Source organism: Streptomyces sp. NPDC056734 (assembly GCF_042790455.1).
Taxonomy (GTDB): Bacteria; Actinomycetota; Actinomycetes; order Streptomycetales; family Streptomycetaceae; genus Streptomyces.
Genome location: NZ_JBHTZD010000020.1, coordinates 1 through 57,671, shown reverse-complemented (window position 1 = coordinate 57,671; position 57,671 = coordinate 1). Strand labels below are relative to the sequence as shown.

Below are 57,671 nucleotides of genomic sequence, written 5' to 3'. Positions count from 1 at the left end.
AGCGCTGGCCCTCGGCCAGTTCGCCGCGGCGGGCGTAGACGAGGGCGAGGCGCAGGGCCGCGCGGCCGTGGCCGGCGTCGGCGGCGCGGGTCCACCACACCGCGGCCTCGGGCTCGCTGCCCTCGCGGGCCAGCAGCAGACCGAGGTTGAAGGCGCCGTTGCGGGAGCCGGCCTCGGCGGCGGCCCGGTACCAGTGCGCCGCCTCCACGACATCGCCGCGCGCGGCGGCGAGCATGCCGACGCGCACCTGGGCCCGGCGGTGCCCCTGGGACGCGGCCCGCTCGTACCACTCCTCGCACTCGGTCTTGCGGTGCGCGGGCTCGCCCAGTTCGTGCGGCGAGACGGGCGGGCGCCGGGCGTCGAGCACGGCGGCGAGCCGGTACGCGCCCTCCGCGCTGCCCCCGCCCGCGGCCCACCGCAGATGCCGCTCGGCCTCGCGCTCGTCGCCCGCGCGGAGGCGCGCGATGCCGACCTGGAGCGCCGCGTCGGTGTGCCCGGCGGACGCGGCCCGCTCGTACCAGCCCAGGGCGTCCGTGTCGGCGCCCCGGCCCGCGTACAGGATCCCGAGGTTGAACGCGGCGTCGACGCTCCCGGCCTCCGCCGCCTTGGAGAACCACGGCTCGGCGCCGGCCGTGTCGCCGCCCTGGAGCAGCAGGACGGCGAGCGCGTTGGCGGCCTCCCGGTGCCCGGCGTAGGCCGCGCGCCGGTACCACTGCTCGGCCTGGGCGGTGCGGCCCTGCTCGGCGCAGAGCAGCGCGAGGTTGTACGCGCCGTTGATGTCCCCGGCGTCCATCGCGGCCCGGTACCAGCGCTCGGCGGTCTGGGTCTCGCCGCGCTCGGCGTGCAGCGCGCCCAGCGCGTTGGCGGCGTTGCCGTCGCCGTCCTGGGCGGCCCTGAGCCACCACACGGCCGCGTTCTCGCTGTCCCCGGCGTCGCGCAGCAGGAACCCGAGCGCGCAGGCGGCCCGCGCCTCACCGTCCTTGGCGGACGTCAGATACCAGCGCCCGGCCTCCTTCAGCTCGCCGCGCCGCTCCAGGATCGCGCCGAGCTGGAGCGCCGCCCGGCGGTGCCCGCGCGCGGCGGCCTGCCGGTACCACTGCTCGGCCTCCTGGGCGCAGGCCCGCCCGGTGCCGCTGTCGGCCCCCTCGCGCAGCGTCCGCCGGTCCAGCTCGCGGGCGAGACGGTACGCCGCCTCCCGGTGGCCGTGTTCGGCGGCGGCCCGCATCCACTGCTCGGCGGTGGCGTCGCCGCGGTGCTCCAGCAGATCGGCGAGCGCGTACGCGCCGAGCACATGGCCCTGTTCGGCGGACTGGCGCAGCCAGTACTCGGCGGCCGGCTCGTCGCCGCGCTCACGGTGGTACCGCCCGAGCGCGTGCGCGGCGGCGGCGGACCCGGCGACGGCGGCGACCCGCCACCATCCGGCGGCCTCGTCGGCGTAGCCGCGCTGGTGCAGCAGGACCCCGAGGTTGTTGGCGGCGGCCCGGTCCCCGGCGGCGGTGGCGGCACGCAGCTGGGGCTCGGCTCCGTCGAGATCGCCGCGGCGCAGCAGCATGGCTCCGAGGACGCTCATCGCCTCGACCTCACCGGCCTCGGCGGCGGCGCGGGTACGTGCCTCCTCAGCAGCCTGTCCCGTATCGCCCCGGTCGGTCCCGATTTCACCCTGCCTGGAATCGGTCACATCCCGGTCGGAAGGCTGCACAAAACGCCCTGTATCCAACAGAGTTGCCTTGTCCCCCATAACGTCCATCGTCGCACCACCAACAACCTGGGTACACCTGGTATACCGCAGCCAGTGAGGTCACTTCAGCGTTTTGTCGACATGCCCACAGAGAGACAAGTCAAACACAGCTTTCCCAACTCTCCACGGCGGCACGGCGACCCGAGTCCCGGCACTGTCCCGGCACATGCGTTCGCACAGCACGAAGGCCCGGATCCAATTGAGGATCCGGGCCTTCGCCGTCACACGCCCTGGGCGTCGACTTGAGTAGCGGGGACAGGATTTGAACCTGCGACCTCTGGGTTATGAGCCCAGCGAGCTACCGAGCTGCTCCACCCCGCGCCGTTGTGTGAGAACCGTACCACGGCGCGGGAGGGGCTATTCGATCAAGCCCGTCAGCCGGTGTCCGGACTGCTCGACGGGCTCGGACTGGGACTGGAACCGGCACTGGAACTGGCACTGGAAGTGGACCCACCGGACGGGCTCGCGCTGGTGCTCAGGCTCGGAGTGGCGCCGCCGGCACCGCTCGCCTGCGCCTCCTCGGCCCGCTTGAGCGCGGCCTCCAGCTCCGTCTGCGCCCGGCCGTACGCCTCCCAGTCACCGTTCTTGAGGGCTTCCTGGCCCTCGTCGAACGCCTTCTGGGCGTCGTCCAGCGCCTGCTGGACCGTCGGGTTGTCGGAGGTCGGCGGCGGTGGTGGCTGCTCGGGGTCCGTACCGGTGTCCGGTGGTGGCTGCGGTGCCGTCCCCTCGGCCCCGAACACCTTGTTGAGCGCCTCGTCGAGGGTGTCCTCGAAGGCCGTGTTGCCGCCGTAGGAGACCAGCACCTTGCGCAGCAGCGGGTACTTCAGCCCGCCACCGCGGACGTAGACGGGCTCCACGTACAGCAGACCGCCGTCCAGGGGCACGGTCAGCAGATTGCCGTACTCGACCTCCGAGTCGCCGCCTTGCAGAAGTCTGATCTGCTCGGCGATGTCCTGTTCGGAGTTGAACTGGCTCTGCACCTGTTTAGGTCCGTCGACGGTCGTACTGGTCGGCAATTTAAGAATTCTGATCTTGCCGTAGTCGTCGGTACCGGCTTCCGCGTCGACCGTCATGAACGCGCTGAGGTTGTCACGCCCGTTGGGGGTGAAGGTCGTCGTCAGCGAGAACGCCTGCTGCTCCTGGTCGGGCATCTTCATGCTGAGGTAGTACGGCGGCACCGCGCTGCCCGACTTGTTGGTCGGGTCGTCCGGCACCTGCCACACCTCGCTGCCGCTGAGGAAGGTGTTGGCGTCCTCGACGTGGTAGCGGGTCAGCAGCTCGCGCTGGACCTTGAACAGGTCCTGCGGGTACCGCAGATGCGCCATCAGCTCGTCGCTGATCTCGCCGCGCGGCTCGACCGTGCCCGGAAACGCCTTCATCCAGGTCTTGAGGACCGGGTCCTCGGTGTCCCACTCGTAGAGCTTGACCTCGCCGGTGTACGCGTCGACGGTCGCCTTCACCGAGTTGCGGATGTAGTTGACCTGGTTCTCCTGGGCCACCACCGCGCGGGAGTCGTTCGCCGCCGTCAGCGAGTCCGCCGTGGTGTCACCGAGGGTCGTGCGCGAGGCGTACGGGTAGCCGTTGGTGGTCGTGTACGCGTCGACGATCCACTGGATCCGGCCGTCGACGACCGCCGGGTAGGCGTCGCCGTCGATGGTCAGCCAAGGCGCCACAGCCTCGACCCGTTCCTTCGGCGTGCGGTTGTACAGAACCTGCGAGCCCTCGCCGATCGCTCCGGAGTAGAGGATCTGCGGCTCGCCGAACGCCACCGCGTACGCGGCCCGGTTGAGCGGGTTGGAGAGGCTGACCCCGCTGTCGCCCTGGTACGTGTAGCTCTTCTCACCGCTGTCGTCGGAGTAGTCGATCTCCTTCTGGGGACCGCCGACGATCGAGTACTCGGTGGTCTTCTCGCCGTAGTAGATCCGCTGCTCGTACTCGCCCAGCTCGCCCTGGGAGGGCAGGTCGGACTCGGTGAAGACCGGGCGGCCCTCGGAGTCGACCGCGGTGCCCTCGGCGGCGACCACGCCGTAGCCGTGGGTGTAGCGGAAGTGGGTGTTGATCCAGTTCTGCTTGTCCACGCCCGCGAGATTCAGCTCGCGCAGACCGATGACGGTGTCCTGCTCCACGCCGTTCTCGCTGTAGCGGTCCACGTCCAGGTTGGTCGGGAACGCGTAGTACTGCCGCATCTGCTGGAGCTGCTGGAAGGTCGGCGAGATGATGTTGGGGTCCATGATGCGGATGCTGGCCGTCTGGTCGACGTCGTCCCGCAGCGTGGTGAGGTCCTCGGTGTCGCTCTTGCCGTCGTAGTCGGTGACCTGGGCGTCCTCGATGTCGTAGGCCTCACGCGTCGCCTCCAGGTTCTTGGCGACGTACGGGGCTTCCTTGGCCTGCTCGTTGGGCTGGACCTGGAACTTCTGGACGATCGCCGGGTAGAGCCCGCCGATCAGGATCGCCGAGAGCACCAGCAGGCCGAAGCCGATGACCGGCAGCTGCCAGGTGCGCCGCCACAGTGTGGCGAAGAACAGCAGGGCGCAGATCACGGCGATGCAGAACAGGATCGTCTTGGCCGGCAGATACGCGTTCGCGTCGACGTACCTCAGGCCCGTCCAGTTGTCCGTCGCCTTGAAGTCGCTGGACTTGACCGCCAGACCGTACCGGTCGAGCCAGTACGCGACCGCCTTCAGGGCGACGAAGATGCCGATCAGCACCGACAGATGGCCGGTGGCCGCGCCGGTGGCGCGCGCGCCCGGGCTGGTGATGCGCAGCCCGCCGTAGAGGTAGTGGGTCAGGGCGGCGGCGATCACGGAGAGGATCGCCGCGGCGAAGCCGAAGCCCAGCAGGAACCGGTACCAGGGCAGGTCGAAGGCGTAGAACGACACGTCCAGGTTGAACTGGGGGTCCTTCTGCCCGAAGGGCACGCCGTTGACCCACATCAGCCAGGTCCGCCACTGCCCGGTGGCGGAGGCGCCGGCGATCAGGCCGACCAGCGCGGTGATCCCGAACAGCAGCCACTTCTTGTAGGGAGCGATTCCCATCCGGTAGCGGTCGAGGTTCTGCTGCTCCATCGACATCGCGCTCAGCGGGGGGCGCAGCCGGTGGGCCAGCCAGATGTTGAGGCCGACCGCCAGCGCCATCAGCAGGCCGAAGACGAAGAAGAGTCCGATCTTGGTCCACAGGGTGGTGGTGAAGACCGATGAATAGTTAACCGACCGATACCAGAGCCAGTCCGTCCAGAACCCCGCGAACATGGTGAACGCCATGCCGAGGACGGCGAGGACGCCCAGCGTCATGAGCAGGGTCCGGACCCGCCGGGACGGTCGGCCCACTCTGATCCGTGGCCCCGTCGGGCCTCCGCCGCGGTCCGGCATCTGGAAAGCCAAGGTGTGCACCTCGAAAGTCGCTGTTGATCTGTCCGGCCCGCCTTTTTCGGGCCGCCGAAAGGGCCCGGTGATCGTAGGCCCTCATCTATGCAACTTACTCACGCTTTACTCGGTTCCCGATTTCGGGGGAGAACGAGGCAGGATTGTGACCATGTCCAACACCCCCATGGCGGCGAGCCCGCTCACCCGGGCCGTACTGGAGATCGACGAGTACGTCTCCGGCCTCGGCTGGGACCAGCCCGCCCGTCTCTTCGCCCTTGTCGACACCGCCCGGCTTCGCGTTCAAGAACCCTCCCTCGCCGCCCAGCTCGATCTCGGTGAGGAGCAGGAGAGCGCCGGCCTCACCCCCATCGAGCAGGACGAGATGGCAACGGACAAGCCGCTGGACGAGTTCCTGGCGACCATCGCCTGGCCGGACGCGGTGGCCGGATGTGCGCTGAGCGTGGAGCGGCTGATGCTGCCGCCGTCCGCCGAGGCCCAGGTCCCGCAGGATCTGGACGAGGCCGCGCTGGCGAAGTGGGTGGCCGAACATCCCCGCCGCCAGGAGGTCCGGATGACGGTCGCGGTGCTGCGCGACGGCGCCCGCGAGTCGGCCCTCAGGCTGCGCGCCAAGGACACCCCTACCGAGGTGGTCACGGGGTCGGAGCTGGTGCCGGGCCTGGCGGAGGCACTCTCGGCGACCTTCGCGGACTGAGTCCGGCCTTCACGGACTGAGTCCGGCCTTCACGGACCTGGGGCCGGCCTTCGACGTCTCGACGACGGGGGCCGGCCTTCGAGGACCGGCGCCCGTCAGCCGGTCGCCGCGCAGGTGGTCAGGTCGGCGGTGTCGCCGTCGCGGATGTCCTTGAGGGCGTTGAGCGCGTCGTCCATGGTCGCCACCTTGACGAGGGTGAGCCCCTCGGGCGTGTCCTGGACGGCGGACGCACAGTTGTCGGCGGGCGTCAGGAAGTACTGGGCGCCCATCTCGCGCGCGCCGACCGTCTTCATCTCGACGCCGCCGATCGGACCGACCTTGCCGTCGTCGTCGATGGTTCCGGTCCCGGCGACGAACGAGCCTCCGGTGAGGCTGCCCGGCGTGAGCTTGTCGTAGATGCCGAGCGCGAACATCAGACCCGCGCTCGGCCCGCCCACATCCGCGAGCTTGATGTCGATGGTGAACGGGAAGGTGTGGTCGGTCCCGGCGGAGATACCGACGATGGCCCGCTCCGCACCGGTGTCGTCCGAGGTGGCCGTCTTGATGGTGACCTGCTCGGTCTGGGTCGGCTGCCGGTTCTCCTTCTCCGCGTCGGCCTGCTCCTTGGCGGGCACGATGGTGAAGACGACGTCCTCGCCCGGCTTGTGCTTGGTGACCAGTTCGGCGACATCGGCCGGCGCCTTGACCTCCGTACCGTCCACGGCCTTGATCACATCGCCCGCGTGCAGCACGCCCTCGGCCGGGGAGTCCTTGACGACGGTGGAGACGATCACCCAGGACTGCACCTCGATGTCCAGCTCCTCCAGGGCGGCGACCTTGGCGCTCTCCTGGGACTGGCTGAATTCCTCGGCGTTCTCCTGGGTCGACTGCTCCTCGGTCTGGCCGTCCGGGTAGAGCGTGTCGTGCGGCACGACCTTGTTGTCGTGGGCGAGCCAGCCGTAGACCGCCTCGACGAGGTTCATCCGGTAGTCGGCGCTCGTGACCCGGACCGTGGTCATGTTGAGATGGCCGTCCGTGGGATACGTCTCGTGTCCGGAGATCTGGAGCACGGGCTCGCCGTCGTGGTCCCCCAGCGTGTTCACCGACGGCCCCGGGGACATCTCCGAGTACGGGACCTTGATGAGCACTCCGGCGCACAGCAGCGCGATCAGCATCAGGGTGGACGCGAGCATCGTCACGGTACGGCGTGGCATGGTCCGACAGTACGGGACGCTTCTGTCAGCGCACCGTGAGGGCGTCCGGTCGGGGGGCGGTGCTCGGGCAGCCGGTTCAGGAGCCGGCTCTGGAGTCCTCCACCACGTCCGCGGCCTTCACCTTCACGGCCGCCGCGCTCCCAGCCGTCGTGTGCGCGTGGGACCGCTCCATCGCCGCGCGGAAGCGGGCGTATCCATCCAGCTCGGGGCCGTCGCTGCGGGCCTTGCGGGTGCGGTTGGCCCAACTTCCCCACAGCCCCGCGGCGATCGCGGCCACCAACGGAATCAGCAACCACGCGAGCGCCGCCATTCCGACCTCCCAACCCCAGATGAGTCCGCAACGGAATGAAACTGACTGATCAGCAGATTAACCATCCGCACTGACAACGCTCGCGGCAGGGGCGCGGTTACGCAAGCGGAGAGGGTGCATGGGGGTTGATCGGGGCGGTCGGGGCGGTGCGGATCGGGGGGCGGGCGGGTTCAGCAGGCGCCGACCCATTCCTCGGTGCCGTCGGAGAACGACTGGTGCTTCCAGATGGGCACCTCGTGCTTGAGGGTGTCGATCAGCATCCGACAGGCGTCGAAGGCCTCGGCCCGGTGCGGACAGGCCACGGCGACGATCACCGCGAGATCACCGACCGCGAGATCGCCCACCCGGTGCACGGCGGCGAGCGCCCGCACCGGGTACTCGGCGGCGACCTTCTCGGCGATCCTGCGTATCTCGCTCTCGGCGGACGGGTGGCAGGAGTAGCCGAGCGCGTCCACTCCGGCGCCCCCGTCGTGGTTCCGCACGGTCCCCACGAACAGCGCGATCCCGCCCGCCGCGGCGTCACCGACGGCCGCGAAGACCTCGTCGAGGGAGAGCGGTGTCTCGCGTACGGCGATCAGCTTGACGGGCTCGGCGGCGGCCCGCTCGCCGGGGTGATCGTGGGTAGCAGCCATGCGCCCATCGTGCCTGACGTATGCCGGAGTGTGGAATACCGTTTTCACTCCGGGCGCGGGGAGTGGGTGAGGGCTGGTGGCGCGCTTCCCTGTGCGGCTGTGACGAGGCACGCGCGTGGCGCTCCTGGCGCGGCTGCGACGAGGCACGCGCGCGTGGCGCTCTTGGTGCGCCCGGGACGCCGGTCACGCGTGGCGCTCCTGGTGCGCCTGGGACGCCGGTCACGCGTGGCGACCGGTCCGCCCCGGGGCGCAGGTCAGCCCGGCGGCGGGGTCACATCCGGCGCCGTGCCTTCCGCGCCGCGTGGCGCTCCTGGTACGTCCGGGACGCCGGTCACGCGTGGCGACCGGTCCGCCCCGGGGCGCCGGTCAGCCCCGCGGCGCAGGTCAGCCCCGCGGCGGGGTCACATCCGGCGCCGCGCCTTCCGCGCCGCGTGGCGCTCTTGCGTGCGCCTGGGACGCCGGTCACGCGTGGCGCTCCTGGTACGTCCGGGACGCCGGTCAGCCCGGCGACCGGTCCGCCCCGGGGCGCCGGTCCGCCCCGCAGTGCAGGTCAGCCCGGCGACGGGGTCACATCCGGCGTCGTGCCTTCCGCGCCCGCCGTACCACCGCCGCCGCGCCCAGCAGCGCCACCGTCGCCCCGGCGGCGCCCGCGGCCGTCGCGTCCTTGCGGCCCAGGCGCCGGCCGACGACCGTGTGCCGCCCGGAGACCTCGTCCAGCAGCTCGGCGAGGACCTCCTCGTTGGTCCACCGGGGCCGCCAGCCGGCGTCATGGAGGCGGCTGCCGCTGACCACCCAGGGGTACATCGTGTACGCGAGGTCGCCCGCGGGGGACGGTGTCAGGCCGATCCGGTGCAGCCGGGCCGCGGCGCCCAGCGCGACCGCCGAGGGCAGCTCCATGCGCCGGATCCCGCTCAGCTCCTCGACCTCCTCCTGTTCCAGCCACCCGTCGCACCCGACGACCAGTTCGCCCTCGACCTTCTCCAGGACGGCGTACTCCAGCGCCCCGCACAGATCCTCGACGTGGCAGAACTGCCAGGCGGGCCGCGAGCCGGCCACCACCAGCAGCCGTGGCGACTCGAAATACCTGGTCAGCGCGGTGTCGGTGCCTCCGACTAGGACCGCGGGCCGCACCACGGTGACATTCAGCCCCGGATGCGCCCGGGGAGCGCGCCGGGCCAGCCGCTCGATCTCCAGGAGATCCCCGACGCCCGTCGCCTCCGCCGTCGCCCGCAGCTCCGCGTCCTCCGACAGCGGCAGCTCGTTGTCCGGCAGCGCCCCGTAGACCATCGCCGAGGTGCACAGCACCACCCGGTGCACCCCGGCCGCCGCCGCCGCGGTCAGGACGGTCTGCGTCCCCCGGACGTTGTACGCGGTCCGCGCGGCGGGGTCCGTCTCCAGATCCAGGTCGAGCGCCAGATGCACGACGACATCCGCGCCCCGCAGCTTCTCCGCGATCGCCGGGTCCCGTACGTCCAGGATGTGCCACCGCGCGGACGCGCACTCGCCGCGCCGCTCGTCGATGGCGACGACCTGTCTGACCTCCTCGGACGCGGCGAGCCGCGCGGTGAGCAGCGCACCCACGCCGGTCGCCGCGCCGGTGACCGCGACGACGGGCCCGCGCCCGCCGCCCGACTCGCCCGCGCGGGCCGCCGGGGCGGCGGGGCGCCGCTCGGCGGCCGGCGACGACGGCGCCGCGGGCGGCGAGGGGGTTGAGTGGTTTCGCGGTGCGCGAACCTGTGGATCTGGGGAACTCACCGGGCGTCTCCAGCGGTTGTCTACTTACGTAGCGCGATACGCAGCGCACGTGACGCGTACGTACCAGGTGGCATCCATCCTGCCGCAGCGCTGCTGTGGGCGAAGCACCGAGGCCCTATCCGTCCGGGGTGTCTAGGCTGGGTGGTGTTGTCGGGCAGTCGTGCCGCCGGAAAGAACCGGTGGCCTTAACCAGCCGAGGAATCCCGTGAGTGACACCCCATTCGGATTCGGCCTTCCGCCGGAGGAGCCGGACGACGGCGACGAGGGCAAGAAGAAGGACCAGCAGAGCGGTGGTGGTCAGGGACCGGCCAACCCGTTCGGATTCGGGGCCGGCGGCCCCGGGGCGGACAATCCGCTCGCTGCCATGTTCGGTTCACTGAACCCCACCGACCTGGGCGCCGCGTTCCAGCAGCTGGGCCAGATGCTCTCCTACGAGGGCGGCCCGGTGAACTGGGACATGGCCAAGCAGATCGCCCGCCAGACGGTGTCCCAGGGCACCGCCGACGGCGTCAAGGACGCGAGCGTGGGCCCGGCCGAGCGCACCGCCGTGCAGGAGGCGGTCCGGCTGGCGGACCTGTGGCTGGACGACGCGACCTCGCTGCCGTCCGGCGCCGGCTCCGCGGTCGCCTGGAGCCGCGCGGAGTGGGTCGAGGCCACGCTGCCCGCCTGGAAGGAGCTGGTCGACCCGGTCGCCGAGCGGGTGGGCGGCGCCATGGGCGACATCCTTCCCGAGGAGATGCAGGCCATGGCCGGCCCGCTGATCGGCATGATGCGCTCCATGGGCGGCGCCATGTTCGGCACGCAGATCGGGCAGGCCGTGGGCGTGCTCGCGGGCGAGGTCGTCGGCTCGACGGACATCGGCCTGCCGCTCACGCCGACCGGCAAGGCCGCGCTGCTGCCGCTGAACATCGAGGCGTTCGGCAAGGACCTCGGCGTGTCCAAGGACGAGGTGCGGCTGTATCTCGCCCTGCGCGAGGCCGCCCACCAGCGTCTTTTCGCCCACGTGCCCTGGCTGCGCGCGCATCTGTTCGGCGCGGTCGAGGGCTACGCGCGCGGGATCAAGGTCGACACGGCGAAGCTGGAGGACGTGGTCGGCCAGTTCGACCCGCAGAACCCAGAGGAGTTGCAGCAGGCACTCCAGCAGGGCATGTTCCAGCCGGAGGACACGCCGGCCCAGAAGGCGGCCCTGGCCCGTCTGGAGACCGCTCTGGCGCTGGTGGAGGGCTGGGTCGACGCGGTGGTGCACACCGCCGCGAAGCCCCGTCTGACGTCCGCCGACGCCCTGCGCGAGACCCTGCGCCGCCGTCGCGCGAGCGGTGGCCCGGCCGAGCAGACGTTCGCCACCCTGATCGGCCTGGAGCTGCGTCCGCGCCGGCTGCGCGACGCGTCCCGTCTGTGGGCGTCGCTCACGGACGCGCGCGGGGTGGACGGCCGGGACGCCCTGTGGAGCCACCCGGACATGCTGCCGACGGCCTCCGACCTGGACGATCCGGACGGTTTCGTGCACCGCGAGCAGATCGATTTCTCCGAGCTGGACAAGATGCTCGGCGAGGCGGCGGACGGCCGCAGCGGCTCCACCGGCAAGCCCGACCTGAAGAAGGACTCGCCGGACGACCCCGAGGACGACGACAGCAAGGGCGACGGCACCGCGTGAACCTGTACGACGACACGGTCCTCGTGCTCAAGGGCTACGAGGACCGGGCCGGGCACCAGGACGAGCTGCGCCAGTCCTACCTGGACCACCTCGCCGCCCACCCCGACGGCGTGTGGAAGTCCTGCCACGCGGGCCATGTCACGGCGAGCGCGCTGGTGATCGACCCCTCACGCGGGCGCGTGCTGCTGACCCTGCACAGGAAGCTGCGCATGTGGCTCCAGATGGGCGGCCACTGCGAGCCGGGGGACCTCTCCCTCGCGGGGGCGGCCCTGCGGGAGGCCACCGAGGAGTCCGGCATCACGGGGCTGAGCCTGCTGCCGGGCGGCCCGGTGCGCCTGGACCGCCATCCGATCCCGCCGCCCTGCCACCGTCACTACGACGTCCAGTACGCGGCGCTGGCACCCGCCGACGCGCTGCACACGGTGAGCGACGAGTCCCTCGACGTGCGCTGGTTCGCCTACGCCGAGGTCGCGGACGTGGCGGACGAATCCGTCGTACGGCTGCTGGAGGCGACGCGGGAGCGGCTGGGCGGCGGCGGGTGAGCCCGGGGGCGTTACCGACGGGGTAAGGGGCGATCGCAATGGCGATCGCCCCTTACACGTCTGCTCGACGCTCACCCGGCGCCCGCGCGGCGGGTCAGTTGCGGCTGCCCCCGAGGGAGTTTCCGCTCAGGCCGCCCGAGCCCATGCCGAACTGGCCGAGCACGCCCGAGGTGCGCAGGTGCTGCGGCGGCAGCAGTTCGCTGGGCTGCACCAGGACGTGCCCGGTGCCGGAGAAGTGCATCTCCCAGCCCTCGCCGGTGGAACCGCGGCGGCGCCACACCGCGGAGGTGGAGGTCGGCGCCTGGAGCTGGGTACGCAGGGACGTGGACCAGGCGATGACGGCGTCCGAGTCGCAGCAGATGTTTTTCTCGGGAGTGACCTCCAGGACCAGCGGCTCGCCGGAGGTCATCAGGACGACCTGCCCGGCGCCGGACAGCTCCAGGTTGTAGGCGCCCGCCGAGGCGACCTCCACGGCGCTGTCGATGGCGACGATGCCCACGTTCAGCGAGCCGTCGAAGGCGAGCACGGCGGAGCTGTCCACGGTGATGCCCCGGCCGACGTCCATGATGTGCAGGTACTGGGCGAAGTTGGCGAGGTAGACGATCCCGGTGCCCTTGCAGCGCATCAGGTCGAGCTGCTCGTCGGTCACCCGCTCGATGTTGCGCCAGCTGCGGTCGCGGTACTGGCTCTTGAACTCGACCTGTCCCTCGAAGGCGACCATGGCGCCCTGCCGGGCGAGCACGGGGCCGGAACCGAGGGTGACGTCGGTCTTGAGTAGTTGCGGGTTCTGGAGTGTGTAGCGCGCGGTGTGCTCCACCGGGATGTGCGCGAAGAGTGTACTGTGCATTGTGCTGGTGCTCCTCTCAGCCCCGGTCAGCCACGGATCTTGAAACGGTCGCCGGTGTCCTCGCTGGGCTGGACGACCACGAAACCCCGCCCCTTGAACCCGATCTGGAACGCCTCGCCGCTGCCGCGCCCGATCAGCGCGCTCGCCTTCATGGTGCGGCGGGCCTTCATGTCGAGACCGTCGGTCCAGGCGATCAGCGCGTCCGGGTCGACATAGGTCTCGCGCTCGGCGCAGTCGAGGGAGATCGGCATCCCGCGGGTGACCAGGGCGACCCAGCCGGTGCCGCGGATGACCAGGTTGGTCAGTCCGGAGCCGGAGAGCTTGGCGAGGCCCTTGACCGGCTCGATGGTGAGCCCGAGGGAGGCGTCGCAGGCCAGCAGGGTGGGGCCGTTGACGGAGATCGCCTCGTTGTTCAGATGGACGACGAGGACCTCGCCGCCGTAGTCCGCGAGATACAGCTCGCCGTCGCCGCGGCACAGCATCAGCTTGCCGCCCTCGCCGGTGACCATCTCCTCGGCGGTGCGCCGAAGGCCGGCGGGCGCCCCGTCGAACTGCACATAGCCGTCGTACGCGATCATCGAGCCGGCCTTGGCATACAGGTCCTGTCCGCTGACCATGGTGACCTTGAGCGTCTTGGCGTTGTGCACGCCCATCCGGACGCCCATGGGGGCGGAGCGCTGCGCGTGAAGTGACTGGAGGTCCATGGACTGCCTCACACCTCGAAGGGCTGGACGACGACGAAGTTGCCGGGAGCGCCCCGGAACTGGAGGTTGACCGCCTCCGAGGTCTGCCGGGCGTAGCCGGAGCGGCGCAGCCTGAGCGAGGTCGTGGTGACCGCCTGCGCGCCCGCGGACCAGGCGATGACGGCGTTGCCGTCCACATAGGTGGCCGGTCCCACGGGCAGCACGACCGGCACACCGCGCGTCTTGACGACGACCGCGCCATTGCCGGAGAAGAGCATGCTGAACAGACCGCCGCCGGGCAGTCCGGCGCCCTCGATCCGGCGGATCTCGGTGTCCAGGGCCTCGTCGAAGGCGAGGACGCCCCGCGCGCTGGTGTAGATCTGCTCGCCCTGGAGCCGGATCACGAAGAGCCGGCTGGCCTCGTCGGCGAGGAACACCTCGCCGTCGCCGGAGCAGCGCATCAGGGCCATGCCCTGGCCGGTGAGCTGCCCGGTGAGCTTGCCGAGCAGTCCGGAGCCCTTGTGCGCGAAGTCGATGTCGCCCTGGTAGGCGACCATGCTGCCCTGCTTGGCGAGGATGTTGGCGCCCTTGGTGAGGGTCGCGCGCACCAGTTCGGGGTTCTGCTCGGTCCAGCGGTCGCCCACGGGCGCCTCCGCGTACCTCGCCAGTACGACCCCCAGTCCGGCCTCCGGGGGGACGGGCGCGAGCTGGACACCGCCGCCGAAGGGCTGGGCCTGGCCGGGGAAGGCGGGGCCGCCGGGGGGCGGGGTGAAGGGGCCACCGGGCGGCGGGGTGAACGGACCGCCCGCCGGTGCGCCCGTGCCGGGCGGCGGCGTGAAGGGACCGCCGGCGGGGGCACCGCCGGGAGGTGTGAACGGGCCGCCCTGGGGCGCCTGCGGAGCGGCGGGCGGCACGGCCGGTGGCGGGACCGTCCCGGCTGGCGGGGTGTGCAGCGGCGCGGCGATGGTCGGCGCGGCGTGCACGTTGGGGGCCTGAGCGGGCGGCGGGGTCGCACCGGGGGGTGGAGCGAAGCCCTGGGCGGGCGCGGGGGCCGGGGCCGGGGCGGGGGGCGGTACGGGCGCGGGGGCCGGGGCAGGTGCAGCGGGCGCTGCCGGTGCCCCGAAGGCGGGCGGCGCGAACCCGGGCGCGGCGGTGGCCTGCGGCTCGGGCGCGGCGGGCGCCTCCTCCTCCATCACCTCGCCGCCGAAGTTCTTCAGCAGCGCGTCCAGCCCGCCGTCGAAGCCCTGGCCGACGGCGGCGAACCGCCAGACGTCCTTGAGGTAGAAGTCGCCGAGCATCACGGCACGTTCGGTGGAGAACTCCGAACCTTCGAAGGAGTACCGGGCCACCTCCTCGCCGCCCGCCACGATCCGGATGTATCCGGGGGCGATCTGCGACAGTTGTCCGTCGCCGTCGAGCGACGCCGCGAAGGACAGCTTCTGGATCTGCGGCGGTATCCGGTCGAGGGTGACCCGGAACGACTCGCTGTCGCCCGCCTGCGCGCCCAGTTGCTGAAGGGACTCCTCGGGGGACTTCGGCTGATTGAAGAAGACGAAGTACCGGTCGTCGGAGAGCCGTTCGTCGGCGTCGAGTCCGAAACAACTTATGTCGAAGCTCAGTCCGGGCCCCGAGATCTGCACGCCTACATACAGATCGGTCCCCGCGGTGAGATCACTGATCTTGGCCTTGTGGCCGCGTTGGAATTCCCTGGCCATGCGTTACGACCGTCCCCCATCCCGAATGCGAGTGCGTCGCGTCAGGCTAACGGCAATCCCGGACAACGGACGAAGTCGGTACAGACCCGGTACAGAACGCAGACTCCCGGCCACGGAGAGGTCACCGCGCGGGTGCGCTCAGTGGATGTCCGCGGGAAATGCGCTCATTGGACGCGCACAGAAAATCACGCCCGCGCGGGCGGCTCATTCCCCGCGCTCGCCGAAGTCCCGTGTTCCCCGTCGTCCGCGGCTTCCCCGGTGTCCGCATCTTCCCCGGTGTCTACGTCTTCGCCGTTGTCCGCGTCTTCGCCTTTGTCTCCGTGTTCGCCGTTGTCTCCGTGTTCGCCGTCTTCCTCGGGCTCTCCCTGTTCCTGGCGCGTGCCCGGCGGGTGCGGCAGCCGGTCGGCCGCCACCACGCCCTCCAGATAGCCGCGCGCCCGCTCGGTGCGCGGATACGCCTCCAGCAGCCGCCAGAAGCGCGGGCCGTGGCCGGGCACCAGCAGGTGGGCGAGTTCATGGACGAGGACGTAGTCGACGACGTACTCGGGCATGCCCTGCAACCGGTGGGACAGCCGGATACTGCCGTCGGAGGGGGTGCACGAGCCCCAGCGGGTGTTCTGGTTGGTGACCCAGCGCACCGAGGTGGGCCGGGCGCGGCCGTCGAAGCACTGGGCCGACAGCCGCTCGGCGCGCTCGGCCAGCTCGGCGTCGCCGATCAGGCGTTTGCTCTCCTGGGCCGCCAGCTTGTCCAGCATGACGCTCACCCAGCGTTGCTCCTCGGCCTCGGACATCCGGGCAGGGATGAGCACCACGGTGCGATCGCCCTCGCGGTATGCGGAGACCGTCCGTCGTCGACGGGCGCTCCTGCGTACCTCGATCGCGCTCACCCCCGAGCCGCTCGGCGGCTGGCTCGTCGTGCTGCGCTGTGGCGTTCCGGCGCTGTGCAGTGGATCGGCGGGCACGCCCCGACGTTACCCGCTACGCAGGTGTGAAGTCTTGACTCCGGAACCGTTCCGTTGCCGATCCCCCACCAAGCGTCTGATTTGTACGACGAATACCCGACGCCTGTGGACAACTTTCCGCGTCCGAGAGCGCGGCCGGGCATCCTGACTCACGTCGGCGGAGCGCGGACCGCAGGTCGGGTCGTGACGGTTCCACCGGCGAACGGGGATGTTCCGCGATTCTTCTGGGGCTACGGGGGCCTGTCATGCATCCGATGGTGAAGCCCGCGCTGCGGCGCGGCTGGCGCGATCTCAACACCGTGCAGTTCGGCATGGCGCCGGCGCACGCGATGACTCTGGGGCCGATGGACACCGCGACGGGCCATTTCCTCGATCTGCTCAACGGCACGCGCGGGCTGCCGCTGCTGCGCGAGGAGGCCCGCCGGATGGATCTGCCGGACGGCCATGTCGACGCGGTCGTCGACCGGCTGACCCGCTCCGGCCTGCTGGACGACGCCCGGGGCGGTGGCCCGGCCGCCGATGCCCTGCGCGCGAAGAAGGAGGTCCTGGACCGGCTCCGCCCGGACCACGCGTCCCTGTCCGTGACCACGTCCGAGCCGGGTGACGCCCTGGCCCGGCTCGCGGCCCGGCGCGCGATGCGGGTCCGGGTGCTGGGCGCGGGCCGGGTCGGGGTGGCGCTGGCGGCGCTGCTGTCCGGCGCGGGCGTCGGCGACGTCGATGTGCGCGACATCGGCAAGGTCGAGCCGTGGGACGTGGCCCCGGGCGGTCTGCCGGTCGAGTCGGTGGGAGAGCACCGGGCGGACGCGGCCCGCCGCGCGGTGCGCCGGGCGGCACCTGACCGGCCCCCGCGCCACGGCCCCGGACCAGCGGGGCAGGCATCCGACCCGGGACTGTCCCTGGTGATCCTCGCCCCGCGCGAAGACGTGGCCGTCCATGCCCCGGCCCCGGAGTCCGTCCGGTCTTTCCTCGCCTCCGGTACGCCGCATCTGTACGCGGGCGTCGTCGAGGCCACCGGTGTGGTCGGCCCGCTGGTCCTGCCCGGCGAGACCGGCTGCGCGGGCTGTCTCCAGGAGACCCGCACGGACCGCGACCCCACCTGGCCCCGGCTGGTGACGCAGTGGCGTTCCGGCAGGCAGCGCCAGGTGCGCCCCTGTGATCTGACCCTGGCCACGACGGTCGCCGGGCTGGCCGCGGCCCACGCGCTGGCCTTCCTGGACGGCGCGGTGCCGTCGAGCGCGGGCGCCCGCTGGGAGGTGTCGCTGCCCGTTCTCCAGTGGCACGCGCGACCGGTCCGGCCGCATCCCGCCTGCCCCTGCGGTGCCGCGGAGAAAGGTAAGACGGAACACACCTCTGAGGAAGGGCCGCAGCACGAGACAATGGCGGTGCAACGGTCGTCGAAGCCGTCATGCCGTACCCCCGGCGCGGCGCGGCCGTCCGGCACTTGGAGGGCGCATGTCTGATCTTCCCCGGAAGGCGGTCACCCGGACCGCCAAGCTCGCAGCGCTCCCGCTCGGTTTCGCCGGACGGGCCACCTGGGGCCTGGGCAAGCGGATCGTGGGCGAATCGGCGGAGATCGTCGGCCGTGAGCTACAGCAGCGGACGGCGGAGCAGCTGTTCAAGGTGCTCGGCGAGCTGAAGGGCGGCGCGATGAAGTTCGGGCAGGCGCTGTCCGTCTTCGAGTCCGCCCTGCCCGAGGAGATCGCGGGACCCTACCGGGCGGCGCTGACCAAGCTCCAGGAGGCGGCGCCCCCGATGCCGACCCGCACGGTGCACGCCGTGCTCGGCGAGCGGCTCGGCGACGACTGGCGGGAGCTGTTCCTGGAGTTCGAGGAGAAGCCCGCCGCGGCGGCCTCGATCGGCCAGGTGCACCGAGGCGTGTGGCACGACGGGCGTGAGGTCGCGATCAAGGTCCAGTACCCGGGCGCAGGCGAGGCCCTCCTGTCCGATCTGAACCAATTGAGCCGCTTTTCCCGTCTCTTGGGCCCGCTCATCCCCGGCATGGACATCAAGCCGCTGATCACGGAGCTGCGCGACCGGGTCTCCGAGGAGCTGGACTACGCCCTGGAGGCCCAGGCCCAGCGGGCACACGCGGAGGAGTTCGCCGACGACCCGGATGTCGTCGTCCCGGCCGTGGTCCACCAGTGCGACCAGGTGCTGATCACCGAGTGGATCGACGGCATCCCGCTGTCGGAGATCATCTCGGACGGCACCGAGGAGCAGCGCGACCGCGCCGGGCAGCTTCTGGCCCGTTTCCTGTTCTCCGGCCCGGCCCGCACGGGCCTGCTGCACGCCGACCCGCACCCCGGCAACTTCCGGCTGCTGCCCGGCGGCCCGGCCGGCGACGACGACTGGCGCCTGGGCGTCCTGGACTTCGGCACGGTCGACCGGCTCCCCGGCGGCCTGCCCACCCCGATCGGCACCAGCCTGCGCCTGACGCTGGACGGCGAGGCGGAGGCGGTCTACGAGCTGCTCCGCACGGAGGGTTTCGTCAAGGAGTCGATAGAGCTGGACCCCGACGCCGTCCTGGACTACCTCCTTCCGATCATCGAGCCGGCTCTGGTGGAGTCGTTCACCTTCACCCGCGGCTGGATGCGCAGCCAGGCCGCCCGTATCGGCGACGTCCGCTCCCCCGCCTACCAGCTCGGCAAGCAGCTCAATCTGCCCCCGGCCTATCTCCTGATACACCGCGTCACCCTCAGCACCATCGGCGTCCTGTGCCAGCTCGGCGCGACGGTCCGGCTGCGGGAGGAACTGGAGGAGTGGCTGCCCGGGTTCGCCCTGGAAGAGGAACCGGCCGATGAGCCGGAAGGCGAACCGGAGGACGGGCCGGAGGGCGAACCGGCGGGCGAACTGGCGGACGTACGGGAGGACGGGCTGACGGAGGACGGGATGCCTGAGAACGGGCTGCTGAAGAACGGGCTCCTGAAGGACGGCTCGGCAGGCGAGGACCAGGAATCGCCGCCGCGGGCAGCGAAGGCGTAACTCTCGTCGGCCAGAGCCCGGGCCACCCCGTCCGGGCCGCCCTCGCCACCGCTCCCGGCATCACTGGTCATCCGGCGACGATGGCTCCGCATCCCGGGGGATGCCCGGACACAACGCACGGCGGGGGCCGGTCCGGTGGGGCGGGCCGGCCCCCGCGGGAAGCCTTCGCCTCCCGGTCCGGGAGGTCACCGCTTCGGGTGTGGGTGGATCACTGCATGACGGCGATGGCCAGCGCACGGCGGGCACGCATCGAGGCGCGCTCGGCCCGGCGCTGCATCCGGCGGGCAGCCACCAGGCTGATCGCCCGGCGCTCCTGCTCCGCGTCACGCAGACGGTCGTGCATATGCGCACGAGCCAGCGCTTCTGGGATGAGTTGCATCTCTCGGGTCCTGTTCTGGCGCGAGTCGTTCGCACCGGTGGTGGTGACGTCTTCGGTCGCCGAGCCGGTGGGCTCGTTGGCGGACGGCTTCATCGGGGCCTGCTTCTGGGGGTCGAGCGTGAGGGGGCGGTCGATCGTTCCTGCGGTGTTCATGCCGTGACCGGGTTCTTGCGCGGGCGGCCACGAGGCCGCTTCCGGGCGACGACGACACCCTGGACGAACAGCTCTCCACCCCAGACGCCCCAGGGCTCACGCCGCTCCTTGGCGCCGGCGAGGCAGGCCTCCATCAGCGGACAGGTGCGGCACAGGGACTTGGCGTACTCGACGTCCGCCGGGGACTCCGCGAAGAAGACCTCCGGGTCGTAGGAACGGCAGGGGACGGGTACGCCCAGGTTCTCGATGGCGTCGTCGAGCGCGGTGAGCGCGGTGAGCGGGGTCAAGGTGGAGTCCTCCGTGAGGCCGGGCGGCGAGATCGTTTCGGAAGGCGGTACGGACGTGGCGTGCGCATCGAGTTGCACGGTTCGTCTTCCTCGTCTGGTCGGTCCGGCCCTGTTGGGCCGGTGGTCGGCTGGTACCGGGTTCTTTTCTTGTCCCGAGGCCCCTTCGGCCTGCTCTCCCCCGTTCAGGGAAAACAGAAGGGCCGCGGATCCCGGATGGGGTTCCGCGGCCCTGGAAGGTGCCGGCCTGATCGCCGATCAGGCTGGATCGCTCCAGGGTTCTGGCCCACGGAAGGCCCACATCAGGTGGTGCTGCGTCGTCAGCTTCCGGAATCCGGCACCGGTCGCCGTAAAGACATAGGCCAGCGCCTTAGCCTTTACTGCCGCTTCCAGTGCCTTGGTCGGTCGCTCATTGCGCTCCCGGACGGGGAGGCCCGCCAGAGACACGGGGGACGCCAGGCGTGCGGCAGGAATGCCGGACACACGGGTGCCCCGGTCCGAAGCGCCGAGCATGCACAGGGAGACGGCCGAGCGATCGGTCATTTTGACCGTGCTGCTGAAGCTGCTGGTGTTGATGGTGATCACTGGGCTCGCCTCCTCTCGGCGTATCGGGGGGTTGGGATGAACCAACCCGGTCGGATATGCAAGTAGAACACGGAATCAGTGCCTCCGAGAAGGCCGCTGTTCCGTGTGTAAGAACCTATGGGGATTGACGGGGCTTTCGCAAACTATTTTTTCGACGAGTTGGCATCGGCTGTGCCGTCCGCCGCCGCGGGGTCATGGCCTGCGCAGATGGCCAGCACATCGGCCCCGTAGCGGCGGAACTTGCGCATCCCCACGCCCGGGATCCGGGCCAGCTCCCGCTCGTCCTCGGGTCCGGCCTCGGCGATCGCGATCATCGTCTTGTCGGTGAGGACGCAGAACGCGGGCTGCCCGCTGCGCCCCGCCACGTCCGCCCGCCATGCCCGCAGCCGCTCGTAGAGCCCCTCGTCCATGTCGGACGGGCAGTCCTCGCAGCGCATCAGTTTCATCTCGCCGGCCTCGGTGAGGGTGCGTCCGCAGACCCGGCAGCGGGCGGGGGTGCGCTGGGTGCGTCTCGGGGGGGCCTCGGCGAGGCCGACGACCCCGCGCTCGACCCCGCCCGGACCGGCCGCCGCCGCGCGGGCCGCGCCCGCCGGGGAGCCGGGGCGCAGTCCGTCGAGGAAGCGGCTGACGCGGCGGGACGGCCGGTTGCCCGGTGAGCGGGCGAGGGCCCAGGAGACATGGAGCCGCTCGCGGGCCCGGGTGACACCGACATAGAGGAGGCGGCGCTCCTCCTCGATCTGCTCGTCGGTTCTGGCGTAGGTGATCGGCATCATGCCCTCGGCGACGCCGACCAGGAAGACGACATCCCACTCCAGGCCCTTGGCCGAGTGCAGCGAGGCGAGGGTGACGCCCTGCACGGTCGGGGCGTGCTGGGCGCCCGCCCGCTCGTCCAGCTCGGCCACCAGGTCGCCGAGGGTGGCGTCTGCTCTGGCGGCGGTGAAGTCCTGCGCGAGGTGCACCAGCGCGGCCAGCGACTCCCAGCGCTCTCGCACGGCTCCCGAGCCGGCCGGCGGCTGTGCGGTCCAGCCCTCGCCGGAGAGCACGGCACGGACCTGGGAAGGCAGGTCGACGGCCCCGTCGAGGGCGGAGTCATTGCCCCCGAAGCGGGCGGCGGCGCGCAGGTTCACGATCGCTCTGCGCACCTCGGGCCGGTCGAAGAACCGCTCGGCGCCGCGCAGCTGGTAGGGGATCCCGGCGTCGGCGAGGGCCTGCTCGTAGGTCTCGGACTGGGCGTTGGCGCGGAACAGGATGGCGATCTCGCTCGCCGGGACACCGGCGGTGAGCAGGGCGCGGATGCGCTGGGCGGCGCCCTCGGCCTCGGCGGGCTCGTCCGGGTACTCGGTGTGGACCGGCTCGGGTCCGGCGGCCCGCTGGGAGATCAGCTCCAGCCGGTGGTCGGCGGCCCGGCCGCTGGCCTGGGCGAGCAGCCCGTTGGCGAGATGGACGACCTGGGGGGTGGAGCGGTAGTCGCGGACCAGCTTGACGACGGTGGCACCGGGGTGGCGGACGCGGAAGTCGAGCAGATGGTCCGGGGTTGCTCCGGTGAACGAGTAGATCGTCTGGCTGGCGTCGCCGACCACGCACAGGTCGTCCCGCTCCCCCAGCCACAGATCGAGCAGGCGCTGCTGGAGCGGGCTGACGTCCTGGTACTCGTCGACCACGAAGTGCTGGTACTGGGCGCGGACCTGTTCGGCGATGTCGTGGCGGTCCTGGAGGATGCCGACGGTCAGCAGCAGCACGTCCTCGAAGTCGATGACCGCGCGGGCCCGCTTGAGGTCCTCGTAGGCGGCGTACAGCTGGGCGATCTCGGCCGGGTCGCGGGGGATGTCGCGGCCGGCCTTCGCGGCTGCGAGCGCGTAGTCGGCGGGCACGGTCTGGGTGACCTTCGCCCATTCGATCTCACCGGTGACGTCCCGCAGCTCGCCCCGGTCCAGGCGCAGCCGGCAGGCCGCGGCGGCGTCGGTGACGAGCTGGATCTTGCGGTCGACGATCCGGGGCATGGCACCGCCGACGGCTTTCGGCCAGAAGTACTGGAGCTGGCGCAGGGCGGCCGAGTGGAACGTACGGGCCTGGACACCCTGGGCGCCGAGCTGGCGGAGCCGGCCTCGCATCTCCCCGGCCGCGCGGTTGGTGAAGGTGACGGCGAGCACGCTGGAGGGCTGGAGGATGCCCGCGCGCACTCCGTAGGCGATGCGGTGGGTGATGGCCCGCGTCTTGCCCGTACCGGCTCCGGCCAGGACGCACACCGGGCCGCGCAGGGTGGTGGCCACCTCGCGCTGCTCGGGGTCGAGCCCTTCGAGCACGGCGTCGGCCGTGTCCGGTACGCCCGGGAAGAGGGGGGAGTGCGTTGCTGCTGTCACACGGCCATGCTGCCAGGTCGCCGGAGACGGGTGAGCCGGTTGTCCACAGGCGGATTCATGCAGTCGTACTAATACGACCGGGTGTGGCGCTTCACGCTCGCCGGGGCGACCCGGGCGGGCGGAACCTCACGCGGGGCGCCCGTGACTGCCGACCGGCAGATCCGCACGCGGATACCCCCGGCGGGAATGGCTGCCGGTTCCGATACGTTCCCTGAGCGCGAGCACCCGTCCCCGGACCGCCGAAGGAGCGCGAGAGACAATGTCGGGCACTGTGACGATGTACAGCACCACGTGGTGCGGCTACTGCCGCCGGCTGAAGAGCCAGATGGACCGCGAGGGCATCGCGTACGACGAGATCAACATCGAGCAGGACCCGGAGTCCGCCGACTTCGTGGAGAAGGCCAACAACGGCAACCAGACCGTGCCCACGGTACGGATCGTCCCGGCCTCCGGCGGTGCCGAGGTGGTCATGACCAATCCGAGCCTGGCCCAGGTGAAGCAGGCCCTCGCGGCCTGAGACCCGTGTTCCTCGCCGCGCGGCGCGTCTGACGTCACGGCCCTTTCCGGTACGTACCGGAAGGGGCCGTCGGCGTTCGGCCGCAGGTCGTGACGGGGGCGCCGGTCAGGCCACGTTGCGGGTCGGCATCGGCTTTCCGTACCAGAGTTCGATCAGTCGGGCGGCGATGGAGATGCCGTACGGGGGCAGCACCTCGCCGGAGTCGAAGGCGGCGCGCAGTTCGTCGCGGGAGAACCAGCGGGCCTCGCCGATCTCGTCGCCGTCGACGGTGATCTCGGTGGAGGTGGCGCGGGCCAGGAAGCCCAGCATCAGGCTGGACGGGAACGGCCAGGGCTGGCTCGCGACGTACTCGACCTGGCCGACGGTGATGCCGGCCTCCTCGAACACCTCGCGGCGCACCGACTGCTCCACGGACTCGCCGGGCTCGACGAAACCGGCCAGCGTGGAGAAGCGGCCCTCGGGCCAGTGCACCTGGCGGCCGAGCAGGATGCGGTCGTCCTCGTCGGTGACCGCCATGATCACGGCGGGGTCGGTGCGCGGGTAGTGCTCGGCGCCGCACGCGGGGCAGCGGCGGATATGGCCGGCGGCGGCGATCACCGTGCGCTCGCCGCAGCGGGAGCAGAAGCGGTGGGTGCGCTGCCAGTTCTCCAGGCCGACCGCGTGCACCATGAGGCCCGCGTCGCGCGGGGCGAGCAGCAGCCCGGCCTCGCGCAGCCCCGCCGGGCGCGCGGACTGGTCGATACGGCCGGGAAGGGCGTCCTTCTGGAGGGCGAAATAGCTCACCCCGTCCTCGTCGATGCCCAGGAAGTAGCGGTGGGCCTCGGTGAGGGGGGCCTCGAAGGACGGGGTCATGACGAGTTCGGTGTGGCCCTTGGACGTCTCGTCGATCAGGACCTGGCCGCCGGACACCACGAAGCAGCGGGTCGTGGGGTGGCTCCACGCCGCGGCGAGCCAGCCCTCGTCGAGCCGGTGGTGCGCGGCGCGGTCGATGCCGGTGGGGGCGGTGAGCGAGATGGGTCGGTCGGCGGTGTGGTCGGTCCAGGTGGTCACGGGTGCTTCCAACTCCCCCAGGGCAACGGATCGTTTCGGCGGGCGGTTCGGCGGGACGTACGGCGGGAGATGTCGTCGTCCGTCGGGGCCCGGCCGTGCGGGGCGGTGCTTCCAGTGTGCCCCGCGCGGGCGGCCCGTCCGGACGGCGCCGGACGGTCAGGGCGCATGGCTCCAGTGCTCCGCGAGATCGCCCCACAGGTACGCCGTGGTCTCGACGCCCTTGAGCAGCAGGTCCAGCTCCACCTTCTCGTTCGGCGCGTGCCAGCCGTCGGACGGGACGGAGATGCCGAGGAAGAGCACCGGGGCGCCGAGCACCTCCTGGAGGTCCGCGGCCGGTCCTGAGCCGCCCTCGCGCGTGTAGCGCACGGGCTGCTCGAAGGCGCGGCCCATGGCGCGCGCCACGGACCCGAGCGCGGGGTGGTCGAGCGGGGTGAGACAGGGGCGGGTGGCGCCGCCGAAGACGATCTCGTGCCGGATCCCGGCCGGGAGCTGTTCGGCGGCCCAGCCGCGGACCGCCTTCTCGATGTGGCCGGGGTCCTGTCCGGCGACCAGCCGGAAGGAGAGCTTCACCATGGCCTCGGACGGGATGATCGTCTTGCTGCCGGGGCCCTGGTAGCCCCCGCCGATGCCGTTGACCTCGGCGGTCGGGCGGGCCCAGATCCGCTCCAGGGTGGTGTGCCCGGCCTCGCCGAGTGTGGCGTGCGACCTGGCCGTGCGCAGCCAGCCGGCCTCGTCGAAGGGCAGTTCCGCGAAGAGCGCCCGCTCGCGGTCGGTCAGCTCGGCGACACCGTCGTAGAAGCCGGGGATCGCCACGCGCGCGTGCTCGTCGTGCAGGGCCGCGACCAGGCGGGCGGCGGCGGTGGCCGGGTTGGGCACGGCACCGCCGAAGGAGCCGGAGTGGATGTCCTGGTCGGGTCCGTACAGCCGGATCTCGCACTCGGCCAGGCCCCGCATGCCGGTGCACACGGTCGGGGTGTCGGCGGACCACATGCCGGTGTCGGAGACGATCACCGCGTCCGCGGCGAGCCGCTCGGCCCGCTCCTCGACCAGCGCGCGGAAGTGCGGCGAACCGGACTCCTCCTCGCCCTCGACGAGCAGCTTCAGATGCACGGCCGGGGAGGTGCGGCCGGTCGCGGCCAGGTGGGCGCGGACGCCGAGTGTGTGGAAGAACACCTGGCCCTTGTCGTCGGCCGCCCCGCGCGCGTAGAGCCGGTTCTCCCGGACGACGGGCTCGAAGGGGTCGCTGTCCCAGCCGTCCTCGCGCGCTGCGGGCTGCACGTCGTGGTGACCGTAGACGAGGACCGTGGGTGCCGCGGGGTCGTCGCTGGGCCACTCCGCGTAGACGGCGGGGGCGCCCTGGGTCGGCCAGACCTCGGCCACCGGGAAGCCGGTCTCGGTCAGCTTGGCGGCGAGCCAGTCCGCGCTGCGCCGGACGTCCGCCGCGTGGTCGGGCTGGGCCGACACCGACGGGATGCGCAGCCACTCGCACAGCCCGTCGAGGAAGGCATCCCGGTGCCGGGCGATGTACGTACGGACGGCGCTGTCCGGGGTGTGGCTCATGGTCACGAGCCTATCGGCCCACAGTGACAACCCGTTCGTGCTGTTCGTCACCGGGCGGTCCGTCCCCGGGTGGTCCGTCTCCGGGCCGTCCGTCCCCGGGGTCCGTCAGCAGCAGCCGCTCCAGCGCGGCGCGGTCCGGCAGATCGTCGTGGCGTACGACCTCACCGGTGCGCACGTGCACGAAGGCGGCCGTCACCGACTCCGGCGGCACCCCCTGCCGCTCGGCCCAGGCGAGCCGGTACAGGGCGAGCTGGAGCGGATCGGCGTCCCGGCCCCGGCCCGTCTTCCAGTCGACGATCTCGTACGTCCGCGTCTCGCCGTCGTCCGTCCGGTAGACGGCGTCGATACGGCCCCGGATCACCCGGCCTGCGATGCCCAGCTGGAAGGACGCCTCGACGCGGTAGGGCGTGCGGTGGGCGTACTCGGTGCGTTCGAACGCCTCCTTGAGGGCCTCCAGGTCGCGTTCGTCGGCGATCTCGGCGTCGCCGCCGGGTAGTTCGTCCGGCCCCAGCATGGGCAGGGTCAGTTCCTCGAAGCGGGCCTCGACCCAGGCGTGGAAACGGGTGCCCCGGCGTGCGGCGGGCTGGGGCGCGCGGGGCATGGGGCGGGCCAGTTCCTGCGCGAAGCCCTCGGGGTCGGCGGCCATCCGCATCACCTGCGTGGCGGTGAGCGAGGCGGGCAGGGTCACTTCCGTGACGGCCTCCCGCGCGCGCAGCAGCTCCCCGGTGAGCGCGTCCAGGTCACGGTCCCAGGAGGCGATGGCGCGGGCTTCCTCGGGGGTGAGCGGCTCGGGCGTCGGGTGCGTGGATGTCCGGTGCGGGGGGGGCTGGTGCGCGGGTGTCTGGTGCGTGGACGTCCGGTGCGGGGGTGTCTGGTGGGGGACGGTAGGGCGACGGGGGTGTTCGTCGTGGGGTGTGGGGGCGTACGGCGGGTCGTCGTCGGGCGGGGGGTCGCCGTACGGGTGATCGTTGTAGGGGTGGCTGTCGTGCGGGTGGCTGCCGTAGGGGTCGTCGTCGGGTAGGGCGCCGTAGGGGCGCTCGGCGGGCGTGAGCCCGTCCTCGTCGGCGGGTTCTTCCCCGTAGGGCGGCTCCGGCGGCTCCTCCTCGTAGCCGGGTGGTTCCTCCTCGTACGGTGGCTCGTCCTCGGGTGCGGTGGGCCAGTCCGGGTCCTCGTACGTGCCGGGGTCGTGGACGGCCGCACGGTGGGCGGTCTCGCGGGCGGCTAGGGCGTCCAGGTGGGCGAGGACGGTCCTGGCGGCGGCGCGGCGGCGGGCGAGGGCGGTGTCGTCCAGGGGCAGCGGCCAGGCGTGGTCGGCGGTCCGCCGGCCCAGAGCGGGGTTCTCCTCGCCGTCCTCCGGTTCGCCGGCCCAGACCTCGATCTCGCCGTGTCCGGCGACGCAGTGGTCGTACAGGACTGTGAGAAAGCCGGAGGGGCCGCGGCGGCGCTTCTGGGTGGGGCCCCACCAGTGGCCGGAACCGAGCAGGAGGGAGCGGGGGCGGGTGAAGGTCACATAGCCGAGGCGGAGTTCCTCGGTGTGCTGGTGGTCCTTCATCGCCTCGTGGAACGCCTTCATCCCGCGCGCGTCCCAGGACCGGATGTCGGGGAGGGTGTCGGCGTCGCCGCGCAGTTCGTGCGGCACCACCTTGGCCTGGGCGGTCCACTTCTCGCGGCCCTGGGTGCTGGGGAAGGTGCCGGTGACCAGGCCGGGGACGGCGACGACATCCCATTCGAGGCCCTTGGACTTGTGCGCGGTGAGCACCTTGACGGTGTTCTCGCCGCCGGGCAGGGCGTTGTCGAGGCCCTTCTCGTACTGGGCCGCGGTGCGCAGGAAGCCCAGGAAGGCCAGGAGGGTGGCCGTGCCGTCGCCGGCGGCGAAGGACGCGGCGACGTCCAGGAAGTTGGAGAGGGTCTCGCGGCGGCGGGCGGCCAGCGCGTGCGGGGACGCGGAGAGTTCGACCTCCAGGCCGGTGACCGCGAGGACGCGGTGCAGGACGTCCATGAGCGGGTCGGCGAGCGAGCGGCGCAGGTCGCGCAGTTCGGTGGCGAGGCGGGCGAACCGCACGCGTGCCTCGGCCGAGAACGGCAGCGTGTCGTCGTCCCGGCCGCCGAGGAAGGTGTCCAGGGCGTCCGCGAGGGAGATCACCTCGGCCGGGTCGACGCCCTCGACGGCCTCGGCGAGCCTGCGGTCCAGGTCGTCGTCGCCCACGCGCGTGTGGGCGACGAGCAGCCGGGCGCGCCGCCCGAGGAGGGCGAGGTCGCGCGCGCCGATGCGCCAGCGCGGGCCGGTCAGCAGCCGGACCAGGGAGGCGTTGGCGCCGGGGTCCTGGAGGACCTCGCACACGGCGACCAGGTCGGCGACCTCGGGCAGGTGCAGCAGCCCGGACAGGCCGACCACCTCGACGGGGACGTCCCGGGCGACGAGCGCGCCCTGGATCTCGGCGAAGTCGGTCGCCGTGCGGCACAGGACGGCGATCTCGCCGGGGGCCGTGCCGGTGCGCACGAGGTGGGCGACCGAGTCGGCGAGCCAGTCGATCTCCTCGGCGTGGGTGGGCAGCAGGGCGCAGCGGACCTGTCCGTCGTGTTCGGCGCCGGGGGCCGGGCGCAGGGCCTCCACGCCCGCGTGCCGGGCGCGCAGCGGCTCGGCGAGGCCGTTGGCGAGGCCGAGGAGCCGGCCGCCGCTGCGGCGGTTCTCGCTGAGCGCCTGGCGGGTCGCGCGCCCGCCGTCCGCGCGGGCGAAGTGCTCGGGGAAGTCGTCCAGGTTGGCGACGGAGGCGCCGCGCCAGCCGTAGATCGCCTGGCAGGGGTCGCCCACGGCGGTCACCGGGTGGCCGGTGCCGCCGCCGAAGAGCCCCGCCAGCAGGACGCGTTGGGCGACCGAGGTGTCCTGGTACTCGTCGAGGAGCACCACGCGGAACTCCTCGCGCAGCAGCCGGCCCACCTCGGGGAGTTGAGCGAGCCGGGCGGCGAGGGCGATCTGGTCGCCGAAGTCGAGGAGGTCGCGTTCGCGCTTGGCCGTGCGGTAGCGCAGGACCAGTTCGGCGAGTTCACGCCGCGCGGCGGCCGTGTCGGGGACCTTGCGCAGGTCCGGGTTGGTGAGCTTGGCGCCCTGGACGGCGAGCAGGAGTTCGGCGTCCCACGCGCGCAGGCTCTCCGGCCGGACGAGGTGCTCGGCCAGTTCGGCGTCCAGCGCGAGGAGGTCGCTGACCAGGTCGGGGAAGGAGCGGGTGAGCGCCGGGTAGAGCCCCGGGGCCTCGCGCAGGACGCGCGCGGCCAGCTGGAAGCGGGTGGCGTCGGCGAGGAGGCGGGAGGAGGGCTCCAGGCCGATGCGCAGTCCGTGGTCGGTCAGCAGCCGTCCCGCGAAGGCGTGGTACGTGGAGATCACCGGCTCGCCCGGCGGGTGGTCCGGGTCGATGACGTCGGGGTCGGTCACGCCCGCCCTGACCAGTGCCTTGCGGACCCGCTCGGCGAGTTCGCCGGCTGCCTTGTTGGTGAAGGTGAGGCCGAGCACCTGTTCGGGGGCGACCTGGCCGGTGCCGACCAGCCACACCACGCGGGCCGCCATCACCGTCGTCTTGCCGGAGCCCGCTCCGGCCACGATCACCTGCGGGGCGGGCGGCGCGACGATGCAGGCCGTCTGCTCCGGGGTGAACGGAATCCCGAGAAGCTCCTTGAGCTGCTCGGGGTCGGTGAGGTGTGCGGGCATGTCGGAGAGGCTATCGGCGGGCACTGACAACGGGTTGCGCAGGCGGCGGGGGCGGGTGGGCACGGGGGGTGCCAGGGCGGGCGGGAGGGTGAGGGGGCATAGGTGTGCGAGGGGGTGGGCGCGGGTGTGCCCCAGGCGTCGGGAGGGCGAGTGGGCGCGCGTGTACCTAGGCGGCGGGAGAGCAGGGGGCATGGGTGCGCCCCGGGCGGCGGGAGAGCACAGGGCACGGATGGTGCCGTAGGTCACGTCACTCCACGACGTGGCGGCCCTCGGGGCGGGCGCTGCACGAGGCGCGGAACGCGCAGTGCGTGCACTGCTGGCCGGTGGTCGGGGTGAACCGTTCGTCGAGGACCTTGCCCGCGGCGGTGGCGAGCAACTCGCCGACCCAGTCGCCGTCCAGGGGCTTCTGGGCCTGCACCTTGGGCAGTGTTTCGCCGCCGTCCCGCACGGCGGCGCCCTGCCGGAGCTGGACGAGTTCGGCGCCGCCCGGCTCGGGGCGTACGCCGTCGAACGCCTCGTCGACGGCGCCTTCGCGGACCGCGAGCTGGTAGACGGCGAGCTGCGGGTGGCGCGCGACCTCGGCCGACGTGGGCGCCTGCTTGCCGGTCTTGAAGTCGACGACATAGGCGCGGCCGTCGCCGTCGGCCTCCACGCGGTCCATCTGGCCGCGGATGCGCACCTTGTACTCACCGGCTTCGAGGGTGATGTCGAAGTCGTGCTCGCTCGCCACGGGGGTGCGGCCCGCGCGGTCCAGCACATGCCATTGCAGAAAGCGTTCGAGGGCGACGCGCGCGTTGTCCTTCTCCTGGGCGGACTTCCACGGCGCGTCGAAGGCGAGCGCGTTCCACACCGAGTCGAGGCGTTCCATCAGCACGGGCAGATCGGCCGGGGAGTGCCCGGAGGCGACCTCGTCGGCCAGGACGTGCACGACGTTGCCGAAGCCCTGGGCGGCCGTCGCGGGCGCGTCGGCCTTCACCTCGCGGCCCAGGAACCATTGCAGCGCGCAGGTGTTGGCGAGCTGGTCCAGGGCGCTGCCGGAGAGCACCACGGGCTGGTCCCGGTCGCGCAGCGGCACCGTGGCGGCGGTCGGCTCGAACAGGCCCCACCAGCGGTCGGGGTGCGCGGCGGGCACCAGTGGGCGACCGTCCTCGTCGGCGAGGGCGGCGAGCCGGGCCAGCCTGCGGGCGGCGGCCGCCCGCAGCGCCTCCGAGGCGCGCGGGTCGACGGTGGTGGCACGCAACTCGGCGACCAGCGCGGCGACCGCCAGGGGGCGGCGGGGGCGCCCGGTGACGTCCCGGGGTTCGACGCCGAGTTCGGTGAGGAAGCGGGAGGGCTGGTCACCGTCGTCGGCGGGAGCCTTCACGGCGGTGACGACGAGCCGTTCCCTCGCGCGCGTGGCGGCGACGTAGAACAGACGGCGTTCCTCGGCGAGCAGCGCGCCCGGTGTGAGGGGTTCGGCGAGTCCGTCGCGGCCGATCCGGTCGGCCTCCAGCAGCGAGCCGCGGCGGCGCAGATCCGGCCACAGGCCCTCCTGCACGCCCGCGACGACGACCAGGCGCCATTCCAGGCCCTTGGAGCGGTGCGCGGTCATCAGGCGGACGGCGTCGGGGCGCACGGCCCGCCGGGTGAGTGTGTCGGCGGCGATGTCCTCGGCGTCGACCTCCTCCAGGAAGTTCAGCGCGCCCCGGCCTCCGATGCGCTCCTCCGCGCGGGCGGCGGTCGCGAACAGCGCGCACACGGCGTCCAGGTCACGGTCGGCGTTGCGGCCGGCCGCGCCCCCGCGCCGGGCGGCCCCCTCCAGTCGCGCGGGCCATGGTGTGCCCGCCCACAACAGCCACAGCGCCTCTTCGGCCGTACCGCCGCGCGCGAGGCACTCACGGGCCGAACGCAGCAGTCCGCCGAGCCGCTGGGCGCCGCGCGCGTAGGCGGGGTCGTGCACGGCCAGCCGCTCCGGCTCGGCGAGCGCCCGCGCGAGCAGTTCGTCCGACGGCGGCGGCAGCGCCGTGCCCCCGGCCCGCTCCTCGTCGCGCAGGGCCCGCCCCAGGCGGCGCAGATCGGCGGCGTCCATACCGGCGAGGGGGGAGGTGAGCAGGGTGAGGGCGGTCTCGGTGTCGAGCCAGCAGGGCTCGCCCGCGCTCACCCGGCCGCCACGACCGGCCGCCTCCTTTGCGGGCGCCTCGTCGCCGCGGCCGGTCGCCTCCGCCGCTGGCACCTCAACACTGCCGCCCGTCGCCTCCCCCGCAGGCGCCCCGTCACTGCGGCCCGCCTCCTCCGCCGCAGACACCCCGTCCCGGCGGCCCGTCGCCTCCGCTCCAGGCACCTCGTCGCCACGGCCCGCCGCTTCCCTCCCAAGCACCTCGTCGCCGCGCCCAGTCGCCTCCCCCGCAGGCGCCCCGTCGCCGCGCCCGGCCGTCTCCCCGGCAGGCACCCCGTCGCCACGGCCCGTCGCCTCCACCACAGGCACCCCGTCCCTGCGGCCCACCGCCTCCCCTCCAGGCAGCTCAAGGCCATGCCCAGCCGTCTCCCCCGCAGGCACCCCATCCCCCCGGCCCACCGCCTCCCCTCCAGGGGCCCCACCGCTATGCCCCGTCGCCTCCGCCATGGCCACCGCGCGGAGTGCCGTCAGCAGGGGGGCCACCGAGGGTTCGTGGCGCAGGGGTGCGTCGTCGCCGTCGATGTCGAGCGGGACGCCAGCGGCGGTGAGGGCGCGGCGCAGGCTCGGGATGGTGCGGGATCCGGCGCGCACCAGGACGGCCATCTCGCGCCAGGGCACGCCGTCCTCCAGGTGGGCCCGGCGCAGGATGTCGGCGATGTTGTCCAGCTCGGTGCCCGCCGTCGGGTAGGTGAAGACCTCGACCCGGCCGCCCTCGCGCGCGGGGGCGAGTTCGCGTTGGGCGCGCACCTTGTCGGCGGGGAGCCGGGTCAGTGGCATGCGGCGGGTCAGCAGCCGGGTGGCGTCCAGCAGGGCGGCACCGGAGCGGCGGGACGTGCGCAGCACCTCGACGGGGGCCGGGCGGCCCGTCGCGCGGGGGAAGTCGCGCGGGAACTCCAGGATGCCGTTCACGTCGGCGCCCCGGAAGGCGTAGATCGACTGGTCGGGGTCGCCGAAGGCGACCAGGGTGCGTCCGCCGCCGGCCAGCGCGTGCAGCAGCCGTACCTGGGCCGCGTCGGTGTCCTGGTACTCGTCGACATAGACGGCGTCGTACCGGGCGGCCAGCCGCTCGGCGACCTCCGCGCGGTGGGCGAGGAGCACCGCGCGGTGCACGAGTTCGGCGTAGTCGAGGACGCCCTGGAGGTCGAGCACGTCGAGGTACTCGGCGAGGAAGGCGGCTCCGGCCCGCCAGTCGGAGCGCCCGATCCGGCGGGCGAAAACGTCCAGGGCCTCGGGCCCGAGGCCCAGTTCGCGGGTCCGGGCGAACACCGCGCGGACCTCGTCGGCGAAGCCGCGCGTGGTGAGACAGGCGCGCAGTTCGTCGGGCCAGCGCAGATGGGCGAGACCGGCCCGCTCCAGGTCGGCCTGGCCCGCGAGCAGCCCACGGACGGTGACGTCCTGCTCGGGGCCGGACAGCAGCCGCAGGGGCTCGGCGAACAGAGCGCTGTCCTGGTGCGCGCGGACCAGCGCGTAGCAGTACGAGTGGAAGGTCGTCGCCCGGGGCGCGTGGGCCGCTCCCATGCGCAGCGCCATACGGTCGCGCAGTTCGACGGCCGCCTTGCGGCTGAAGGTCAGGACGAGGATCCGCTCGGGGTCGGTCCCGCGCGCGATGCGGGCCGCGACGGACTCCACCAGTGTGGTGGTCTTTCCGGTACCCGGACCTGCGAGAACGAGCAGCGGGCCGCTCTCGTGGGCAACCACCGCGCGCTGTTCGGCGTCCAGACGAGGGGGATCCGGCAGGGCCGGTGGAGTACGCACCAGCCGGTAAGCGCCACGGTTCCCCCGCCGCACCTGGAGGTGCGGCGGGCGCCTGGTGGAGGAAGAGGAGCTCACGTGGTTCGCCGGTCCTGGTGGTCGTGCTCGGGTCTGTCCCGGGCGGCGGTGTGCGCCCTCCCGGAGCGGATGTCGGGGGACGGTCTCCGTCAGGTGTCGAGGACGGTGACCGAGGGGTGAACGGGACGGGTGCAGGTGACGCTACGCCGCCGAGGACAGCGGAAGACGGACTTCCGCTTCTTCCCGTGCGACCCGTACGTCACGCGCGCCCCGCGCCTCACGAACGTACGTCATGTCACGGAAGTGACCAATATCGCTCGTACGGATCACGTGCCCTCCATGGCGGCCTCGAATGGCGGAAGCTGTCAGGTGTGAGCCTGACCGTGTTCGCCGCCGTCCCAGCGCGCCCGTCTCATATCGATACGGGGCAGATGGCCTTCGGCGGCCCGGCTCGCCTCCTTGAGCGGCGTGCCCTCGGTTCTGTACCGGTCCAGCGCCCGCAGTTCATGTCCGGGCAGCAGGACGCCGTCCGCGCGGACGACCCGCCACCACGGCACCGCGGCGCCGTACAGGGCCATCACCCGGCCGACCTGACGGGGCCCGCCCTCCTGGAGCCACTCCGCGACATCGCCGTACGTCATGACATGGCCCGGCGGGATCAGTTCGGCGACCTCAAGGACCCGATCTGCGTATTCCGGATATTCCGGGTGTTCCGGCGGCGCGTCCCCGTGCTCCGCGCGCGCCTCCCCCGGCAAGCTCTCCTCGCTCATTCGCCCCATCCTGCCCCACCGCACCGACAGTGCGGCGGGCTCGGGCGGTGTGCGGCCCTCGCTCCCCGGCAACGCTTCCGGCACCGTTTCCGGCAAACTGCGCCGCCCCGCATTTGCACCCTGATGCCCCCGTGTGTCGGTGCGGCATGCCACCATCGTGCGGGCGGTGACCGGTGATACGAGACCAAGAAGGGTCGATGAAGCAGCAGGGTGTGCACCCCGAGGACGCGGAGGGTACCTCTGAGGCCGCGTCGCGCCCGGACACCGCCGATGCGGACGCGAAGACCCGCAGCGGGAACGCGAAAACCGGCGCCCGCGCGGAGCACGATCCCGACGGCCGCGCCGACCCCGATCCCCATGGCCAGGACGACCACACTCCCCGTGGCCACGACAACCCTGCGCCCGACGGACCCGGCGACGGCGGATCCAGCGACGGCGGATCCGACGGACCCAGCGACCCCACCAGTCCCGGAGACCCCGGCGATCCCGGCGACCGCGACCCCCCCGATGACGGCACAGGCCCCCCCGACGGCCCCGGCGACCACCACCCCGGCGGCGGCCCCGCGGCCCACGACCCCGACGACCCCCACGCGGATGAGGTGCAGGGCGACGAACCGCTCCTCCCCGCGCGCGTGCACCGCCCTTCCGACCTCATGCGCCTGCTGGTCGGTGTGCTCGGGGTCGTCGTCCTGCTGGCGATCTCGGCCTTCGCGCACGGCACCACGTCCGGCCTGGAACAGGACATCAGCAAGGGCACCGGACAGGCCCCCGATCTGCTGATCAAGATCGCGGGACTGGCGTCCAGCATCGCGATCCTGCTGGTGCCGGTCGCCTTCGCGATCGAACGGCTGATCAAACGCGACGGTCTGCGCATCGCCGACGGTGTGCTCGCCGCGGTCCTCGCGCACGGCGTGACCCTGGCCACCGATCTGTGGGTCGCCCAGGCGGCTCCCGAATCGATCCAGCAGGCGCTCACCCAGCCCTCCCCGGGCAACGTCAGCGTGCTCACCGACCCGGTGCACGGCTATCTCGCGCCGGTGATCGCCTACATGACCGCCGTCGGCATGTCGCGCCGACCACGCTGGCGCGCGGTGCTGTGGATCGTGCTGCTGCTCGACGCGTTCTCCATGCTGGTCACCGGCTACACGACACCCTTCTCGATCATCCTGACGGTGCTGATCGGCTGGAGCGTGGCCTACGGCACGCTCTACGCGGTCGGCTCGCCCAACGTCCGGCCCACCGGCCGCACACTCATGGCGGGCCTCAGGACGGTCGGCTTCCGCCCGGTGAGCGCCGCGCGGGAGGACTTCGCGGAGAACACCGACAACGGCGACCGCGGCCGGCGCTATTTCGTCACCCTGGAGGACGGCCGGCCACTGGACGTCACGGTCGTGGACCGCGAGCAGCAGGCGCAGGGCTTCTACTACCGGGTGTGGCGCAATCTGACGCTGCGCGGCTTCGCCACCCGCCGCAGCCTCCAGTCACTGCGCCAGGCGCTGGAGCAGGAGGCGCTGCTGGCGTACGCGGCGATCGCCGCCGGGGCCAACGCGCCGAAGCTGATCGCGACGTCCGAGCTGGGCCCCGACGCCGTGATGCTGGTGTACGAGCACACGGGCGGGCGTTCCCTGGACGCGCTGGCGGACGACGAGATCACCGACGATCTGCTGCGCAACACCTGGCACCAGGTGCGCGCGTTGCAGTCGCGGCGGATCGCCCATCGCAGGCTGGCCGGTGACGCGATCCTGGTGGATCGCTCCGGCAAGGTGATCCTGACCGATCTGCGCGGCGGGGAGATCGCGGCCGGAGATCTGCTGCTGCGGATGGACATCGCCCAGCTGGTGACCACCCTCGCGCTGCGGGTGGGCGCCGAGCGTGCGGTGGCCTCCGCGCTGAGCGTGCTCGGGCCCGACACGGTGGCCGACTGTCTGCCGATGCTCCAGCCGATCGGCCTGACCCGCACCACGCGCACGACGCTGCGCCGGCTGGCACGGGAGCGGGGCGAGCGGGAGCGCGAGGCGGTCCTGGAGGCGTCCCGGCAGGCGAAGCTCGCCCGCGCGGAGGCCGCCGGGGGCGACTTCGCGGCCGCGCTCGAAAAGCCCGGCAAGAAGGCCGTACGCGCGCAGTCACGGGCCGAGAAGCGGGCCATGGACGAAGCCATGGACGAGGCCCGCGAGGAGGATCCGCTCACCCAGATCCGGCACGAGGTGCTGAAGATCAGGCCGCAGGCACCGGTGGAGCCGGCCCGCCTCGAACGGGTCCGGCCGCGCACCCTGATCAGCATCCTCGCGGGTGCCATCGGCGCGTACTTCCTGCTGACGCAGCTCACCCACATCGAGTTCGGGACCCTGGTCGCCAACGCCGAGTGGGGCTGGGTCATCGCGGCGGCGCTGTTCTCGGCGGTGAGCTATGTGGCCGCTGCGATGAGCCTGCTGGGGTTCGTACCGGAGCGGGTGCCGTTCGTGCGGACCGTGGCGGCGCAGGTCGCCGGGTCGTTCGTGAAGATCGTGGCGCCCGCCGCGGTGGGCGGGGTCGCGCTCAACACCCGGTTCCTGCAACGCCAGGGCGTGCGCCCGGGGCTCGCCGTGGCGAGTGTCGGCGCGTCGCAGCTGTTCGGCCTGGGCTGCCACATCCTGATGCTGCTGGCCTTCGGCTATCTCACCGGCATCGAGAAGACGCCGTCGCTGTCGCCGTCCCGGACGGTCATCGCGGGTCTGCTGACCGTGGCGGTCCTGGTGCTGGTGGTGACGTCGGTGCCCTTCCTGCGGAAATTCGTCGCCACGCGCGTGCGGTCGCTGTTCGCGGGTGTCGTGCCGCGCATGCTGGACGTGCTCCAGCGCCCGCAGAAGCTGGTCACCGGCATCGGCGGCATGCTGCTGCTGACGGCCTGCTTCGTGATGTGCCTGGACGCCTCCATCCGGGCCTTCGGCAACGAGTCCACCTCGATCAGCCTCGCCAGCGTCGCAGTCGTCTTCCTCGCGGGCAACGCGCTGGGTTCCGCGGCGCCCACCCCGGGCGGCGTGGGCGCGGTGGAGGCCACCTTGACGGTCGGCCTGATCGCCGTCGGCCTGCCCAGCGAGGTGGCCGCCCCCGCCGTCCTGATGTTCCGCCTGCTCACACTCTGGCTCCCGGTGCTGCCGGGGTGGCTGGCGTTCAACCATCTGTCGCGCAAGGGAGCGCTGTAGGCCCTCCACGGGTCGGGCGTACGAACCGCGGGGCACCACCGCCGTACCTCTTACGGCCCGCGCCCCGAGCGCGTTGTGCGGCCCGACCGCAGGATGGGTTCATGCCGAAACGATCCTTTCTGCGTGCCGCCGCCCTGACCGCCACCGCCGTGCTGCTCGGCTCCGCCACCGCGGGCTGTGGCGGTGACGCTCCCCTGGGCGTGGATCTGACGGCGCAGCGGCTCAGCTGGAAGGACTGCCCGGCGCCGTCCCAGGCGGAGGGCGGCGGGGAGGCGCCGTCACCGCTGCCGGACGGCACCGCGTGGCAGTGCGCCACCATGCAGGCGCCACTCGACTGGGACCACCCCCAGGGCGAGATGCTCGGGATCGCCCTGATCCGGGCGAAGACCAGTGGCACGGCGGACCAGCGGATCGGTTCGCTGATCTTCAACTTCGGCGGTCCCGGCGGTTCGGGCGTCACCACGCTGCCCGCCTTCGGCAGCTCGTACGACACCCTGCGCACCCGCTACGACCTGGTCAGCTTCGATCCGCGCGGGGTGGGCCGCAGCGACGGGGTGCGCTGCGAGAACGACCAGCAACTGGACGCGTACTTCCAGCAGGACGCGACCCCCGACGACAGCGCCGAGCGCGCCACCTACCTCGCCAACGTCAAGGGCTTCAACGCCGCCTGTGAGAAGAACTCCAAGACGATCCTGCCGCATGTGCGCACCACGGACGCCGCCCGCGATCTGGATCTGATGCGGCAGGTTCTCGGCGACGACAAGCTGTACTACTTCGGGATCTCGTACGGCACCGAACTCGGCGGGGTCTACGCCCATCTGTTCCCCAAGAAGGTGGGCCGGGCCGTCTTCGACGCGGTCGTCGACCCGACGCAGAACTCCGAGCAGGGCTCGCTGGGACAGGCCAAGGGTTTCCAGCGCGCGCTGGACAACTTCGCCGAGAACTGTGTCTCGCAGACCGAGGACTGCCCGATCGGGGACAGCGCGCAGGACGTGAAGAACCGGATCGCCAAACTGCTCAAAGATCTCGACCGCAAGCCGATCCCGGGCATCTTCCCGCGTGAGCTGACCCAGACCGCGGCGACCAGCGGCATCGCACAGTCGCTGTACTCGCAGGACTTCTGGCAGTACCTCACCGAGGGCCTTGAACAGGCGTACGACGGTGACGGGCAGATCCTGATGCTGCTGTCCGACTCGATGAACGGGCGCAACCAGAACGGCGAGTACAGCAATCTCACCGCGGCCAACGTGTCCATCAACTGCGCCGACGACAAGCCCCGCTACGACGTGGCCTACGTGGAGCGGAAGCTGCCGGAGTTCCGGGCCGCCTCGCCGGTGTTCGGCGACTATCTCGCCTGGGGCATGATCAGCTGCACCGACTGGGCGGTGCCGGGCGCCGCCGACCACCCCGACGTCAGTGCCCCGGGAGCGGCCCCGATCCTGGTCGTGGGCAACACCGGCGACCCGGCGACGCCGTACGAGGGCGCCCGCAAGATGGTGACCGCGCTCGGCGACGGCGTCGGCGTGGAGCTGACGTACAAGGGCCAGGGGCACGGGGCCTACGACAGCAACAACCGGTGTGTGCGGACGGCGGTCGACGGCTATCTGCTCAACGGCCGGGTTCCGCCGGCCGGAACCGTCTGCGGCTGAGCACCGGCACTCCGGCCCTCCGCGGCGGCCGACCCCCACCACCTCAGAGAAGTCGCAGGTCAGAAGGTTATCCACAGGCTTCGACGGATTTTCCTCGCCCCGCCTACGATGGTCACACCGTTCGCCGTCGAAGCGCGGACGGCCTGCGAGGGGGAAGGTGCGATGACGCGTTTCGTACGGTGGTCCGCGCTCGGTGCGGCTGCCGCGCTGCTGGTGGCGGGGTGCAGCCCGGGTTCGTCGGACGAGGGGAAGGGCGGGGAGAGTTCGAGTGCGTCGGACGCGGCGCCGCCGTCCGGGTCCACACTGCCGTCGTCGCTGACCTCGCAGAAACCCGGCTGGGGCGAGTGTGATGGCACGGATGACTCCCCCGCACCGGGCGACGGCTGGGAGTGCGCCACGCTCAAGGTGCCCTTGGACTGGTCGAAGCCGTCGGGCGAGACGATCGGCCTGTCCCTGATCCGCTCCGAGGCCACGGGCGGCGACCGCATCGGCTCGCTGCTGTTCAACTTCGGCGGACCGGGCGGCTCGGGGGTGTCCACGATGCCGTCGTACGAGTCCGTGGTCTCCCGGCTGCACGAGCGCTACGACCTGGTGAGCTGGGACCCGCGCGGGGTCGGCGGCAGCGAGGGCGTGCGCTGCCGGGACAACGCGGAGATCCAGGCGGCGGAGCAGGTCGACGCCTCGCCGGACACGGCGGCCGAGGAGGAGGCGTTCCTGAAGGACGCCGCCGACTTCGGCGACGGATGCGAGGAGGCGGCCGGGCCGCTGCTGTCGCATGTCTCCACGACGGACACCGCGCGGGACATGGACCTGATGCGCCTGGTCCTGGGCGACACGAAGCTCCATTACCTGGGCTTCTCGTACGGCACGGAACTCGGCGGGGTCTACGCCCACCTGTTCCCCGAGAACGTGGGACGGCTGGTCCTGGACGCGGTGGTCGACCCGGCCGCGGACACCGTCGAGCACGCGAAGAACCAGACCCAGGGCTTCCAGCGCGCCCTCGAAAACTATCTGGAGTCCACCGGCGAGGACCCGGCGCAGGGCACGGCCAGGATCGCGGATCTGCTGGCGGGACTGGACGCGGAGCCGCTGCCCACGTCGGGCGACCGGGAGCTGACCCAGTCGCTCGCGGTCATCGGGATCGTGCTGCCGCTGTACAGCGAGTCCGGCTGGCCCAGCCTGACCGACGCGCTGGCCGCCGCCGAGGAGGGCGACGGATCCGGGCTGCTGGCGCTGGCCGACGCCTACAACGAGCGGGACGCCTCCGGCGGTTACGGCACGACGACCCACTCCCAGCGCGTCATATCGTGCCTGGACGACAAGCAGCGGCCGACCGTCGCGGAGACGAAGCAGCTGCTGCCGGAGTTCGAGGAGATCTCACCGGTCTTCGGGCCGTTCCTGGGCTGGGACACGGCCGGCTGGTGCCACGACTGGCCGGTGCCCGGTCAGTTCGACACCCCGGAGGTGAGCGCGCCGGGCGCGGCCCCGATCCTCGTGGTCGGCAACACCGGGGATCCGGCGACACCGGTGGAGGGGGCCCAGCGGATGGCCGACGAGCTGGGCGAGGGTGTCGGCGTGGTCCTCACCTGGGACGGCGAGGGGCATGGCGCCTACGGCAGTGGGAGCGACTGCGTGGACTCGGCGGTGAACGCGTATCTGCTGGACGGCGAGGTGCCCGACAACGGCACCCGCTGCTCATGACGACGGCGGGGGCCACCAGCACCCATGGCGCTCGTGGCCCCCGCCGTACGGAGTGCCGGACCGGCTCAGTAGACCGGCTTGTCCGGTTCGATCTGGTGGACCCAGCCGATGACGCCGCCGCCCACATGGACCGCGTCGGAGAAGCCCGCCGACTTCAGGACCGCGAGGACCTCCGCGCTGCGGACACCCGTCTTGCAGTGCAGGACGATCTTCTTGTCCTGCGGGAGGGCCGCCAGGGCGGTGCCCATCAGGAACTCGTTCTTCGGGATCAGCTTGGCGCCCGGGATGGAGACGATCTCGTACTCGTTGATCTCGCGGACGTCGATGATCTCGATGTTCTCGCCGTCGTCGATCCACTCCTTGAGCTGCTTGGGAGTGATCGTCGAACCGGCGGCGGCCTCCTGTGCCTCCTCGGAGACGACCCCGCAGAAGGCCTCGTAGTCGATCAGTTCGGTGACGGTCGGGTTCTCGCCGCAGACCGCGCAGTTCGGGTCCTTGCGGACCTTCACCTGGCGGTACTGCATCTCCAGGGCGTCGTAGATCATCAGCCGGCCGACCAGGGGCTCACCGATGCCGGTGAGGACCTTGATCGCCTCGGTGACCTGGATGGAGCCGATGGACGCGCACAGCACCCCGAGCACACCGCCCTCGGCGCAGGAGGGGACCATGCCGGGGGGCGGGGGCTCCGGGTACAGGCAGCGGTAGCAGGGGCCGTGCTCGGACCAGAAGACACTGGCCTGGCCGTCGAAGCGGTAGATCGAGCCCCATACGTACGGCTTGTTCAGCAGCACGCACGCGTCGTTGACCAGGTAGCGGGTCGCGAAGTTGTCGGTGCCGTCGACGATCAGGTCGTACTGGCTGAAGATCTCCATCACATTGTCGGCTTCCAGCCGCTCCTGGTGAAGGATCACGTCCACGTACGGATTGATGCCCTTGACGCTGTCACGGGCGGACTCGGCCTTGGAGCGGCCGATGTCGGCCTGGCTGTGGATGATCTGCCGCTGGAGGTTCGACTCGTCGACCTCGTCGAACTCCACGATGCCGAGCGTGCCGACGCCCGCCGCGGCGAGGTACATCAGCGCCGGCGAGCCCAGGCCGCCGGCGCCCACACAGAGCACCTTGGCGTTCTTCAGCCGCTTCTGCCCGTCCATCCCGACGTCGGGGATGATCAGGTGGCGGGAGTACCTGCGGACCTCGTCTACGGTGAGCTCGGCGGCGGGCTCGACCAGGGGTGGCAGCGACACGGGGACTCCGTTGGTCGGTCTATCACTACGATTGTTCTCCCCGTAACAGTGCCACGGCCTTTTTCATTCCGAGACACATGGTCCAAGGCGCGAGACAATCTCGTCCCAGTAGCCGGGCATGGCCGTCCAGGGGTCCTCGGCGCCTCCCGGATCGCCGCGGACGGCGCGGTCGGTGAGCCAGATCGTGGCCGCGCCCTGCCAGCGGGCGATCCGCAGCGCCTCGTCGAGATGCCCGCCCGGCACGCCGTGCACGAAGTGGCAGAACTTCTCCGGTGGATAGCCCGCGGTCCACTCGGGCACCTGCGACCAGCGGTAGTCGCTCCAAGGGCCGGAGAAGGTGACCAACTGGTCGGCGTTCTCGGCGTAGCCGGGGTGCGGATGGGTGCCGTGGCCGAGGACGACATGGGGTTCGCGGTCGCTGATCGCGCGAAGGGTGGTGACCGTGCGGCGGATCTCGGGGAGCGTGTCGCGGTCGGCCGGGCAGCGGTCGAGGAGGAAACCGTCGGCGAGGTACCAGTCGAGATAGCGGTGGGCGTCGGAGATCATCTCGCCGAAGCCTCGGGTGCCGTAGCCGGAGTCGATGCGGCCGAGGACCCGGACGCCGGCGTTGCGCAGCCGGCCCGCCGCCTCCAGGCAGTGCGGGTCGGGGCGGTCGCCGGGACCGTCGGCGACATCGAGGACGACCCAGTGCAGCGGGGTGCCGGGGTGGGTGAGCGCGGCCCACTCGGCGCGGGCGACCAGGGGGTGCGCGTAGCCGGGGACACCGAAGCCGGTGCCGAGACCGGTGTGGGGGACGCTTCGGCTGGTCGAGGACCTCGGGGCGATCGGGGTGCTCGGGGTGATGCTGGTCAGATGCGACACGCGGCCTCCATCCAGATGTCGGCGAGGGATTCTTCGAGGTGGATCCGGGGCCGCCAGCCGAGCCGGTCGCGGGCGGTGCGCACATCGGCCTGCTGCCAGCTGCCGCAGCCGTCCGGGTACGGGTACGCGACGGGGGCGATGTGGTCGGAGTCGCCGCGCGGGTGGCCGATGGTCCCGCGCAGCGGCGGGCCGGGCGGGCCGTCGAGTTCGTGCAGGGCACCGCCGTAGCCGGCGACCCGGGCGAGGGTGGCGGCGGCGTCGCGCAGCCGCACGGCACGGCCGGAGCCGATGTTGATCACGCCCTGGGCGGCCGAGAGGGAGGCGGCGTGCACCGCGCGGGCCACGTCCCGTACGTCGATGAAGTCGCGCTGGGCGCCGAGGCCGCCGAGCTTGAGTTCGCCGTCGCCGGACTGCATCGCGCGGCGCATCGCCTCGGCGAGCCGGCCGAGCGGGGAGCCCGCCGGGGTGCCGGGTCCGGCCGGGGAGAAGACCCGGAGCACGACGGCGTCGAGGCCGGAGCCGAGGACGAGTTCGGTGGCGGCGAGCTTGCTGACGCCGTAGGGACCGCCCGGTCGTGGGACGGCGTCCTCGGCGGTGGAGGAGCCGGGCTGGCTGGGGCCGTACTCGGCGGCGCAGCCGATCTGCACCAGGCGGGCACCGCAGCCGCTGCGGCGCAGGGCCTCACAGACGGTGGCGACGGCGACGGTGTTGTGCCGGGTGAGGTCGCGGGCGCCGCCGCGGGTGGTGCCGGCGCAGTTGATGACGACGCCGGGGTGGACCGCGTCGAGGAACCGGGTGAGCGCGCCGGGGCTGCCGGACGCGAGGTCGAACCGGACGTCGGCGTCGTCGCCACGGCCGAGCGCGGTGAGCTGGACGGCCGGGTCGGCGAGCAGCCGGTCGGCCACGAAGCGGCCGATGTATCCGTTGGCTCCGATCAGCAGGACCCTCATCGGGCGGCTCCCGGGGTGTGCGCTCCGGTGGTGCCAGAGGCGCCGTCGGCCCCTGGGGCTCCGGTCGCGCCGGGTCGGGAGGTGGTCATCAGGTGCTCTCCTTCGAAGGGGTGGTACGGGGGCCTCCGGCGGGTTGCGGGGGGCCGGGTGCCCGGGGTGGGGCGGGCGGAGCGAGTAACGGGGCTGGTGTGCCGGGGGTTGGGGGTGGGTGACGCGGGTTGCCTGGGCGTGGGGGGCGGGCGCTGGTTGGTTTCGGTTTCCGGGGTGGGCGTCGGCCGGGGGACTCCGGCGGTCCTGCCCGTGCCAGGCGTGCAGTGTCCTGAGGCAACCACGGCCCGGCCTTGAGCCCGTCCCAGAGCCGGCGGGCCAAGCCCGGGCGGGGCGACGAGAGTCGCCGCCCCACGACCAGGTGGGTGGCCCCATGGCCGACAGGTGCTGTGCCGGGCGGGCAGGTTCGGCGGATACGACCCGTACCGGTCGAGCGCGTTCGGCCGAGTGGCCTCGTATCGGTCGGGCACGCCCGGCCAACTCGCCTGGCATCGGTCGAGCACGCCCGGCCGACAGGCCCCGTACCGGTCGGGCACACCCGGCCAACTCGCCTCGCACCGGTCGAACACGCCCAGCCGACCCGCCCGGTGCTGGTCGGGCACGCCTGGCGGACACGTCCCATAGCCGTCGGGCATGTGACGCCGAAACGCCCCATAGCCGTCCGGCACATATGTCGGGGTCACCACGGGGCCTCCGTGCCGGCGTGGGATGAGGCGCGGGTGAGGGTGCGGGAGGCGTGGGTGAGGAGGGTCAGGGTCGCCGTGCCGCAGATCAGGATCGGGACGCTGCCCGGTCCCCAGGTGTCGACGAGGGTGTCGACCGGGAGGGAGAGGAAGTCGCAGCCCGGCAGCCGGGCGGCGAAGACGGTGGCCAGGGCGAGGGCCTCGGCGCTCGCGGCGGCGGTGAGGACCATGGACGGGGCGCGGGTGAAGCCGTGGAGGTGCAGAAGGCGGGCGAGCAGGAGGAGGGCGCCCAGGCTCAGGGTCTGGAAGAGGGCCGCCGGTTCGTCCAGGACCCGGACGGAACCGGCGGCCAGGGCGGCGAGGGCACCGACGTACAGGGCGAACGTGCCGAGCAGGAGTGGGCGTACGGAACCGGCGAACTCCGCCAGGCCGCGGCTGGCCGTGAGCCTGCGGCGGGCCACGGCGGTGAAGAGGTGGGTCGTCCAGGCCGCGGGTGCGCAGGCCAGAGCGAGGGCAAGCAGGGGCGCCGTGGCCACCGGCCAGGAGTCTGCGGCGGCGCCGCCCGGGAGGGTGTCCGGGCCCCCGTGGACCGCGGCTCGGAGCAGACCGTCGCCGAGGACGGCGTACGCGAGGAGCCAGCAGGTCCAGATGCCGGTGGACCGGGAGGGGCCGGACCGTTCACGGCGGATGCCGGTGGACCCGGAAAGGCCAGACCGATCACGGCGGATGCCAGTGGACCCGGAAAGGCCAGACCGATCACGGCGGATGCCAGTGGACCCGGAGAGACCAGACCGATCACGGCGGATGCCAGTGGACCCGGAGAGACCAGACCGATCACGGCGGATGCCGGCGGCCCCGGAGAGGCCGGACCCTTCACGACGGATGCCGAGCGGGCCTCGGGTCAGGGCCGCGCGCAGGGCGAGTCCGACGGCGAGGACACCGGCCGCGGCCACGAGGAGCCGGTTCTGGCCCTCGGTGAACCGCAGCCCGACAAGGGTCGCACCACACAGCGCGCCCGGCAGCAGTGTGCGGATCACCCACCCGGCCCGGACCTTCGGCGGCGCCGGAGCCTCGGCGCGGGGGCGGGCCTCACCGTCGCGGGGGACACGGGCGTACATCTCCTCCGCGAGGGAGAAGACGTCCCGGTGCAGGAAGCGCGCCGCCGTCCGGTCCGTCACACCGTGCGCCTCCAGTCCGGCGGCGATCTCCAGGGGGTCGACGGCCTGCTCGCACAGTTCGCGGTGACGGTGCATCAGGGCTTTGACCGGATCGGCGGCGCCCCGGCGGGGTACGGCCGTTTCCCGGGGGAAAGGCAGCGGGTCGCTCACCCGTGGGGCAGCGCCGCCGGCCACGTCCACCGAGGCCCAGGAGCGTGGGGAACCCGCGTGGTCCGGTGCCGCCGGCGAATCGCCCGGTACCGATGCTCCGAGCCCTCCGTCTCCGTCGCCCACCCATTTCTCCGACCGCGTGTCCCAGGCCCCCGGGCTGCTGGGCGTCCCCGGCCGATCCAGCCCGTTCAATTTGCTCAACCCGTTCAATTCGCTCAACCCGCCCAGTTCGTTCAATCCGCTCAGTTCGTTCAAGCCGCTCATCCAGCCCCCTCCCCCGCACGCGTCATCACGGACGCCCGTACCGGTGGGCCCGCCGCCCATGACGGGAGGGCGCGGGGCGCGGTCGCGCGGGACGGGCCGGTCCAGTGGCCGGGGACATGGGCCTCGGCCGGGTAGGCGAACGGCAACGGCTCGCCGGTCGCGTCGAGGACGACACGGCGGACCGGGGACTGGGCGACGGCCTCCAGGTAAATGCCGTGAAATGCCGTGATGTTCTGCTCGACGCTGAACAGTTCGAGCGCCCGGGCGCGCGCCGCCTCTCCCAGGCGTGCACGGCGCGCGGGGTCATTCAGCAGCGCCACGCACGCCTCTGCGAGCGCCCGCGGATTGCGCGGCGGCACCACCAGCCCCGTACCGCCGATGACCTCGACCACCGCGCCGACGTCCGTCGACACGGTGGCCCGGCCGCTGAGCATCGCCTCGACCAGGCTGAGCGGAAAGCCCTCGACGACGCTGGACAGCACGACGACCGCGCCGGAGGCATAGGCCGCGGCCTGGGTCGGGATCTCCGGACCGCCGATCTCCTCGAACGACACCGGGTTGTCGCCCACGGCGTGCGGCCCGGCCGCCTCGTCCGGGAACAGTTGTGCGGCCAGGGCCCGGCAGTGCGACCGGTAGGCCACGCCCTCCGCGTCCGACGGCGCCCCCACCACCCGTAGCCGGGCCTGCGGTTCCGCCCTGCGGACCTCCGCGAAGGCATGCAGCAGGGACACCAGGTCCTTGGCCGGTTCGACCCGGCCGACCCAGACCAGCGTCTTCGGATCCACCGCCCCGCGCACACCCGACCTCGCCCCCGCGCCCGACCCAGCGCCCGGTGTCGCGCCCGAGCGGCCACCTCGACCGCCCCCGGCCCGCTCGCCGCCCTCACCACCCCTACGGCCCTCACCACCCCGACGGCCTTCGCCACCCTTACGGCCTTCGCCACCCTCGCCGCCCTCGGCAAAAGCCGCCGCATCCATCCCCGGATAAACGATCCGCAACTTCCCCCGCTCCGCCCCGCACCGCTCCTGCCAGCGCCGCGCATGCGCGTTGCCATGGGTGACCAGGACGGCCCGGCGGTACACCTCCGTCGCCAGCCGCCCGTGGAAGGCGGCGAGCAGGCCCCGTACGGCAGGCGCCGCCGCGTCGGCGCCGGAGGCCAGGTAGTGGGTGCGCAACGGCACGCCATACTCCGTCACCACCAGCGGTACGCCGGTGAAGTGCCGGGCCAGCAGCCCCGGCAGCGCGCCGATGCCGCCGGACGCGGCATGGCACAGGTCGACCGAGCCGAGTGCGTCGTCCTCGTACCAGTCGAGGGAGAGGGGGCGCAGGGCTCGTTCGAGGTGTGCGGCGACGGTCAGGAGATCCGGCACCCGCGCCTCGCGCGCCGGGTGCGGTGCGCCGGGCGCACGGCAGGCGCGCTCCAGGGCGCGTACGGCGGCCTCCGAGCGGAGCGCGCCGACCAGCCCGCCCTCGTCGTGGGCGAGTTCCGCGAGCCCGTACAGCGCGTAGGCGAAACGGTCCGCCTCAAGCGCGAAGGCGGACGAATCACCCCGACCGCCACCCCCACCGAGGCCCTCGGCAGCACCCCCGACGCCCTCGGCACCCCCAGCACCCCCAGCACCCCCGCCACCCCCGCCAGCGCTACCGCCACCCCCGGCACCCACCCCCACCCCCTCCACACCCCCGGCGCACAACCCCCGCGCCAGCTCCCCATACGCCTCCGCGAACCGCCGGCGCGCGCGCCGCCCGTAGCCGACCCCGTCACCCTCGGCCGTCCACAGCGGCGCCGTCCGCACCAGGCCGACCTGGGGCGGCAGCGAGAGCCGGCCCTCGTCCTCCTGACGCTCGGTGCGGCTGAGCGCGTAGACATGGAACTCGTGCTGCGCGAGCCCGCGCACGAGCCGGTCGCACCAGAGCCTGGCGTCACCGCTCACATACGGATAGCCACCCTCCGTAAGCAGTCCGATGCGCATGTGTCCACCCCCGATCTCCCGTATAGGAAGCCGCCCTTGCCCCGGCGGCTCACAGCGGGACGAACGTATGCGGACAAGGCGGTGGCGCGACGGACGGTTGTCCATCGCGCCACCAAAAGGGGTGAACGGTCGTAACTTTCCCGTGCGGATCGCGTTCGATCGCGCTAGGCGATCATTCGACTACCCATCGCACGCGCGATTCCCGACGTCCCCCGACGTCTCCCACGCCTCCCCACGCCTCCCGGCGCCTCCCGGCGCCTCCCGTCATCTCCCGGCATCGCCGGGATACGGCCACGGATTGGGCAGACACCGCACCCCGTCGTACTCCAGGAACTTCGTCTGCTGCTGCATGACCGGCGCGAGATCGCCCTTGCTGTCGCAGGTCACATGGGTGTAGCCGAGCCGGTGGCCGACCTCGTGATTGATCAGCATCTGCCGGTAGGCGAGGATCTCGTCGTCGCCGTACGTCTCCGCCCCCTGCGCCCAGCGATACGCGTTGATCATCACCCGCTCGGTGGAGGCGGAGTCGCACGAGACATTGTCGATGGTCGTGTCCAGCCCGGACTGGGCACACCAGTCGGCGGTGGTGCCGGGACTGGCGAGCGTGATCACGAAGTCCACCGAACCGGAGTGCACCCGCTCAAACGTACGACCGCCGTCGTGCGCCCAGCTCCGCTCGTCGTTCAGCGTCCGGTGCACGGCCTCCGCGAACAGCTCGGCGTCGAGCCCGAGCCCCTCCTCGACATCGACCCGGTAGGTGTACTGCTTCCCCGTGCCCGGCGCCTGCTCGATCCCCTCGATCGCCTCGAAGGTCCCCGGCCCGGCCAGCGAAGCGCTCAGCGGGTAGATCTTCGACATCTTCTGCTCGTACGTCAGCGGCACCGGGCTCGGCGACTCGGACGCCGTCGGCCGCCCGTCCCCGAGCGCGGCCCCGTCCCCGTCGTCCCGCGCCTGCTCGGCGGCGGACTGCGACTGTACGGAGGTGTCCACGCCGCCGTCGCGGACCTGCCCGGCGACCACCACGGCCAGCACGGTCGTCACCGCGAGGGCCGCGATCCCGGTGAAGGTCCGCCCCTTGCCGCCCTTGGCCCGCTCGGGCACGCCGACCGGCGGCGCGTCCTCGTCCGGCTGCCGGGGGTCGGTGAGCAGCCCGACCCGCCCGCGCGGCTCCGTCTCCCACTCGGTGACGGAGGCGTACGGGTCGTCGGGGCGGCCCTGCTGCCGGGCGGCGAGGACGTTCTCGCCACCGTCGAAGGCCTCGACGTAATCCTGCCGGGGACCCGCCGGCGTCGGCCGCTGTCGCGGTATGCCACCGCCACCAGGACCCGCGGAGGCACCGCCACCGGTCCCCCGCCCCCGGAACTCGCCCCAGCCGCCCCCGGTCTCATGCTGCTCGGGGTGCCCGCCCCGCACCGGCGACGTGCCGCGCGCCGGAGTGCCGTCCGGCAACGGGTTCGCGCCGTGCGCCGGCGTGCCATCGGGGAGGCGCGGAAAGCCGTGCGCGGGCGTGCCGTCCGGCAGCCGGGGAAATCCGTGCGCCGGGGTGCCGTCGGGCATCCTCGGAAACCCGTGCGCCGGCGTACCGTCAGCGAGCCTCGGCCCACCGGCCCCGGGCATCCCCGGCCCTGACGCCCCGGCGGCGGACGTTCCGTCAGAAAAACCCGGGCCCCGATACCCCGTTCCGGGCACGGCGGCGGGCCCGGCCGCCCCCTCGGCCCGCGCCGCACCGGTAGAACCGCGCGCCGACTCGGCCCCCGCCCCCCGGCGACGGCTCCCGGTGTCCGCGGCGTCCCCCTTGGGGGCGGGCCCACGGCGACTGTGGCGTCCCACGTCGCGCCTCAGCTCCCTGTGTTCGTCTGCGTCACTGACCGGGCTTCCGTCGTCGATGTCTACGTTTCTTACGGCGTCTGCTGTCTACGTCTTCTGCTTGCCTTCTGCTTCAGCTGTCTACTGCCTCTGCTCGTCTTCCGCGTCCAGGTCTGGATCTGCGTCCAGACCTGGATCTAGGTCTCAGCACCCTCCGAGACCTGAACGCCCTCCGCGACCTCCGGGCCCTCGGCGACCTCCGAGCCCTCAGCGACGGACCTCGCATCCGTACCCGTTTCCGCGGCGACATCCCGGAGCAGTTCGCGAAACGCCGTGGCCACCGTCTCCGGATACTCCATCATCGCCACATGCCCGGCGTCCGGCAGCGACAGCAGCCGGGAGTCGCGGAAGGCGCGGGCCGCCTTCTGGGCCATCCGGAAACCGACGAGCTGATCCCGGCCGCCGTAGACGAGCAGCGTCGGCGCGAGGACCCGTTCGGCCTGCCGCCAGAGCCCGTGCTGGCCGCCGAGCGTGTACGCGTCGACGATACCGCGCGCGGAGCGCGCCATCGCGTCCCAGAAATACGGCAGTTGGAGCCGTCGTTCCATCTCGTCCACGGCGTGCTGGAACCCCTCGGACGTGACCCGTCCGGGATCGCCGTAGCACAGCGACGTCACCCCGCGGACCCGCTGCTCGGCGGTCCAGTCCTTGGTGAGACGGGTGAACAGCCCGACCACACCGGGCAGGGCGAGCAGCGCGGTGGGCACCGCCGTGCGCTGGACACGCAACTCCGGCAGCGCGGGCGAGATCAGCGTCAGCGTACGGACGAGATCCGGGCGCACGGCGGCCACTCGGGTGGTGACCGCTCCGCCGAGCGAGTTGCCGAAGAGATGGACGGGGCCACGCGCGGCGGCGTCGAGATGGCGGATGACCGCGCGGGCGTGCCCGGTGACCGAGTAGTCGCCGTCGTCCGGCGGCGGGGAGTCCCCGAACCCCGGCAGATCGAGCGCCTCGCCGTCCACCGTGTCGTCGATCAGCTCCATCAGCGCCGACCAGTTCTGCGAGGAACCGCCCAGTCCATGCACGTACAGCGCGGGCGGCAGCCCCTCGCGCCGCGCCGGCCTCGAACGGACCGTCAGCGAGATCCCCGGCAGCCGCACCGACCGCAGCCGCTCACCATCGGCGATCCTGACGGGTGCCACCTTCGGAAGCACGTTGGCCGACACGGACGGCAACTCGGTCGAAGACATGCGGCAATGTTACGAGACGATCACGTACGGGTTCATGTGTTCGCCCTCACAAGTCCGCCCTCGCCCCTCCGCCCGCCCCGACCCGCACCCCTTTTCCGGACGCGGATCGCATAGCGTCCGGAGAGGGTGTCTCCTAGGCTCATAGGTGGAAGGGAGCCTGCCATGGCCGTCGATCCCACCGACCCCGAGACGTTCGTCGACGAGGACGCACAGAACGGAGTGGAGTACGACGTCGAGGCCCCGGACGCCGACACCGCCGAGCAGCACGCCACGCTCGCCCAGGACCGCGACGATCCGCTGACCGGCGCGACCACCGACGAGGCGGACGAGGGAGACCTGGCCGAGCAGGCCCGTGTGGTCTCCCTGGACGAGGACGACTACCGCTGACGGAACAGAACAGGACGGGACAGAACGGGTTGTAACGGCACCCGGCGGACGGCACGGGACGGCACAGGACGGCACGGGACGACACCGCCAGGCACCTGTCGACCTCCTGTGGACCACGCGCCACCCCGCCCGCTTTCACCCGCCCGGACCGTGTTCAAGCCCATACGCACGGCTTTCAAGACAGTCCGGTCCGTGAAATTCTGCGCTCGCACCGCGCACACCACGGTTACCGAAAAGTACGATGGCCGCGCGGCGGCACACCGCATATGGACGATTTTGGGAGGCGGCGTGACAGCCATCGAGCAGACAGAGGCGGCGCGCCCGCGGGGCACTCGCCTGCCGCGCCGCGCACGACGGAACCAGCTGCTGGGCGCCGCACAGGAAGTCTTCGTGGCGCAGGGTTACCACGCGGCGGCGATGGATGACATCGCCGAGCGCGCCGGGGTCAGCAAACCGGTCCTCTACCAGCACTTCCCCGGCAAGCTCGACCTGTACCTCGCCCTGCTGGACCAGCACTGCGAATCCCTCATCCAGGCCGTACGGAACGCGCTCGCGTCGACCAGCGACAACAAGCAGCGGGTCCGGGCGACCATGGACGCCTATTTCGCGTACGTCCAGGACGAGGGCGGCGCCTTCCGGCTGGTCTTCGAGTCGGACCTGACCAATGAGCCGGCCGTGCGCGAGCGCGTCGACAAGGTCACCAATGAATGCGCCGAGGCCATCTGCGACGTCATCGCCGAGGACACCGGGCTGTCCCGGGCGGAGTCGATGCTGCTGGCCTCGGGCCTCGGCGGGCTCGCCCAGGTCGTGGCCCGCTCCTGGCTGCACAGCGACCGCAGCGTCCCGCGCGACCAGGCGGTGCAGCTCCTCACCTCGCTGGCCTGGCGCGGCATCGCCGGCTTCCCGCTGCACGGCAGCGACCAGCCCCAGCACTGAGCCACCGATACCGGACCCCGGCCATTTGTTCCCACCCCGCCGCTCGCCCCTGTTCGCTCCTGGCGTGGCAGGGCGGAGCGTACGGGTCCCCTCACCGGGCTAATGTGTGCTGCGTACGGCGCGGAAGGTCGCGCACATTTCTGACCGTCGGAGGGACATAGCCGTGGAGGTCAAGATCGGCGTGCAGCACGCGCCCCGCGAGATCGTTCTGGAGAGCGGTCAGACCGCCGAGGAGGTCGAGCGTGTGGTCGCCGAGGCGCTGGAGGGCAAGGCTCGGCTGCTGAGCCTCGTGGACGAGCACGGCCGCAAGCTCCTCATCCCGGCCGACCGACTCGCGTACGTCGAGATCGGCGAGGCGGCCCCGCGCAAGGTGGGCTTCGGCGCGCTGTAGTCGCCACCACGCACGGCCACCACGCACGGCCACTGCGCACGTCAGCAGCACGTCAGCAGCACACCAGCAACACACCACTACGCACACCAGGGCCGGCGGGCCCGACGAACATCAATGGGCCGGTGGACCCGCGGTCGAGCACCTGCGGATCCACCGGCCTTTGACGTTCTTTCAGCTGCTCGCCCGCCCCACCTGCGCCTCCACATCCCCACCACAGTTCATCCACAGAGGAGGATTGCATTCCGCAGGTCAGGGGTAAGACGGGCTACGACCGTTTAGGGCAGGACGGCCGGGTGGGAGGAACCCCGACATGGTCTTGGAAGCGATCAGTTCCGCGGTGCTCGGTCTGGCCCTCGCGTGGGCGGCCATGAGCCGGCTCCCGCACCGTCTGCCCGCCCGCCGCGTGGTCCTGTCGACCGGCGTGGCCGGCTCCCTCTTCGGCGCCTTCGTCACCCACAGCGCCCTGGAGACGGGCAGCCTCCTGCTGATCCTCACCGGCTCGGTGATCGTCTCGGCGGCGTCCGTCTCGCTGCTGCTCCGCCCGACGGGCAGACTCCGCCGCCGCTCAGCACCGGCGTAGTACCGACGTAGTACCGGCACAGCGCGGGCAGGACACAGGCGGACCCACCGGGCCACCGGGCCGATACGCCGCCAAGCCGATACGCCGCCGCGCCACCCCCTACGCAGCCAGCCCCAACGCCGCCATCCGCTTCGTGTGCGCCTCGGTGATCCGCGAGAACATCCGCCCCACCTCCGCGAGGTCGAAGCCGTCCGCCACCCCGCCCACCAGCATGGTCGACAGCGCGTCCCGCTCGGCGACCACCCGCTGGGACTGCGACAGCGCCTCCCCCATCAGCCGCCGCGCCCACAGCGCGAGCCGCCCGCCGACCCGCGGCTCGGCGTCGATCGCGGCCCGTACCTTCTCCACGGCGAAGGTCGCGTGCCCGGTGTCGTCCAGCACGGCCAGCACCAGCTGCCGGGTGTCGGAGTCCAGCCGGACGGCGACCTCGCGGTAGAAGTCACTGGCGATCGAGTCACCGACGTACGCCTTGACCAGCCCCTCCAGCCAGTCCGAGGGCGCGGTCTGACGGTGGAAGCCGTCGAGCGCGGCGACGAACGGCTCCATGGCCTCCGTCGGCTCCGCGCCGATCTCCGTCAGCCGGTCCCGCAGCCGCTCGAAGTGGTGGAACTCGGCCGACGCCATCTTCGCCAGCTCCGCCTTGTCCGCCAGCGTCGGCGCCAGCTTGGCGTCCTCGGCGAGCCGCTCGAACGCCGCCAGCTCCCCGTACGCGAGGGCGCCCAGCAGATCCACGACCGCGGCCCGGTACTGCGGCGCGGCGGCGACGGCGGCCGTCCAGTCCTGGGCGGCGACGCCGGTGTGTCCGGCGGCACCCGCGGACGGATCACCGGACGAGGCGGCGCGGGAAGAATCGGAGACTGCGTCGGAGACGTGATCGGACTTGTCAGCGGAGGTCATGCAGCGCACAATAGCCCGCTCCTCGCATGACGGAACCCCCTGGCCAGCCATGGTGAGAACCCGCGGAAACCCCCGTACGAAGGCCCCGACACACGCCTCTCGCACCACCACCGCATCACCCCCCTGTGAACGCCCGGGTGAATGTGACGACGGCAACGTGACCGAATCGGCCATCACGTGTGCGCCATTCCGGGGTATGGTGGTAATGCGCCTGCTGAGTATCCAGCCGTCATACGACGTCCTCGCTCGACGGGCCGCACGTATGAGGATGCCCGGTCGGTGGCCCGATCGGCTCCGACCCGACAGCTCTCCCTGACCGTACGCGTTCCCGCGTACGACGATCGGAGGGAACCCTCAGCGGTACGAGCGCTAGAGCGTCGGCAGAGGTCCCGTGCCCTACGGCTCGCCGTACGGCAGCCGACGTCCCCCGGCATGGTCAAGCACGACCCCCGCGCTCGCCTCGCACCGCGCACACAGAAGAGGCAAAACCCTGACTACGTTCCGAGAGCTCGGGATCCTTCCCGAGACCGCCGAAGCCCTTGAGGCCGTCGGCATCGTTTCCCCGTTCCCCATCCAGGAGATGACCCTCCCCGTCGCCCTCTCCGGCACGGACGTCATCGGACAGGCCAAGACCGGCACCGGCAAGACGCTCGGTTTCGGTCTGCCGCTCCTTGAGCGCGTCACCGTCCCCGCCGATGTGGAGGCCGGACGCGCCACCCCCGATCTACTCACCGACGCCCCGCAGGCACTGGTCGTCGTCCCGACCCGCGAGCTGTGCACCCAGGTCACCAACGATCTGCTGACCGCGGGCAAGGTGCGCAATGTGCGCGTCATCGCGATCTACGGCGGTCGTGCCTACGAGCCCCAGGTCGAGGCCCTGCGCAAGGGTGTCGACGTCGTCGTCGGCACGCCCGGCCGGCTGCTCGACCTGGCGGGCCAGAAGAAGCTCGACCTCAAGCACGTCAGGTCCCTGGTCCTGGACGAGGCCGACGAGATGCTCGACCTGGGCTTCCTGCCCGACGTCGAGAAGATCATCAACATGCTTCCGGCCCGGCGCCAGACCATGCTGTTCTCGGCGACCATGCCGGGCGCGGTGATCGGCCTGGCCCGCCGGTACATGACCCAGCCCACGCACATCAGCGCCACCGCGCCGGACGACGAGGGCGCGACGGTCGCGAACACCGCGCAGTTCGTCTACCGCGCGCACAACATGGACAAGCCCGAGCTGGTCGCGCGGATACTCCAGGCGCAGGGCCGGGGCCTGGTCATGGTCTTCTGCCGCACCAAGCGCACCGCGGCCGACCTCGCCGACCAGCTCAAGCAGCGCGGCTTCGCCTCCGGCGCGGTCCACGGCGACCTCGGCCAGGGAGCCCGTGAGCAGGCGCTGCGCGCGTTCCGCAACGGCAAGGTGGACGTCCTCGTCTGCACGGACGTCGCCGCCCGCGGCATCGACGTCGAGGGTGTGACGCACGTCATCAACTACCAGACGCCCGAGGACGAGAAGACCTACCTGCACCGCATCGGCCGCACCGGCCGCGCGGGTGCCTCCGGTACGGCGATCACCCTGGTCGACTGGGACGACATCCCGCGCTGGCAGCTCATCAACAAGGCGCTGGACCTGAACCTGGGCAACCCGGTGGAGACGTACTCCACCTCCCCGCACCTGTTCACCGAGCTGAACATCCCGGCGGGCACCAAGGGTGTCCTGCCCCGTTCGGAGCGGACCCGCGCCGGGCTCGACGCCGAGCAGCTGGAGGACCTGGGCGAGCCGGGTGGCCGCGGTCCGCGCGGCCGTGGCCCTCGCGGCGGCGCCGAGTCCCGCCCCGAGCGCGACCGCGAGCGCCCGTCCCGCGCCCCGCGCAGCCGCCGCCGCACCCGTGGGGGTACGGAGCTGGAGACCGGCCCCGCCCAGCAGCCGGCCTCCGCCCCCGCCGAGCAGGAGTCCGGCACCGGCACGCGCACCCCGCGCCGCCGTCGCCGTACCCGCAACGGAGCCGTGGCGGCCCAGACCCCGGCCCCGGCACTGACGCCGACCGAGCAGGCCGCCGACGCGGTGACGTCGGTGACGACGGCGGAGGGCCCGACCACACTCGTCGAGCCCCGGACGCCCGAGGCGGCCCAGGCACCCCAGACCGACCCGGAGGCCGCGGCCAAGCCGCGCCGCCGCCGCACCCGCAAGTCGGCGGAGGCGACGACCGCACCGGTCACGCCGATCGCACCGGCCGCGCAGACGGTGGTCACGGAGACCCCGGTGGAGCCGCAGGCCCCGGCCGAGCCCGCCGGGACCGCGCTCGACACGGCCGAGGCCACGGAGACCAGGCCGCGCCGCCGCACCCGCAAGACCACCGCGATCGCCCCGGCGACCGAGGCGGCAGACGCGGCCGAGGCGGCAGTGACCGAGGCCGCGGAGACCGCGGTCGACACGGCGGAGGGCACGGAGGCAGCGCCCAAGCCGCGCCGCACCCGCAAGACCACGGCCACGGCTGTGGAGGCCGACGCCGCCGAGGTCAAGCCCAAGCGGACCACCCGCAAGAAGGCCACCGCCGCCCCCGAGGTCACCGCCGAGGCCGCTCTCGACACCGCCGAAGGTGTCGAGGCCAAGCCCAAGCGGACCCGCAAGAAGGCCGCCGCCGCGCCCGTCGCCGTCGCCACGGAGACCCCGGACACCACCGAGGCCGAGGCCAAGCCGAAGCGCACCCGGAAGAAGGCGGCCGAGGCCGCGGTCGACACGGCGGAGGGCACGGAAGCGGCCCCCAAGCCGCGCCGCACCCGCAAGACCGCAGCCACCAGGACCACGGCAACGGAAACGGCTGTGGCGGCCCCGGAGACCGACGCCGCCGAGGTCAAGCCCAAGCGGACCACCCGCAAGAAGGCCACCGCCACGATCCCGGCGCAGACCACCGCCGAGGAGGCCGAGGCCAAGCCGCGGCGTACGCGCAAGGCCGTGGCCACGGAGGCCGACGCCGAGCCGAAGCCCAAGGTCCGCCGCACCCGCAAGGCCACGGCAGCCGCCGAACCCACGGACGGCTGACCAGCACCACCCGTATCACCGGCATCACCCGGCTCCACCCGGCGGGGGGGGCCCCCCCCCCCCCCCCCCCCCCCCCCCCGCGGCCCCCCCCCCCCCCCCCCCCCCCCCCCCCCCCCCCCCCCCCCCCCCCCCCCCCC

Annotated in this window: 40 protein-coding genes, 1 tRNA gene and 1 pseudogene (1 of these 42 running past the window's edge); 14 read left to right on the top strand and 28 right to left on the bottom strand. The window is 72.3% G+C overall.

Annotation, left to right across the window (positions count from 1 at the left end; translation table 11 throughout):
- The 3 genes from ACFRFC_RS28255 to ACFRFC_RS28245 form a co-directional block, all read right to left on the bottom strand.
- Positions 1–1,747 carry the 5' portion of a tetratricopeptide repeat protein gene (locus ACFRFC_RS28255; RefSeq protein ID WP_382685048.1) on the bottom strand. Its footprint begins 92 nt before the window's first position, so only the first 1,747 of its 1,839 coding nucleotides appear in the window; its start codon is at positions 1,745–1,747; the stop codon falls past the left edge of the window.
- Positions 1,748–1,985: 238 nt separating this feature from the next.
- Positions 1,986–2,059: transfer RNA gene (locus tag ACFRFC_RS28250), tRNA-Met, on the bottom strand.
- Between the two features lie 53 nt (positions 2,060–2,112).
- The gene (locus tag ACFRFC_RS28245) at positions 2,113–5,106 is read right to left on the bottom strand and encodes a UPF0182 family protein (protein ID WP_382685164.1); all 2,994 of its coding nucleotides are present in this window, start codon (positions 5,104–5,106) and stop codon (positions 2,113–2,115) included.
- Positions 5,107–5,269: 163 nt separating this feature from the next.
- On the opposite strand from ACFRFC_RS28245, the gene ACFRFC_RS28240 reads away from it, so the two are divergent.
- Positions 5,270–5,812, top strand: coding sequence for a PPA1309 family protein (locus ACFRFC_RS28240; RefSeq protein WP_382685045.1), 543 nt, complete (start codon positions 5,270–5,272; stop codon positions 5,810–5,812).
- 95 nt (positions 5,813–5,907) lie between these two features.
- On the opposite strand, the gene ACFRFC_RS28235 is transcribed toward ACFRFC_RS28240, so the two are convergent.
- From ACFRFC_RS28235 to ACFRFC_RS28220, 4 genes are all read right to left on the bottom strand, one after another.
- On the bottom strand, positions 5,908–7,005 hold the full coding sequence (locus tag ACFRFC_RS28235) for a PDZ domain-containing protein (protein ID WP_382685043.1): 1,098 nt from the start codon (positions 7,003–7,005) through the stop codon (positions 5,908–5,910).
- Between the two features lie 76 nt (positions 7,006–7,081).
- The gene (locus ACFRFC_RS28230; RefSeq protein WP_382685171.1) at positions 7,082–7,297 is read right to left on the bottom strand and encodes a hypothetical protein; all 216 of its coding nucleotides are present in this window, start codon (positions 7,295–7,297) and stop codon (positions 7,082–7,084) included.
- 188 nt (positions 7,298–7,485) lie between these two features.
- Positions 7,486–7,947, bottom strand: a complete 462-nt coding sequence (locus ACFRFC_RS28225; protein ID WP_382685040.1) for a molybdenum cofactor biosynthesis protein MoaE — start codon at positions 7,945–7,947, stop codon at positions 7,486–7,488.
- A 567-nt stretch (positions 7,948–8,514) separates the two neighbouring features.
- Positions 8,515–9,702: an SDR family oxidoreductase gene (locus ACFRFC_RS28220; RefSeq protein ID WP_382685038.1), complete on the bottom strand. Its 1,188-nt coding sequence runs from the start codon at positions 9,700–9,702 to the stop codon at positions 8,515–8,517.
- Between the two features lie 205 nt (positions 9,703–9,907).
- Between ACFRFC_RS28220 and ACFRFC_RS28215 the strand changes: the two genes are divergently transcribed.
- Positions 9,908–11,356: a zinc-dependent metalloprotease gene (locus ACFRFC_RS28215; RefSeq protein ID WP_382685036.1), complete on the top strand. Its 1,449-nt coding sequence runs from the start codon at positions 9,908–9,910 to the stop codon at positions 11,354–11,356.
- Positions 11,353–11,898 carry an NUDIX hydrolase gene (locus ACFRFC_RS28210; protein ID WP_382685034.1) on the top strand — a complete coding sequence of 182 codons (546 nt, stop codon included), beginning with the start codon at positions 11,353–11,355 and terminating at the stop codon, positions 11,896–11,898. Before ACFRFC_RS28215 ends, ACFRFC_RS28210 begins: the two co-directional genes overlap by 4 nt.
- A 94-nt stretch (positions 11,899–11,992) precedes the next feature.
- On the opposite strand, the gene ACFRFC_RS28205 is transcribed toward ACFRFC_RS28210, so the two are convergent.
- The 4 genes and pseudogenes from ACFRFC_RS28205 to ACFRFC_RS28190 form a co-directional block, all read right to left on the bottom strand.
- The gene (locus ACFRFC_RS28205) at positions 11,993–12,745 is read right to left on the bottom strand and encodes an AIM24 family protein (protein WP_382685032.1); all 753 of its coding nucleotides are present in this window, start codon (positions 12,743–12,745) and stop codon (positions 11,993–11,995) included.
- A gap of 26 nt (positions 12,746–12,771) precedes the next feature.
- Positions 12,772–13,449 carry an AIM24 family protein gene (locus ACFRFC_RS28200; RefSeq protein WP_382685031.1) on the bottom strand — a complete coding sequence of 226 codons (678 nt, stop codon included), beginning with the start codon at positions 13,447–13,449 and terminating at the stop codon, positions 12,772–12,774.
- Positions 13,450–13,457: 8 nt separating this feature from the next.
- Positions 13,458–15,143, bottom strand: a complete 1,686-nt coding sequence (locus tag ACFRFC_RS28195; protein ID WP_382685028.1) for a TerD family protein — start codon at positions 15,141–15,143, stop codon at positions 13,458–13,460.
- A gap of 368 nt (positions 15,144–15,511) precedes the next feature.
- Positions 15,512–16,105 (bottom strand): annotated as a pseudogene (locus tag ACFRFC_RS28190) (M48 family metallopeptidase); the annotation flags it as partial.
- Positions 16,106–16,350: 245 nt separating this feature from the next.
- On the opposite strand from ACFRFC_RS28190, the gene ACFRFC_RS28185 reads away from it, so the two are divergent.
- On the top strand, positions 16,351–17,565 hold the full coding sequence (locus ACFRFC_RS28185; protein ID WP_382685025.1) for a TOMM precursor leader peptide-binding protein: 1,215 nt from the start codon (positions 16,351–16,353) through the stop codon (positions 17,563–17,565).
- Positions 17,558–19,087, top strand: coding sequence for an ABC1 kinase family protein (locus ACFRFC_RS28180; protein WP_382685023.1), 1,530 nt, complete (start codon positions 17,558–17,560; stop codon positions 19,085–19,087). The genes ACFRFC_RS28185 and ACFRFC_RS28180 overlap by 8 nt, the downstream gene beginning before the upstream one ends.
- A 208-nt stretch (positions 19,088–19,295) precedes the next feature.
- Here ACFRFC_RS28180 and ACFRFC_RS28175 read toward each other — a convergent pair whose 3' ends face one another.
- From ACFRFC_RS28175 to ACFRFC_RS28160, 4 genes are all read right to left on the bottom strand, one after another.
- Positions 19,296–19,619 (bottom strand): hypothetical protein, encoded by a 324-nt coding sequence (locus ACFRFC_RS28175; protein WP_382685020.1) that lies wholly within the window; start codon positions 19,617–19,619, stop codon positions 19,296–19,298.
- Positions 19,616–19,984 carry a WhiB family transcriptional regulator gene (locus ACFRFC_RS28170; protein ID WP_382685018.1) on the bottom strand — a complete coding sequence of 123 codons (369 nt, stop codon included), beginning with the start codon at positions 19,982–19,984 and terminating at the stop codon, positions 19,616–19,618. The genes ACFRFC_RS28175 and ACFRFC_RS28170 overlap by 4 nt, the downstream gene beginning before the upstream one ends.
- A 177-nt stretch (positions 19,985–20,161) precedes the next feature.
- Entirely contained in the window at positions 20,162–20,488 is a 327-nt protein-coding gene (locus tag ACFRFC_RS28165) for a hypothetical protein (protein WP_382685016.1), read from the bottom strand.
- 143 nt (positions 20,489–20,631) lie between these two features.
- On the bottom strand, positions 20,632–22,848 hold the full coding sequence (locus ACFRFC_RS28160) for an ATP-dependent DNA helicase UvrD2 (protein ID WP_382685014.1): 2,217 nt from the start codon (positions 22,846–22,848) through the stop codon (positions 20,632–20,634).
- Positions 22,849–23,107: 259 nt separating this feature from the next.
- On the opposite strand from ACFRFC_RS28160, the gene ACFRFC_RS28155 reads away from it, so the two are divergent.
- Positions 23,108–23,365, top strand: coding sequence for a mycoredoxin (locus ACFRFC_RS28155; protein WP_382685011.1), 258 nt, complete (start codon positions 23,108–23,110; stop codon positions 23,363–23,365).
- Positions 23,366–23,470: 105 nt separating this feature from the next.
- Here ACFRFC_RS28155 and nudC read toward each other — a convergent pair whose 3' ends face one another.
- The 5 genes from nudC to ACFRFC_RS28130 all read right to left on the bottom strand — a co-directional run bounded on the left by nudC (position 23,471) and on the right by ACFRFC_RS28130 (position 34,373).
- On the bottom strand, positions 23,471–24,415 hold the full coding sequence (gene nudC / locus ACFRFC_RS28150; protein WP_382685009.1) for an NAD(+) diphosphatase: 945 nt from the start codon (positions 24,413–24,415) through the stop codon (positions 23,471–23,473).
- A 156-nt stretch (positions 24,416–24,571) separates the two neighbouring features.
- Positions 24,572–25,975: a dipeptidase gene (locus ACFRFC_RS28145; RefSeq protein ID WP_382685007.1), complete on the bottom strand. Its 1,404-nt coding sequence runs from the start codon at positions 25,973–25,975 to the stop codon at positions 24,572–24,574.
- Positions 25,976–25,985: 10 nt separating this feature from the next.
- A complete protein-coding gene (locus ACFRFC_RS28140; protein WP_382685004.1) occupies positions 25,986–29,678 on the bottom strand; it encodes a UvrD-helicase domain-containing protein in 3,693 nt (1,230 codons plus the stop codon).
- Positions 29,679–29,925: 247 nt separating this feature from the next.
- A complete protein-coding gene (locus tag ACFRFC_RS28135) occupies positions 29,926–33,663 on the bottom strand; it encodes a UvrD-helicase domain-containing protein (protein WP_382685001.1) in 3,738 nt (1,245 codons plus the stop codon).
- A 305-nt stretch (positions 33,664–33,968) separates the two neighbouring features.
- On the bottom strand, positions 33,969–34,373 hold the full coding sequence (locus tag ACFRFC_RS28130) for an MGMT family protein (RefSeq protein WP_382684998.1): 405 nt from the start codon (positions 34,371–34,373) through the stop codon (positions 33,969–33,971).
- A gap of 197 nt (positions 34,374–34,570) precedes the next feature.
- On the opposite strand from ACFRFC_RS28130, the gene ACFRFC_RS28125 reads away from it, so the two are divergent.
- The 3 genes from ACFRFC_RS28125 (at position 34,571) to ACFRFC_RS28115 (ending at position 40,905) form a co-directional block, all read left to right on the top strand.
- The gene (locus tag ACFRFC_RS28125) at positions 34,571–37,555 is read left to right on the top strand and encodes a lysylphosphatidylglycerol synthase domain-containing protein (RefSeq protein ID WP_382684995.1); all 2,985 of its coding nucleotides are present in this window, start codon (positions 34,571–34,573) and stop codon (positions 37,553–37,555) included.
- A gap of 101 nt (positions 37,556–37,656) precedes the next feature.
- A complete protein-coding gene (locus ACFRFC_RS28120; RefSeq protein WP_382684992.1) occupies positions 37,657–39,204 on the top strand; it encodes an alpha/beta hydrolase in 1,548 nt (515 codons plus the stop codon).
- 162 nt (positions 39,205–39,366) lie between these two features.
- Complete coding sequence (locus tag ACFRFC_RS28115) at positions 39,367–40,905, top strand: alpha/beta hydrolase (RefSeq protein ID WP_382684989.1); 1,539 nt, start codon at positions 39,367–39,369, stop codon at positions 40,903–40,905.
- A gap of 65 nt (positions 40,906–40,970) precedes the next feature.
- Here ACFRFC_RS28115 and moeZ read toward each other — a convergent pair whose 3' ends face one another.
- The 7 genes from moeZ to ACFRFC_RS28080 all read right to left on the bottom strand — a co-directional run bounded on the left by moeZ (position 40,971) and on the right by ACFRFC_RS28080 (position 51,312).
- Entirely contained in the window at positions 40,971–42,149 is a 1,179-nt protein-coding gene (gene moeZ / locus ACFRFC_RS28110; protein ID WP_382684986.1) for an adenylyltransferase/sulfurtransferase MoeZ, read from the bottom strand.
- A gap of 63 nt (positions 42,150–42,212) precedes the next feature.
- On the bottom strand, positions 42,213–42,974 hold the full coding sequence (locus ACFRFC_RS28105; RefSeq protein ID WP_382685161.1) for a spherulation-specific family 4 protein: 762 nt from the start codon (positions 42,972–42,974) through the stop codon (positions 42,213–42,215).
- Between the two features lie 23 nt (positions 42,975–42,997).
- Positions 42,998–43,960: an NAD-dependent epimerase/dehydratase family protein gene (locus tag ACFRFC_RS28100; protein ID WP_382684983.1), complete on the bottom strand. Its 963-nt coding sequence runs from the start codon at positions 43,958–43,960 to the stop codon at positions 42,998–43,000.
- Positions 43,961–44,687: 727 nt separating this feature from the next.
- Positions 44,688–45,944 (bottom strand): hypothetical protein, encoded by a 1,257-nt coding sequence (locus ACFRFC_RS28095; protein WP_383112663.1) that lies wholly within the window; start codon positions 45,942–45,944, stop codon positions 44,688–44,690.
- Between the two features lie 335 nt (positions 45,945–46,279).
- Positions 46,280–48,256: a DUF3492 domain-containing protein gene (locus ACFRFC_RS28090; protein WP_382684978.1), complete on the bottom strand. Its 1,977-nt coding sequence runs from the start codon at positions 48,254–48,256 to the stop codon at positions 46,280–46,282.
- 264 nt (positions 48,257–48,520) lie between these two features.
- Complete coding sequence (locus ACFRFC_RS28085) at positions 48,521–50,086, bottom strand: DUF3152 domain-containing protein (protein WP_382684976.1); 1,566 nt, start codon at positions 50,084–50,086, stop codon at positions 48,521–48,523.
- A 173-nt stretch (positions 50,087–50,259) separates the two neighbouring features.
- Positions 50,260–51,312 (bottom strand): alpha/beta fold hydrolase, encoded by a 1,053-nt coding sequence (locus tag ACFRFC_RS28080; RefSeq protein WP_382684973.1) that lies wholly within the window; start codon positions 51,310–51,312, stop codon positions 50,260–50,262.
- Positions 51,313–51,474: 162 nt separating this feature from the next.
- On the opposite strand from ACFRFC_RS28080, the gene ACFRFC_RS28075 reads away from it, so the two are divergent.
- The 4 genes from ACFRFC_RS28075 (at position 51,475) to ACFRFC_RS28060 (ending at position 53,606) form a co-directional block, all read left to right on the top strand.
- Entirely contained in the window at positions 51,475–51,699 is a 225-nt protein-coding gene (locus ACFRFC_RS28075) for a hypothetical protein (RefSeq protein ID WP_382684970.1), read from the top strand.
- A gap of 288 nt (positions 51,700–51,987) precedes the next feature.
- Complete coding sequence (locus ACFRFC_RS28070; RefSeq protein ID WP_382684968.1) at positions 51,988–52,635, top strand: TetR/AcrR family transcriptional regulator; 648 nt, start codon at positions 51,988–51,990, stop codon at positions 52,633–52,635.
- Positions 52,636–52,798: 163 nt separating this feature from the next.
- Positions 52,799–53,026, top strand: coding sequence for a DUF3107 domain-containing protein (locus tag ACFRFC_RS28065; protein ID WP_382684966.1), 228 nt, complete (start codon positions 52,799–52,801; stop codon positions 53,024–53,026).
- A gap of 310 nt (positions 53,027–53,336) precedes the next feature.
- Positions 53,337–53,606, top strand: a complete 270-nt coding sequence (locus ACFRFC_RS28060) for a hypothetical protein (RefSeq protein WP_382684963.1) — start codon at positions 53,337–53,339, stop codon at positions 53,604–53,606.
- Between the two features lie 99 nt (positions 53,607–53,705).
- Here the strand turns inward: ACFRFC_RS28060 and ACFRFC_RS28055 are convergent, their stop codons facing one another.
- Positions 53,706–54,503 carry a ferritin-like fold-containing protein gene (locus tag ACFRFC_RS28055; protein ID WP_382684961.1) on the bottom strand — a complete coding sequence of 266 codons (798 nt, stop codon included), beginning with the start codon at positions 54,501–54,503 and terminating at the stop codon, positions 53,706–53,708.
- Between the two features lie 580 nt (positions 54,504–55,083).
- On the opposite strand from ACFRFC_RS28055, the gene ACFRFC_RS28050 reads away from it, so the two are divergent.
- Entirely contained in the window at positions 55,084–57,534 is a 2,451-nt protein-coding gene (locus tag ACFRFC_RS28050) for a DEAD/DEAH box helicase (RefSeq protein ID WP_382684958.1), read from the top strand.
- The last annotated feature ends 137 nt before the right edge of the window (positions 57,535–57,671 follow it).

Bases quoted from the DNA above. Each gene is read 5' to 3' on its own strand.
- ACFRFC_RS28145 (WP_382685007.1), bottom strand. From the start codon at position 25,975: ATGAGCCACACCCCGGACAGCGCCGTCCGTACGTACATCGCCCGGCAC.
- ACFRFC_RS28120 (WP_382684992.1), top strand. From the start codon at position 37,657: ATGCCGAAACGATCCTTTCTGCGTGCCGCCGCCCTGACCGCCACCGCC.
- ACFRFC_RS28125 (WP_382684995.1), top strand. From the start codon at position 34,571: ATGAAGCAGCAGGGTGTGCACCCCGAGGACGCGGAGGGTACCTCTGAG.
- ACFRFC_RS28080 (WP_382684973.1), bottom strand. From the start codon at position 51,312: ATGTCTTCGACCGAGTTGCCGTCCGTGTCGGCCAACGTGCTTCCGAAG.
- ACFRFC_RS28240 (WP_382685045.1), top strand. From the start codon at position 5,270: ATGTCCAACACCCCCATGGCGGCGAGCCCGCTCACCCGGGCCGTACTG.
- ACFRFC_RS28225 (WP_382685040.1), bottom strand. From the start codon at position 7,947: ATGGCTGCTACCCACGATCACCCCGGCGAGCGGGCCGCCGCCGAGCCC.
- ACFRFC_RS28095 (WP_383112663.1), bottom strand. From the start codon at position 45,944: ATGCACCGTCACCGCGAACTGTGCGAGCAGGCCGTCGACCCCCTGGAG.
- ACFRFC_RS28050 (WP_382684958.1), top strand. From the start codon at position 55,084: ATGACCCTCCCCGTCGCCCTCTCCGGCACGGACGTCATCGGACAGGCC.
- ACFRFC_RS28245 (WP_382685164.1), bottom strand. From the start codon at position 5,106: ATGCCGGACCGCGGCGGAGGCCCGACGGGGCCACGGATCAGAGTGGGC.
- ACFRFC_RS28100 (WP_382684983.1), bottom strand. From the start codon at position 43,960: ATGAGGGTCCTGCTGATCGGAGCCAACGGATACATCGGCCGCTTCGTG.
- ACFRFC_RS28090 (WP_382684978.1), bottom strand. From the start codon at position 48,256: ATGCGCATCGGACTGCTTACGGAGGGTGGCTATCCGTATGTGAGCGGT.
- ACFRFC_RS28115 (WP_382684989.1), top strand. From the start codon at position 39,367: ATGACGCGTTTCGTACGGTGGTCCGCGCTCGGTGCGGCTGCCGCGCTG.
- ACFRFC_RS28235 (WP_382685043.1), bottom strand. From the start codon at position 7,005: ATGCCACGCCGTACCGTGACGATGCTCGCGTCCACCCTGATGCTGATC.
- ACFRFC_RS28205 (WP_382685032.1), bottom strand. From the start codon at position 12,745: ATGCACAGTACACTCTTCGCGCACATCCCGGTGGAGCACACCGCGCGC.
- ACFRFC_RS28185 (WP_382685025.1), top strand. From the start codon at position 16,351: ATGCATCCGATGGTGAAGCCCGCGCTGCGGCGCGGCTGGCGCGATCTC.
- ACFRFC_RS28130 (WP_382684998.1), bottom strand. From the start codon at position 34,373: ATGAGCGAGGAGAGCTTGCCGGGGGAGGCGCGCGCGGAGCACGGGGAC.
- ACFRFC_RS28195 (WP_382685028.1), bottom strand. From the start codon at position 15,143: ATGGCCAGGGAATTCCAACGCGGCCACAAGGCCAAGATCAGTGATCTC.
- ACFRFC_RS28180 (WP_382685023.1), top strand. From the start codon at position 17,558: ATGTCTGATCTTCCCCGGAAGGCGGTCACCCGGACCGCCAAGCTCGCA.
- ACFRFC_RS28060 (WP_382684963.1), top strand. From the start codon at position 53,337: ATGGTCTTGGAAGCGATCAGTTCCGCGGTGCTCGGTCTGGCCCTCGCG.
- ACFRFC_RS28140 (WP_382685004.1), bottom strand. From the start codon at position 29,678: ATGCCCGCACACCTCACCGACCCCGAGCAGCTCAAGGAGCTTCTCGGG.
- ACFRFC_RS28055 (WP_382684961.1), bottom strand. From the start codon at position 54,503: ATGACCTCCGCTGACAAGTCCGATCACGTCTCCGACGCAGTCTCCGAT.
- ACFRFC_RS28155 (WP_382685011.1), top strand. From the start codon at position 23,108: ATGTCGGGCACTGTGACGATGTACAGCACCACGTGGTGCGGCTACTGC.
- ACFRFC_RS28075 (WP_382684970.1), top strand. From the start codon at position 51,475: ATGGCCGTCGATCCCACCGACCCCGAGACGTTCGTCGACGAGGACGCA.
- ACFRFC_RS28175 (WP_382685020.1), bottom strand. From the start codon at position 19,619: ATGAACACCGCAGGAACGATCGACCGCCCCCTCACGCTCGACCCCCAG.
- ACFRFC_RS28200 (WP_382685031.1), bottom strand. From the start codon at position 13,449: ATGGACCTCCAGTCACTTCACGCGCAGCGCTCCGCCCCCATGGGCGTC.